General features: G+C 64.4%; 61 protein-coding genes and 1 tRNA gene. 40 read left to right on the plus strand and 22 right to left on the minus strand.

What is annotated here, in order from left to right:
* The 5 genes from ftsE to FPZ12_RS29430 all read right to left on the minus strand — a co-directional run.
* The coding region (ftsE, locus tag FPZ12_RS29410; RefSeq protein WP_150980552.1) for a cell division ATP-binding protein FtsE at positions 1-685 on the minus strand (685 nt) is incomplete at its 3' end.
* A 129-nt stretch (positions 686-814) separates the two neighbouring features.
* Positions 815-1,915: a peptide chain release factor 2 gene (gene prfB, locus FPZ12_RS29415; protein ID WP_144748859.1), complete on the minus strand. Its 1,101-nt coding sequence runs from the start codon at positions 1,913-1,915 to the stop codon at positions 815-817.
* Between the two features lie 67 nt (positions 1,916-1,982).
* Positions 1,983-2,483, minus strand: a complete 501-nt coding sequence (locus FPZ12_RS29420) for a PadR family transcriptional regulator (RefSeq protein ID WP_144748858.1) — start codon at positions 2,481-2,483, stop codon at positions 1,983-1,985.
* A gap of 149 nt (positions 2,484-2,632) precedes the next feature.
* Positions 2,633-2,709, minus strand: a tRNA-Met gene (locus tag FPZ12_RS29425).
* 64 nt (positions 2,710-2,773) lie between these two features.
* A complete protein-coding gene (locus tag FPZ12_RS29430; protein WP_144748857.1) occupies positions 2,774-5,794 on the minus strand; it encodes a UPF0182 family protein in 3,021 nt (1,006 codons plus the stop codon).
* 158 nt (positions 5,795-5,952) lie between these two features.
* On the opposite strand from FPZ12_RS29430, the gene FPZ12_RS29435 reads away from it, so the two are divergent.
* Entirely contained in the window at positions 5,953-6,489 is a 537-nt protein-coding gene (locus tag FPZ12_RS29435) for a PPA1309 family protein (RefSeq protein WP_144748856.1), read from the plus strand.
* An 85-nt stretch (positions 6,490-6,574) separates the two neighbouring features.
* On the opposite strand, the gene FPZ12_RS29440 is transcribed toward FPZ12_RS29435, so the two are convergent.
* A complete protein-coding gene (locus tag FPZ12_RS29440) occupies positions 6,575-7,582 on the minus strand; it encodes a YlbL family protein (protein WP_208026067.1) in 1,008 nt (335 codons plus the stop codon).
* Positions 7,583-7,843: 261 nt separating this feature from the next.
* Between FPZ12_RS29440 and FPZ12_RS29445 the strand changes: the two genes are divergently transcribed.
* Positions 7,844-9,190, plus strand: coding sequence for a zinc-dependent metalloprotease (locus tag FPZ12_RS29445; RefSeq protein WP_144748854.1), 1,347 nt, complete (start codon positions 7,844-7,846; stop codon positions 9,188-9,190).
* Between the two features lie 76 nt (positions 9,191-9,266).
* Here FPZ12_RS29445 and FPZ12_RS29450 read toward each other — a convergent pair whose 3' ends face one another.
* Complete coding sequence (locus FPZ12_RS29450) at positions 9,267-9,839, minus strand: M48 metallopeptidase family protein (protein WP_144748864.1); 573 nt, start codon at positions 9,837-9,839, stop codon at positions 9,267-9,269.
* A gap of 165 nt (positions 9,840-10,004) precedes the next feature.
* Between FPZ12_RS29450 and FPZ12_RS29455 the strand changes: the two genes are divergently transcribed.
* From FPZ12_RS29455 to FPZ12_RS29465, 4 genes are all read left to right on the plus strand, one after another.
* Positions 10,005-10,802, plus strand: a complete 798-nt coding sequence (locus tag FPZ12_RS29455; protein ID WP_144748853.1) for a ThiF family adenylyltransferase — start codon at positions 10,005-10,007, stop codon at positions 10,800-10,802.
* 25 nt (positions 10,803-10,827) lie between these two features.
* Entirely contained in the window at positions 10,828-10,998 is a 171-nt protein-coding gene (locus FPZ12_RS45765) for a hypothetical protein (protein ID WP_166462947.1), read from the plus strand.
* 49 nt (positions 10,999-11,047) lie between these two features.
* Positions 11,048-11,467, plus strand: coding sequence for a hypothetical protein (locus tag FPZ12_RS29460; protein ID WP_144748852.1), 420 nt, complete (start codon positions 11,048-11,050; stop codon positions 11,465-11,467).
* Positions 11,468-11,588: 121 nt separating this feature from the next.
* Positions 11,589-11,936 carry a DUF4190 domain-containing protein gene (locus FPZ12_RS29465; RefSeq protein WP_144748851.1) on the plus strand — a complete coding sequence of 116 codons (348 nt, stop codon included), beginning with the start codon at positions 11,589-11,591 and terminating at the stop codon, positions 11,934-11,936.
* A gap of 12 nt (positions 11,937-11,948) precedes the next feature.
* Here FPZ12_RS29465 and FPZ12_RS29470 read toward each other — a convergent pair whose 3' ends face one another.
* Positions 11,949-13,076, minus strand: a complete 1,128-nt coding sequence (locus FPZ12_RS29470; RefSeq protein WP_144748850.1) for a helix-turn-helix domain-containing protein — start codon at positions 13,074-13,076, stop codon at positions 11,949-11,951.
* 109 nt (positions 13,077-13,185) lie between these two features.
* On the opposite strand from FPZ12_RS29470, the gene FPZ12_RS29475 reads away from it, so the two are divergent.
* On the plus strand, positions 13,186-13,644 hold the full coding sequence (locus tag FPZ12_RS29475) for a winged helix-turn-helix domain-containing protein (protein WP_144748849.1): 459 nt from the start codon (positions 13,186-13,188) through the stop codon (positions 13,642-13,644).
* Here FPZ12_RS29475 and FPZ12_RS29480 read toward each other — a convergent pair.
* Positions 13,607-13,792 carry a MerR family DNA-binding transcriptional regulator gene (locus FPZ12_RS29480; protein WP_144748848.1) on the minus strand — a complete coding sequence of 62 codons (186 nt, stop codon included), beginning with the start codon at positions 13,790-13,792 and terminating at the stop codon, positions 13,607-13,609. The two genes, FPZ12_RS29475 and FPZ12_RS29480, sit on opposite strands and share 38 nt — an antisense overlap.
* Positions 13,793-13,920: 128 nt before the next feature.
* Here FPZ12_RS29480 and FPZ12_RS29485 point away from each other — a divergent pair, with 128 nt between their 5' ends.
* The 3 genes from FPZ12_RS29485 (at position 13,921) to FPZ12_RS29495 (ending at position 15,734) form a co-directional block, all read left to right on the plus strand.
* On the plus strand, positions 13,921-14,157 hold the full coding sequence (locus FPZ12_RS29485) for a hypothetical protein (protein ID WP_144748846.1): 237 nt from the start codon (positions 13,921-13,923) through the stop codon (positions 14,155-14,157).
* 34 nt (positions 14,158-14,191) lie between these two features.
* Positions 14,192-14,419 carry a hypothetical protein gene (locus FPZ12_RS29490; RefSeq protein WP_144748844.1) on the plus strand — a complete coding sequence of 76 codons (228 nt, stop codon included), beginning with the start codon at positions 14,192-14,194 and terminating at the stop codon, positions 14,417-14,419.
* Positions 14,420-14,765: 346 nt separating this feature from the next.
* Positions 14,766-15,734 carry an AAA family ATPase gene (locus FPZ12_RS29495; protein ID WP_144748842.1) on the plus strand — a complete coding sequence of 323 codons (969 nt, stop codon included), beginning with the start codon at positions 14,766-14,768 and terminating at the stop codon, positions 15,732-15,734.
* Positions 15,735-16,391: 657 nt separating this feature from the next.
* On the opposite strand, the gene FPZ12_RS29500 is transcribed toward FPZ12_RS29495, so the two are convergent.
* The 3 genes from FPZ12_RS29500 to FPZ12_RS29510 all read right to left on the minus strand — a co-directional run bounded on the left by FPZ12_RS29500 (position 16,392) and on the right by FPZ12_RS29510 (position 17,717).
* Complete coding sequence (locus tag FPZ12_RS29500; RefSeq protein WP_144748840.1) at positions 16,392-16,853, minus strand: recombinase family protein; 462 nt, start codon at positions 16,851-16,853, stop codon at positions 16,392-16,394.
* 34 nt (positions 16,854-16,887) lie between these two features.
* Positions 16,888-17,154 carry a hypothetical protein gene (locus tag FPZ12_RS29505; protein ID WP_144748838.1) on the minus strand — a complete coding sequence of 89 codons (267 nt, stop codon included), beginning with the start codon at positions 17,152-17,154 and terminating at the stop codon, positions 16,888-16,890.
* 80 nt (positions 17,155-17,234) lie between these two features.
* Entirely contained in the window at positions 17,235-17,717 is a 483-nt protein-coding gene (locus FPZ12_RS29510; protein ID WP_144748836.1) for a hypothetical protein, read from the minus strand.
* Between the two features lie 127 nt (positions 17,718-17,844).
* Here FPZ12_RS29510 and FPZ12_RS29515 point away from each other — a divergent pair, with 127 nt between their 5' ends.
* The 25 genes from FPZ12_RS29515 (at position 17,845) to FPZ12_RS29630 (ending at position 39,814) form a co-directional block, all read left to right on the plus strand.
* A complete protein-coding gene (locus FPZ12_RS29515; protein ID WP_144748834.1) occupies positions 17,845-18,348 on the plus strand; it encodes a hypothetical protein in 504 nt (167 codons plus the stop codon).
* A gap of 344 nt (positions 18,349-18,692) precedes the next feature.
* The gene (locus FPZ12_RS29520) at positions 18,693-19,235 is read left to right on the plus strand and encodes a hypothetical protein (RefSeq protein ID WP_144748832.1); all 543 of its coding nucleotides are present in this window, start codon (positions 18,693-18,695) and stop codon (positions 19,233-19,235) included.
* A gap of 81 nt (positions 19,236-19,316) precedes the next feature.
* Positions 19,317-19,616 carry a hypothetical protein gene (locus FPZ12_RS29525; RefSeq protein WP_144748830.1) on the plus strand — a complete coding sequence of 100 codons (300 nt, stop codon included), beginning with the start codon at positions 19,317-19,319 and terminating at the stop codon, positions 19,614-19,616.
* Between the two features lie 699 nt (positions 19,617-20,315).
* Positions 20,316-20,747, plus strand: coding sequence for a phage terminase small subunit (locus FPZ12_RS29530; protein ID WP_481726123.1), 432 nt, complete (start codon positions 20,316-20,318; stop codon positions 20,745-20,747).
* Positions 20,747-22,405 carry a hypothetical protein gene (locus FPZ12_RS29535; RefSeq protein ID WP_144748826.1) on the plus strand — a complete coding sequence of 553 codons (1,659 nt, stop codon included), beginning with the start codon at positions 20,747-20,749 and terminating at the stop codon, positions 22,403-22,405. The genes FPZ12_RS29530 and FPZ12_RS29535 overlap by 1 nt, the downstream gene beginning before the upstream one ends.
* 9 nt (positions 22,406-22,414) lie before the next feature.
* The gene (locus FPZ12_RS29540; protein WP_144748824.1) at positions 22,415-23,737 is read left to right on the plus strand and encodes a phage portal protein; all 1,323 of its coding nucleotides are present in this window, start codon (positions 22,415-22,417) and stop codon (positions 23,735-23,737) included.
* The gene (locus FPZ12_RS29545; protein ID WP_144748822.1) at positions 23,734-24,648 is read left to right on the plus strand and encodes a VG15 protein; all 915 of its coding nucleotides are present in this window, start codon (positions 23,734-23,736) and stop codon (positions 24,646-24,648) included. Before FPZ12_RS29540 ends, FPZ12_RS29545 begins: the two co-directional genes overlap by 4 nt.
* Complete coding sequence (locus FPZ12_RS29550; protein WP_144748820.1) at positions 24,645-25,124, plus strand: hypothetical protein; 480 nt, start codon at positions 24,645-24,647, stop codon at positions 25,122-25,124. The genes FPZ12_RS29545 and FPZ12_RS29550 overlap by 4 nt, the downstream gene beginning before the upstream one ends.
* Positions 25,125-25,151: 27 nt before the next feature.
* Entirely contained in the window at positions 25,152-26,036 is an 885-nt protein-coding gene (locus FPZ12_RS29555) for a phage major capsid protein (protein WP_166462949.1), read from the plus strand.
* A gap of 160 nt (positions 26,037-26,196) precedes the next feature.
* Entirely contained in the window at positions 26,197-26,598 is a 402-nt protein-coding gene (locus FPZ12_RS29560) for a Gp19/Gp15/Gp42 family protein (RefSeq protein ID WP_144748816.1), read from the plus strand.
* A 349-nt stretch (positions 26,599-26,947) separates the two neighbouring features.
* Positions 26,948-27,232 (plus strand): DUF5403 family protein, encoded by a 285-nt coding sequence (locus tag FPZ12_RS29565; protein ID WP_144748814.1) that lies wholly within the window; start codon positions 26,948-26,950, stop codon positions 27,230-27,232.
* Positions 27,229-27,648, plus strand: a complete 420-nt coding sequence (locus FPZ12_RS29570) for a hypothetical protein (RefSeq protein ID WP_144748812.1) — start codon at positions 27,229-27,231, stop codon at positions 27,646-27,648. Before FPZ12_RS29565 ends, FPZ12_RS29570 begins: the two co-directional genes overlap by 4 nt.
* Positions 27,649-27,715: 67 nt before the next feature.
* Complete coding sequence (locus FPZ12_RS29575; protein ID WP_144748810.1) at positions 27,716-28,303, plus strand: phage tail tube protein; 588 nt, start codon at positions 27,716-27,718, stop codon at positions 28,301-28,303.
* A 95-nt stretch (positions 28,304-28,398) separates the two neighbouring features.
* Complete coding sequence (locus FPZ12_RS29580; RefSeq protein WP_144748808.1) at positions 28,399-28,773, plus strand: phage tail assembly protein; 375 nt, start codon at positions 28,399-28,401, stop codon at positions 28,771-28,773.
* Positions 28,736-29,167 carry a hypothetical protein gene (locus FPZ12_RS29585; RefSeq protein ID WP_144748807.1) on the plus strand — a complete coding sequence of 144 codons (432 nt, stop codon included), beginning with the start codon at positions 28,736-28,738 and terminating at the stop codon, positions 29,165-29,167. Before FPZ12_RS29580 ends, FPZ12_RS29585 begins: the two co-directional genes overlap by 38 nt.
* 3 nt (positions 29,168-29,170) lie before the next feature.
* Positions 29,171-32,038, plus strand: coding sequence for a phage tail family protein (locus FPZ12_RS29590; protein WP_144748805.1), 2,868 nt, complete (start codon positions 29,171-29,173; stop codon positions 32,036-32,038).
* Positions 32,039-32,040: 2 nt separating this feature from the next.
* A complete protein-coding gene (locus FPZ12_RS29595) occupies positions 32,041-32,997 on the plus strand; it encodes a hypothetical protein (protein ID WP_144748803.1) in 957 nt (318 codons plus the stop codon).
* Between the two features lie 10 nt (positions 32,998-33,007).
* The gene (locus FPZ12_RS29600; RefSeq protein WP_144748801.1) at positions 33,008-35,629 is read left to right on the plus strand and encodes a hypothetical protein; all 2,622 of its coding nucleotides are present in this window, start codon (positions 33,008-33,010) and stop codon (positions 35,627-35,629) included.
* Between the two features lie 10 nt (positions 35,630-35,639).
* Entirely contained in the window at positions 35,640-36,401 is a 762-nt protein-coding gene (locus tag FPZ12_RS29605; protein ID WP_144748799.1) for a hypothetical protein, read from the plus strand.
* Positions 36,402-36,740: 339 nt separating this feature from the next.
* Positions 36,741-37,124, plus strand: a complete 384-nt coding sequence (locus FPZ12_RS29610; RefSeq protein WP_144748796.1) for a hypothetical protein — start codon at positions 36,741-36,743, stop codon at positions 37,122-37,124.
* Positions 37,125-37,126: 2 nt separating this feature from the next.
* On the plus strand, positions 37,127-37,492 hold the full coding sequence (locus FPZ12_RS29615; protein WP_144748795.1) for a hypothetical protein: 366 nt from the start codon (positions 37,127-37,129) through the stop codon (positions 37,490-37,492).
* A 34-nt stretch (positions 37,493-37,526) separates the two neighbouring features.
* Positions 37,527-38,027, plus strand: a complete 501-nt coding sequence (locus tag FPZ12_RS45770) for a hypothetical protein (RefSeq protein ID WP_166462950.1) — start codon at positions 37,527-37,529, stop codon at positions 38,025-38,027.
* Entirely contained in the window at positions 38,027-38,968 is a 942-nt protein-coding gene (locus tag FPZ12_RS29620; protein ID WP_166462951.1) for a glycoside hydrolase domain-containing protein, read from the plus strand. Before FPZ12_RS45770 ends, FPZ12_RS29620 begins: the two co-directional genes overlap by 1 nt.
* A gap of 271 nt (positions 38,969-39,239) precedes the next feature.
* The gene (locus FPZ12_RS29625; protein WP_144748791.1) at positions 39,240-39,491 is read left to right on the plus strand and encodes a toxin HicA; all 252 of its coding nucleotides are present in this window, start codon (positions 39,240-39,242) and stop codon (positions 39,489-39,491) included.
* Entirely contained in the window at positions 39,488-39,814 is a 327-nt protein-coding gene (locus tag FPZ12_RS29630; protein WP_144748789.1) for a type II toxin-antitoxin system HicB family antitoxin, read from the plus strand. The genes FPZ12_RS29625 and FPZ12_RS29630 overlap by 4 nt, the downstream gene beginning before the upstream one ends.
* A gap of 78 nt (positions 39,815-39,892) precedes the next feature.
* Here FPZ12_RS29630 and FPZ12_RS29635 read toward each other — a convergent pair whose 3' ends face one another.
* Complete coding sequence (locus FPZ12_RS29635; protein WP_144748787.1) at positions 39,893-41,392, minus strand: recombinase family protein; 1,500 nt, start codon at positions 41,390-41,392, stop codon at positions 39,893-39,895.
* A gap of 62 nt (positions 41,393-41,454) precedes the next feature.
* Here FPZ12_RS29635 and FPZ12_RS29640 point away from each other — a divergent pair, with 62 nt between their 5' ends.
* The 3 genes from FPZ12_RS29640 (at position 41,455) to FPZ12_RS29650 (ending at position 44,184) form a co-directional block, all read left to right on the plus strand.
* Complete coding sequence (locus tag FPZ12_RS29640) at positions 41,455-41,703, plus strand: hypothetical protein (RefSeq protein ID WP_208026063.1); 249 nt, start codon at positions 41,455-41,457, stop codon at positions 41,701-41,703.
* A 57-nt stretch (positions 41,704-41,760) separates the two neighbouring features.
* Positions 41,761-43,104, plus strand: a complete 1,344-nt coding sequence (locus FPZ12_RS29645; RefSeq protein WP_144748785.1) for an ABC1 kinase family protein — start codon at positions 41,761-41,763, stop codon at positions 43,102-43,104.
* Between the two features lie 129 nt (positions 43,105-43,233).
* Positions 43,234-44,184 carry a hypothetical protein gene (locus tag FPZ12_RS29650; protein WP_208026064.1) on the plus strand — a complete coding sequence of 317 codons (951 nt, stop codon included), beginning with the start codon at positions 43,234-43,236 and terminating at the stop codon, positions 44,182-44,184.
* Positions 44,185-44,367: 183 nt separating this feature from the next.
* On the opposite strand, the gene FPZ12_RS29660 is transcribed toward FPZ12_RS29650, so the two are convergent.
* The 5 genes from FPZ12_RS29660 to FPZ12_RS29680 all read right to left on the minus strand — a co-directional run bounded on the left by FPZ12_RS29660 (position 44,368) and on the right by FPZ12_RS29680 (position 48,661).
* A complete protein-coding gene (locus tag FPZ12_RS29660; RefSeq protein ID WP_243770093.1) occupies positions 44,368-45,216 on the minus strand; it encodes a class I SAM-dependent methyltransferase in 849 nt (282 codons plus the stop codon).
* A gap of 131 nt (positions 45,217-45,347) precedes the next feature.
* The gene (locus FPZ12_RS29665; protein ID WP_144748781.1) at positions 45,348-45,590 is read right to left on the minus strand and encodes a hypothetical protein; all 243 of its coding nucleotides are present in this window, start codon (positions 45,588-45,590) and stop codon (positions 45,348-45,350) included.
* On the minus strand, positions 45,587-45,991 hold the full coding sequence (locus tag FPZ12_RS29670; protein ID WP_144748779.1) for a WhiB family transcriptional regulator: 405 nt from the start codon (positions 45,989-45,991) through the stop codon (positions 45,587-45,589). The genes FPZ12_RS29665 and FPZ12_RS29670 overlap by 4 nt, the downstream gene beginning before the upstream one ends.
* A gap of 121 nt (positions 45,992-46,112) precedes the next feature.
* Entirely contained in the window at positions 46,113-46,376 is a 264-nt protein-coding gene (locus FPZ12_RS29675) for a hypothetical protein (protein ID WP_144748777.1), read from the minus strand.
* A gap of 209 nt (positions 46,377-46,585) precedes the next feature.
* Positions 46,586-48,661 carry an ATP-dependent DNA helicase UvrD2 gene (locus tag FPZ12_RS29680; RefSeq protein WP_144748774.1) on the minus strand — a complete coding sequence of 692 codons (2,076 nt, stop codon included), beginning with the start codon at positions 48,659-48,661 and terminating at the stop codon, positions 46,586-46,588.
* Positions 48,662-48,726: 65 nt separating this feature from the next.
* Between FPZ12_RS29680 and FPZ12_RS29685 the strand changes: the two genes are divergently transcribed.
* Entirely contained in the window at positions 48,727-49,455 is a 729-nt protein-coding gene (locus FPZ12_RS29685) for a DUF4191 domain-containing protein (RefSeq protein WP_144748773.1), read from the plus strand.
* Positions 49,456-49,791: 336 nt separating this feature from the next.
* On the opposite strand, the gene FPZ12_RS29690 is transcribed toward FPZ12_RS29685, so the two are convergent.
* Both FPZ12_RS29690 and FPZ12_RS29695 read right to left on the minus strand, forming a co-directional pair.
* Positions 49,792-50,100 (minus strand): hypothetical protein, encoded by a 309-nt coding sequence (locus tag FPZ12_RS29690; RefSeq protein ID WP_144748772.1) that lies wholly within the window; start codon positions 50,098-50,100, stop codon positions 49,792-49,794.
* 411 nt (positions 50,101-50,511) lie between these two features.
* On the minus strand, positions 50,512-50,997 hold the full coding sequence (locus FPZ12_RS29695) for an RDD family protein (protein ID WP_144748770.1): 486 nt from the start codon (positions 50,995-50,997) through the stop codon (positions 50,512-50,514).
* 172 nt (positions 50,998-51,169) lie between these two features.
* Here FPZ12_RS29695 and glnA point away from each other — a divergent pair, with 172 nt between their 5' ends.
* On the plus strand, positions 51,170-52,594 hold the full coding sequence (glnA, locus tag FPZ12_RS29700) for a type I glutamate--ammonia ligase (RefSeq protein WP_144748768.1): 1,425 nt from the start codon (positions 51,170-51,172) through the stop codon (positions 52,592-52,594).
* Positions 52,595-52,775: 181 nt separating this feature from the next.
* Here the strand turns inward: glnA and FPZ12_RS29705 are convergent, their stop codons facing one another.
* Positions 52,776-53,210 carry an acyl-CoA thioesterase gene (locus FPZ12_RS29705; RefSeq protein ID WP_208026065.1) on the minus strand — a complete coding sequence of 145 codons (435 nt, stop codon included), beginning with the start codon at positions 53,208-53,210 and terminating at the stop codon, positions 52,776-52,778.
* A gap of 45 nt (positions 53,211-53,255) precedes the next feature.
* Positions 53,256-56,246 (minus strand): bifunctional [glutamine synthetase] adenylyltransferase/[glutamine synthetase]-adenylyl-L-tyrosine phosphorylase, encoded by a 2,991-nt coding sequence (locus FPZ12_RS29710; RefSeq protein WP_144748767.1) that lies wholly within the window; start codon positions 56,244-56,246, stop codon positions 53,256-53,258.
* Between the last annotated feature and the right edge of the window lie 96 nt (positions 56,247-56,342).

Raw genomic sequence — 56,342 nt, forward strand, 5'->3', positions numbered from 1 at the left:
GGCCCACGCCGTAAACGCCCCTGGCGTCGTCGCGGATCACCTTGCCGAACTGCAGCTCGACCACCCGGCGTCGCATCGAGTCCACGATGGAGTGGTCGTGGGTGGCCATCAGCACCGTGGTGCCGGTGCGGTTGATCCGCTCCAGCAACAGCATGATGTCCTGGCTGGTGTCCGGGTCCAGGTTCCCGGTGGGTTCGTCGGCCAGCAGCACGAGCGGCCGGTTGACGAACGCACGCGCGATCGCCACGCGCTGCTGTTCACCACCGGAGAGCTCGTTGGGCATCCGGTCGGCCTTGCCCTCCAGGCCCACCAGCTCCAGCACCTCGGGCACCACCTTCTTGATGATGTGCTTGGGCTTGCCGATGACCTCGAGTGCGAAGGCGACGTTCTCGGAGACCGTCTTGTTGCCGAGCAGGCGGAAGTCCTGGAAGACACAGCCGATGGTCTGGCGCAGGCGGGGGATCCTGCGGCGGGCCATCTTGGCGACGTCGAAATTGGACACGAGCACCCGGCCTTTGGTGGGCGTCTCCTCCCGGAGCAGCAGCCGGAGGAAGGTCGACTTCCCCGATCCCGATGGACCGATGAGGAAGACGAACTCGCCCTTGTCCACCTCGACGGACACGCCCTCGAGCGCGGGGCGCGTCGACGTCTTGTAAACCTTGGAGACATTGTCGAGCCGGATCACGGTGGGCCATCCTACTCATGGCAACCGTTAAGCCCGGGTTGGCATAGCCCGCTCCCCGGGAAGCAAGGTGCGTTTGCTCCACGTTCAAGGCCGTTTTGCAGCAAACATTCCTTGCTTCGTCACCAGCGGTTACGCGGCGGCTTGTTTGCGCCACCGGATCCCGGCCTCGAGGAAGCCGTCGATGTCCCCGTCGAGCACCGCAGTGGGGTTGCCCACTTCGAATTCGGTGCGCAGGTCCTTGACCATCTGGTACGGGTGCAGCACGTAGGAACGCATCTGGTTGCCCCAGCTGGAGCCGCCGTCCTTGAGCGCGTCGAGCTCCGCGCGCTCCTCTTCCTTCTTCCGCTGCAACAACTTCGCCTGCAACACCTTCATCGCGGCGGCCTTGTTTTGCAGCTGCGACTTCTCGTTCTGGCACGAGACGACGATGCCCGTCGGCAGGTGCGTGATGCGCACCGCGGAGTCGGTGGTATTCACGCTCTGCCCACCGGGACCGGACGAACGGTAGACGTCCACGCGGATGTCCTTTTCGGGGATATCGACGTGGTCGACTTCTTCCACTTCCGGAAGAACTTCGACGTGCGCGAAGGAAGTCTGGCGCCGGCTCTGGTTGTCGAACGGCGAAATGCGGACCAGCCGGTGGGTGCCCTGCTCGACGGAAAGCGTGCCGTAGACGTACGGGGCGCTCACCTTGAACGTGGCGGATTTGATGCCGGCTTCTTCGGCGTAGGAGATGTCGTAGACGTCGGTCGGGTAGTTGTGCCGCTCCGCCCAGCGCAGGTACATGCGCATGAGCATCTCGGCCCAGTCGGCCGCGTCCACGCCGCCCGCTTCGGAGCGGATGGTGACCACCGCGTTGCGGTCGTCGTACTCACCGGAGAGGAGGGTGCGGACCTCGAGCGCGTCGATGTCCTTCGCCAGCTGCGTGAGCTCGTTCTCGGCTTCGGTGCGGCTGGAGGAATCGCCCTCGGCCTCGGCGAGCTCGTAGAGCACGCCGAGGTCGTCGAGGCGCTGCCGAAGCTCCGTGACCCGGCGGAGCTCACTCTGCCTGTGCGAGAGCTGACTCGTGACCTGTTGCGCCGCCTCCGGGTTGTCCCAGAGGTTCGGCTGCGACGCCTGCTTTTCCAGGTCGGCCACCTGGGCGCGCAGACCATCGAGGTCCATGACGGTCTCGACCTGCGTCAGCTTGCCGGCGAGATCCTTCAGGTCACTTTCGAACTCAGCACTCACAACCCTCAAGGCTACGGCAAGGGTCCCGGCCGGTTACGGAGAACCGGCCGTTCACGCCCGCCGCTGTTCAGCCCTGCGGAATGGCGTCGACCAGTTTCAGCGCCGCGCGGGCGTGAGCCTGGCCGAATTCCGCGACCGCCTTGACGTAGGGGTCGTCGGCGGCCTTCACCGCGGCCTTGGCCTCGTCGAGGTCCTGGCTGTAGGCCGTGCGGGCGGAGTCGATCAGCGTGGACCGCTGCTTCGCCGTGAGCGAACCCGCGTGCACGAGCCGGAGGATGAGCGGGCTGCGCAGGTGGTCGGGGCCGGCGTCGGAGCCGAGCCACGCCTTGAATGCCTTCTTGCCAGCCGCGGTGATCGCGTACTGCTGGCTGGAACGCGGGCCCTGCTTGCCGAGCCGCACGAGCCCTTCCTTTGCCAGAGCGGGAAGCTCGCGGTAGACCTGGCTGCGGGTCACGCTGAAGAAGGCACCGAAGCGCTCCTCGGCGCTCGCGACCAACTGACCGCCGGTCGCCGGACCATCCTGGAGCAGACCAAGCAATGCTGCTGCTGTCGCATTCAGTTCAGACACCCCATCACCGTCCCACTTTTCGGCCGTTCTGTCCACAGTGGCCTGCCGCTCCGTCCACAATGGTCATTCGAATGCGCCATCCGGCCCAACCGCCGGTAAGCCACTAGCACGAAAAAAGACCCGGTCGTTGCCGACCGGGTCTTTTCGGGTGGTAGCGGGGACAGGATTTGAACCTGCGACCTCTGGGTTATGAGCCCAGCGAGCTACCGAGCTGCTCCACCCCGCGTTGCGAGTACTACTTTACGCCCTGGTTTACGCGGGGTGTGAGCGGGGTGTCTTTACTCCACCGATCAGCCTCCTGGCTGCGGCGGAGCCGAGGTCGTGGTGGGTGCAGGCGTGCTGCTCTGGGCCGCCGCGAACTCCTTGCTGGCGGTGTCGAGCGCGGCCAGGGCCTGTCCCTGCGCGGTGAAGTCACCGCTCTGCTGGGCCGCCCGGAGCTGGCTGAGCGCCGCCTGGATGTCGGCGACAGCCTTGTCGAGGGCGCTGTTGGCGCCCCCGGCCGCCGGAGCCGTGGTCGTCGGCGACGTGGTCGTCGGCGACGTGGTCGACGTCGGTGGCGACGTACTCGTCGTCGGCTGCGTTGGCTGGGTCGGCGAGGTCGCCGCCTGGTTGGCGCCGTCCCCGAAGACCTGTTTCAGCGCGTCGCCGAGCGTGGAGGCGAAGCCGACCTTCGACCCGTAGGACACCAGCACTCTGGCCAGCTGTGGATAGCTGTTCTGGTTGCGTTGCTGGATGTAGACCGGTTCGACGTAGAGGAAGCCGCCTTCGAGCGGCAAGGTTATGAGATTGCCGAAGATGACCGTGACGCTCTGATTGCTGAACAGCGTCCGTTCCTGAGCGAATCTCGAGTCGCTCTGGAACTTGTTCTGCACTTGTACCGGACCGTCGACCTGACTGTTACCGCCGGCGGTCGTGGGTAGTCGGAGTACGGTGATCTTGCCGTAGTCGGATGGATCGGAGGACACCGTCATCCAGGCCGCCAGATACTGCCGTTGCAGCGCCGTGAGCGAGCTGGTCAGCTGGAACGTCGTCCCGCTCTGCCCTGGCGCCTCGGCCAGCACGTAGTACCCGGGCTGGTTCGCCAGCCCGGACGCGTCGAGGTTGGTTCCGCCCTCCTGGGTCGGGTCCTGCGGGACGTTCCAGAAGGTGTTCGTCGTGTAGAACTCCTGCGGATCGCTCACGTGATAGCGGGCGAGCAGCTCGCGCTGCACCTTGAACAGGTCCTCCGGATAGCGGAAGTGCGCCCGCAGATCCGGGGAGATGGCCGAGCTCGGCTTCACGGTGCCGGGGAAAACGCTTTCCCACGCCTTGAGGACGGGGTCCTTGTCGTCCACCGAGTACAGCGTGACGGTCCCGTCGAAGGCGTCGACGGTGGCCTTCACCGAGTTCCGGATGTAGTTGATGCTGTTGTTCGCCTGCCGCGCGACACCGCTCAACGAGTCCTCTGTGGCCTCGCCAAGCTGGGTCTGCTGCGAGTATGGGTAGTTGTTCAGCGTGGTGTAGCCGTCCACGATCCACTGGATCTTGCCGTCCACCACCGCCGGGTACGGGTCGCCGTCGACCGTGAGCCACGGGGCGACCTTCTGCACGCGCTCCCGCGGATCGCGGTTGTACATGATCTTCGAGCCGTCGCTGATCGCGTCGGAGAACAGGATGTTGCGTTCGCCGTACTTCGCCGCGAAGGCCAGCCGGTTGAACCAGTTGTCGATCGGGACGCCGCCGGTTCCGTCGTAGCGGTAGTCCCCGTCGGTGGCGCTGTCGTACTCGCCGGGCGCCTTGCCCGCTTGGCCGCCGACGATCGCGTAGTCGTTGGTCAGCTCGCCGTAGTAGATCCGCGGCTGCTGCACCGCGATCCCGGGCGCGGAGGGGTTCGACGGATCGAGGCCCGCGCCGGTGGGGTTCTGCGTGTCGCTCGTCGCGGCGATCGGGTAACCGCCGTCGCTGTTCGCATTGGATACCGCGCGGTCGATCGTGTTGGCCTGCGCCGCGACGAACCCGTTGCCGTGGGTGTAGACCATGTGCTTGTTGATCCAGTTGGTCTGGTTCCCGGTCAGGTTCGCGGTGTTGATCTCACGCGCGGCGACGATGTAGTCCTGTGTGGTGCCGTTGACCGTGTAGCGGTCGACGTCCAGTTTGGCCGGGAAGCCATAGAAGTTCTCCCGGCCGACGCGCTGGGTGAACGTCGGCGACAGCACGTTCGGGTCGAGCAGGCGGATGTTGGGCACGGTGCTGGTGTCCGCGCTGATCTGGGACGCGGTGGCCTGCCCGGTGCCCGAATAATCCTCGTACTGCACGTTGTTGAGCCCGAACGCGTCCTTTGTGGCCGTCATGTTCCGGCTGATGGAAAGCGCTTCCTTCTGGTTGGCGTTCGGCTTGACCGAGAACTGCTCGAGAATCGCGGGCCAGGCCGCGCCGACGAGCACGCCGGAGAGGATCAGCAGCACCAGCGCGATCGCGGGCAACTGGATGTTCCGCAGGAAAGCGCCCACGAAGAACGCGACGGCACAGATGGCGGAAATGCACAGCAGGATCAGTTTCGCCGGCAGCACCGCGTTGAGGTCGGTGTACGTGGCGCCGTCGAAAAGCGAGTTCCGCGTGGAGAAAAGCAGGTTGTAGCGGTCGAAGAAATAGTCGACCGCCTTGAGCAGCACGAAAATGCCCGCGGTGACGGCGAGCTGGACCCGCGCCGGACCCGCGAGCTGGCCGCCGCGGCCCGCCAGCCGGATGCCGCCGAACAGGTAGTGCGCGATGAGCGCGGCGATGAACGAAATGGTGACCGCCACGAAGAGCCAGCCCAGCAGCCATTGGTAGAACGGCAGGGTGAACGCGTAGAACCCGATGTCGTTGCCGAATTCGGGATCCGTCTGGCCGAAACTCGTGCCGTGCAGAAACAGCTGGATCCGCTGCCAGTCCCCCTGGCCGGTCGCCCCCGCGATCAGTCCGGTGAGCACCGGGATGCCGATGCCGAACAGGCGGATCCGGCCGACCACCGCCGAGCGATAGCGGGACAGCGGGTCGTCCGCGCCCGAGACCGGGACGAACACGGGGCGGGTGCGGTAGGCGATCCACAGCGACAACGCGAGCGTGCCGCCGACGAAGATGCCGATCGCGAAGAACAGCACTATCCGGGTGAGCACGACGGTGTTGAACACCTCGCGCGCGCCCACCTCGCCGAACCAGAGCCAGTTGACGTAGGTGTCCAGCAGTCTCGCCCCGAGGAGCAGCGCCAGAATGATGACAGCGGCGATGATGAGCAGTATCCGGCTGCGGCGGGACAGCTTCGGCAGGCTCACGGGGGGCCGGTTGGCCACTGCACACGCTCCTGATGTCTCGAACTAGGTCCGGGGGTGCTGCAAAACGCACGCTACCCCTGGTCACCTAACTGTACGGAGGGCGCTCCGGGTTCCCCACCCGCCCCAAATCGGACACCGGCCGCCCGGTTGGGCCTGGTACCTGACACGATGACCGGATGGGATCCCCTGAGAACCCGGCACCCGCCATCGCGGCGATCGCTCGGGAAGTCGAGGAGTTCGTCGCGTCGGCCGGATGGGACCAGCCACCGCAGCTTTTCGCGCTGGTTCCGACCGAGGCGCTGCTGCGGGAACAACCGGAGCTGGCGGGGCAGCTGGATGCGGGGAACCCGCTGACGCCGGTCGCGCAGGAGCCGTTGGAGCAAAAGGACCTTGCTGAAACCCTCGGGCGGATCGCGTGGCCGGAGACGGTGGCGGGGTGCGCGGTCGTGCAGGAGATCATCGTTCTCCCGCCGAGCGCCGAGGCCGATGTCTCCGGCGACGACGTCGCCCGGCTACGAGAGGCGGCCGCCGACCACCCGGAACGGACCGAGGCGCGTTTGGTAGCGGCCGTGCTCCGCGACGGCCCGGCGGCGTGCGTGATGCGGCTGCGCGGCTACACGAAGGACGGCGACGAAGCCGTGGACGAGATCGTCGAGCACCCCGAGCTGGCCCCGAACCTCGTCGAGGCACTCCGCGCCACCCTCGCCCCCTAAACACCGCGCCCCCGCGAACGAGCAAGGGATGTTTGCTACGGCTCGGCCGTAGCAAACATCCCTTGCTTCGTTTCGGGCTGCGGGGTCAGCAGGACGGCGTGGGCTTCCCGGCCTTGAGGTCATCGAGCGCGGTGAGCGCCGAGTCGAGGGTGGTGACCTTGATCAGCTTCAGCCCGTCCGGAGCCGCCGCGGCCGCTTCGGCGCAGTTCGCTGCCGGCGTAAGGAACACGGTCGCCCCGGCCTCGCGCGCGCCGACGACCTTGAACGAGATCCCGCCGATCGGCCCGACGTTGCCCTTCTCGTCGATCTCGCCGGTCCCGGCGATGTGCTCGTTCGCGACCATCTCGCCGGGCGTCAGCCGGTCGACGATCGCCAGCGCGAACATCAGCCCCGCCGAAGGCCCGCCGACATCCTGCAACGACACCTTCACGTCGAAAGGCACATCCGCGCGGTCGATCGGCTGCAGCCCCATGAAGCCCTGAGCCTGCGACGCGTCCGGGTTCGTCGCGAGCGTCATCGTCGCCGTCTTCGCCGGGTCGGTCCCGTGCTGGAACGTGATGGGCACCGACTGGCCGGGACGGGTGTCCGCCAGCGCGGTCCGCACGTCGTCTTCCTGCGTGATCTGTTTGCCGTTGACGTTGAGCAGCCGGTCCCCCGCCGCGAGCACCTTGTCCGCCGGGCTGCCCGCGACGACTTCCTGCGCGAGCACCTTGATCGGGTAGCCGAGGTGCCGCAGCGCCGCGACCTCGGCGTTGCTCTGGGAGTCCTGGAACTCCTTGACGTTCTCCTGCTGGACCTGCTCGTCGCTCTCCCCCGGCTTGAAGTACTCCTCGCGGGGCGCCAGCGCGTACCGGCCGCTCACCCACAGGCCGAGCGCGCCGAACAAGGTGATCTGGTCGTTGAGCGACACCGTGGTCATCCGCAGTTCCCCGGACGTCGGGTACGTCTGCTGGCCACTGATCTGGATCACCGGGGCGCCGCCGGCCGTGCCGAGCGTGTCGTACGTCGGGCCGGGGCCGATCGCCACGTACGGCACCCGCACGAACGCGCCGGTGAGCCCGAAGGCCACCACCAGCACCCCGCTGAGCAGCACCGTCCAGCCACGTCTGGTCAGCCCCCGGCCCCCGTTCGCGGGCGGGTTCCGCCGGGCGTGCTTCGCTTGCGCGTCGTCTTCGGTACGGGTGTCCGGCGTGCTCGCCGGACCGGCACCTCGAGCCGTGGTTTCCTCGCGGGACTCGCTCACCCGAGACAGCGTACGGTGACCGGCGTAAGACCTGGATCACCAGGCCCGCCGGTGCGTCGGAACCCGTCCGGTGACGAGGTGCGGGCAGGCCTGGCCGCGTACGGTGGTGATATGAGCAATCTCCCGTTCGGCTTCGGACCCTCCGATCCCGATAAGCGTGGTGAAAACGGCCCTGAGGGCGGCGGCGACCAGTCCGGCGCGGAGGCGTTCAACCAGCTCGGCCAGATGCTCAGCCAGCTGGGCCAGATGCTCAGCCAAGCGGGCAGCTCGACCGGACCGGTCAACTACGACCTCGCCAAGCAGATCGCGATGCAGAAACTCAGTGGCTCCGGTGACAGCAGCATCGGGTTCGCCGCGAGCAGTGACTCCGACGGCGCGGTCCGCGACGCCGCCCACCTCGCGGAGCTCTGGCTCGACGCGGCCACGATCCTGCCTGCGGGGGCGAACACGACGGTCGCCTGGTCCGCCCGCGACTGGGTGCAGAAGACCCTGCCGACGTGGCAGCGGTTGTGCGACCCGGTGGCCCAGCAGATTTCCGGCGCGTGGGTGGAAGCGCTGCCCGCCGAGGCCAAGCAGGCGGCGGGTCCGCTGCTTTCGATGGTCGGCCAGATGGGCGGGATGGCCTTCGGTTCACAGCTCGGCAACGCGCTGGCGCAGCTCGCGTCCGAGGTGCTGACCTCCACGGAGGTGGGCCTGCCGCTCGGGCCGGACGCCACTTCCGCTCTGCTTCCCGCGAACATCGAGAAGTTCACCGAGGGCCTGGAGCTGCCGAACAGCGAGGTGCTGGTCTTCCTCGCCGCGCGCGAAGCCGCCCACCAGCGCCTGTTCACGCACGTCCCGTGGCTGCGGCAGCGGCTCCTCGCCACCGTCGAGGAGTTCGCGCACGGGATCAAGGTCGACACCTCGGCGCTGGAGCAGCTCGCGGGCCAGGTGGACCCGAGCAACCCGGCCAGCATCGAGGAAGCCATGTCCTCCGGCCTGCTCGAGCCCAAGACCACCCCCGAGCAGGAGGCCGCGCTCGGCCGTCTGGAAACGCTGCTCGCGCTGGTCGAAGGCTGGGTGGACGTGGTGGTCGCCGAGGCGGTGGGCGACAGGCTGCCCGGCGCCGACGCGCTGCGGGAAACGCTGCGGCGGCGCCGCGCGACCGGCGGGCCGGCCGAGCAGACGTTCGCGACGCTGGTCGGTCTCGAGCTGCGGCCGCGGCGGATGCGGGCGGCTTCGGCGCTGTGGAAGCTGGTCGGCGAGCAGCACGGGCTCGAGAAGCGGGACGGCCTGTGGTCGCACCCCGACCTCATGCCGAACGCGCAGGACCTCGACGACCCGATGGAGTTCAGCGAGCGGCTCGGCGAGCACTCGGCCATCGACGACCTCGACCCGATCGCCGAGCTCGAACGCACTCAGCAGGAGAAGGACGAGAAGGCCAAGAAGGAAGATCCGGGCGAAGCCGACGAAAGCTGACCGGCCTCCCGGAGCCGAAGCAAGGGATGTTCGCTACCGATCTCGGTAGCGAACATCCCTTGCTTCGTTTCCGCCCTCAGTCCTCCGCGTCCAGTTCGCTGATCCCCCAGCCCGCCGCGGCCGACAGGCCTTCCAGGTAGCCGATCGCGCGCTCGGTCTTGGGATAGCGCCGCACCAGCTCCCAGAACTCCGCGTCATGCCCGGCGACCCGCAGATGCGCCAGCTCGTGCACCAGCACGTAGTCCAGCACCCACGCGGGCACCTGCCGCAGCCGCTCGCTGACCCGGATGGTCTTGTCGACCGGCGTGCAGGACGCCCAGCGCGTGCGCATCGGCGGTACCCACCGGACGCTCACGGGCAGCGCCGACCGATCGAGGTACCGGGCCGACAGTTGGGCACAGCGCGCCAGCAACGCCGCATCGGTGTTCCGGGATGGAGCAGCGCGCTTCGACTCCGTGCGCTGGAGCTTTCGCTCCATCTCCGTCACCCAGTGTTTCTCCTCGGCGCGACTCATCCCGGCTGGTATGAGCACGACCAACGTATCGCCGTCGCGGTACGCGGAGACCGTGCTCCTGCGTCTCGCGCTACGCCGTACTTCGACCTTCTGCTGCGGGAAATCCGCCTGCTCGGTTTTGTCCCGGCCCCTCAAGGAGGGCACCCGTGCATTCGCCACTCGTCCAAGGTAAGGCCACGCACCGACAACTCGGGAGGGTTCATGCTCAGAGCGACCGAGTTATCCACATCGAATATCTCCTGTGGATAACTCGGACCTTCGGTTAGCGAGCTCTTAGCGGGACTCTGTCACCCTATGCGCATGAATGATCACAACAGCAAGGTCCGTGAACCTCACCTGCCCAAACGGCCCCGGCTCCGGCCCGGTCTGGAGACCTTCGACCGCCGTCCCGGCGAAGTCCAGATCGGCCTGGACCCCCGGCACGCCCTGGTCGCCACCGGACTGACCCCGGATCTGGTGAAAGTGATGCACAGACTCGACGGGTCTTTCCGCACCGACGAACTGTTCGAGATCACCGAGAGCGAAAACGTCGAGAAGCTGCGTGAGATCCTCGCGAGCCTCACTCGCGTCGGCCTGATCGAGGAAGCCTGGTCCCCGGCGGGGCACGGCCGCGTGGCCGGCGAAGTGGGCATGTGGTCCCTGCGCGCTCGCTACCCGATTCGCGACGCCTTCACCAGGCGCGCCCACAGCGCCGTCGTCCTCTACGGCCCGGGACGGCTCACCATCGCGATCGCTACCCAGCTCGCCGCGGCCGGCGTCGGGCACGTCCAGGTCGAGACCGATGGCTACGTGTCCGAGCAGGACACGGGAAGCGGGTACCTCGACTCGGACATCGGCAGGCAGCGGCGGCTGGCCGCGATTTCGGCGATCCAGCGGGTCAACCCGGCGATCAAGGCCCGCCGCCTCGGCCGGGATCGTCAACCGGAGCTCGCGGTGCTGGCCGATTCCATCGTCCCGGCGCCGGAGATCGTGCGCATGCTCGTCCAGGAGGGCGTGCCGCACCTGCCGGTGCGCGTGCGAGAAGGCCTCGGCATCGTCGGGCCGCTGGTGTATCCGGGGCGCAGCACGTGCATGCGCTGCGCCGACCTGCACCGGTAGAAAACACAGTTTGAGGAGGATCCCAGTGGGCAAGCACACGGAGTACCCGCTCACCACCACCGAAGCGCGCATCTACGCCGATCACTGCCGCGGCATCGACCTCTTCGAGATCGGCTTGGCCGAGGGGATGACCGAGGCCAGTGTCACCCGCGTCATCGACCGCATCGTCGACAAGCTCGAGGCGGTGGCCGCATGATCGCCGAAGACGAAAGGGCCGACAACGAGCGGATTCTCGGCGGTGCGCGATGAGCCTCTTCGAAGCCACCGACGGCGACCGCCGCCGCCAGCAGCGGGAGAACCTCGCCGGTCTCACGAAGCTGGTGGAACTCGGCGCCAAGCGCAAGCTGTCTCCGCTCACGTGGAGGCTGCCGGACGGGTACGGAACATTGTCCGGCAACGTCGAGACCATTCCGCGGGCTGCGCAACACCCGCGCGACACCTTCAAGGCATGGCACGACGCGATCGCCGCGCTGCCGCGAGTCGAGCCCGGAAAGCTCGGATTCCGTCGAGACGGGGCGCCGCGCGCCGAAGGCACCCGGGACGGAAAGACGTGGCTGATCGCCGTATTCAAGCTCCCCCTCGCCAAGCAGGGCAGCTGGCCGTGCTGCGAGTTTGTGATCCAGGCCGAGTGGTACGAAGACGAGCTCGCCGAGGCGGCGGGCTGATGGCGCGCCCGAACCCGACGGTCCGCCCGTAACACCCAACACGGCCCTTGCGACACCAAATAGCTTGCCGTGCGTGATGTGCCTGCACCCGACTTATTCGACCTCAAGGAAAGGCGCGCCGATGACGCCCAACCAGAACAACCAGCCTGCGCCCTATTTTCCCCCGCAAGGCACGCCGGCTCCCTACGGCTATAACCAGCCAGGACCATGGCAGCAACAACAGCCGCAGTGGTACTGGACCCCGCAAGTCCAGCCCGCACACCCGAACAACGGGGCCGGCGTCGTCGGGCTCGTGCTGAGCATCATCGGCCTGTTCATCCCGTTCGTCAGTCTGATCGCGATCCCCTTCGCGGCTGTCGGGGTCAGTCGGGTTCGTTCGAAGCAGGCGAACAACAAGGGCTCCGCCATCACTGGTCTACTTCTGAGCATTCTCGGATGCCTGTGGATTGTGGTGCTGTTCGCGCTTTAGCGACGCTTGCGTTTAGCGAGACACCGTCAGCCGTTCGATCATGGTTTCAACGGCGGCAATCCGCACCTGTAGGCGCATGGAGTTCACCGCGGTGGCATCCTTGCGGGCCGTCGCCAGCGCCGCGCGGGCCGCGTCGAGTTCGCCTGATTTCGCCCAGGCTTCGGCGATCCATGTCCGGTAGAGCGCTTTCTCCCGGGCATGGTCGGGCGCGTACCCGGCGACCGCGGCGGAGATGAGCGGTTCGGCGCGGGCCGGTTGGCCGATCTCGATCAAGCACCGCCCGGCCATCACGTCGATCTCGGACCGGTCGAGCCAGTAGGTCCACTCCGGCTCCGGCGCACTGTCCGAACGGGACTCGTACGTGTCGTCCACGTCGTCGAGGGCGCGGCGGGTGGCGTCGTCGTCGCGGGCCTTCGCACTGGCCCAGGCAACCCGTTCCAGCAGCAGCGCGTGGGCCTTCGGGCTGGCACCGGTGGCTCCCTTGACGGCCGACCGGGCCAGGAGGGCGGCATCGGCGGGGTTGCCGACGTTGGCCAGCTGGTAGCTGAGGCTGGAAAGCAGTTGCCCGGCCAGCGCGCGGTCTCCGGCATCCTGGGCGGCTGAGACGCCGTTGAGGTAGGTGTACTCGGCTTCGGCGTACCGTCCGGCGTCGCTGGAGACCCACCCGGCCAGCTGGGCCAGCTCCCCGACCACCGTGAGGAGCCGCCGGCCGATCGGCTCGGCGTAGGACGCGTGCGCCACCAGGTCCTCGGCGGCGGCCAGCTCGCGCTCGACGATCGGGTACAGGTCACCCCCGCCGATCGTGTCGTCGAGGTGGCGCAGCTCGATCACCCGGCGCTCCATCTCCTCGGCCAGCGAGACCCCGACCCGGCGCCCGGCGGCCGCATGCACCTGTGCCGGAGTGTCGGCGACGAGCCACTCGTGCGCGACCCGCAGCGGTTCGAGGGACGGCCCGTAGAGCACGGCCAGGGGGACGCCGAGGGCCCGAGAGTAGGCCGTCACGTGCTCGGGCTGGAGCGTGCGGCGGCCGGTCTCGAGCTGGCTCAGGTAGGGCTTTGAGTAGTGGGTGCGCTGGGCCATGGCAGCCAGGCTCAGGCCCGCGTTCTCGCGCGCCTGCCGCAGCCTCTCGCCGGAGCCCATCTGCAAACCCTTGCTAACCGCGAACGTCTTCCCCGATCACTCCCTGTGTTGCCAGGGTAGCGAGACGACGCTAGTCGAAGCGCCGGGACGCGGAAAGGAGGACCACGACATGAACTGGTTCGTCAGCGCGGATGGTCACTGCCACCCGCTTGACGATGGTCCTGCAGTGCCCTGGTGGTGGCCCACGAACGAGGAGTACGACGTGATCGACCGCAGCAAGGCCCTCAACCGGGACATCCCGGGGTACGTGCACGAGCAGCTGGCCCACGACATCACCGTGCGCATCGCCGAAGGCGATCTTCGCCCGCGCACGCCGTTACCATCGGAACGCCGCGTGTGCGTGGAGTACGGCGTCGCGATTGGGACCGCCCGGCAAGCGGTCAAGAACCTGGCGGACGCGGGCCTCCTACAGACCTTCCCGTCCAAGGGAACCTACGTGACCGTGAAGGGGCCGGAGCTGGCGAAAAAGCTGTTGGCGGAACAGGGGGCTGAGGAGGAGCCCGAGCCGGTGAGCGACCTCTTCCCCCGGATCAACCGTCCCGGTGCAGCTCGCGGACTTGGCGCTTGAGGTCCTCGACGTCCCAGCGGTTGTGACCGCCTGCGGTCTTGCCTGCCGGGGTGACCAGCCCTTCGCGGGCCCAGCGGTCCAAGGTGCTCCGGTCGACGGACAACGCCTTGGCGGCTTCGCCGGTGCCGACTAGTCGATCTTGAACCACGCGTCACAGCAGATCACGGGCACCTTGCTACGTTCCACCCGCTTGCTACGTTCACCACATTTGCTGCATTATGTCGCTACGTTTACCACGTTTGCCATGTTCGGAAAGATCATTGGAGGTGGGCGCCCGTGTCGGACATGGATCTGGACAAGTACTTGGAGCAGGGGCTCATCTCGGTCGACCAGGCGACGCTCCTGACCGTCGTCGCGATGGCCGAACGGCACCACGCCACGGTGCCGGAGATGGCGGCCGAACTGATCCACGACGGCATCGCGGCCAGGGCGACCCGCGCCACGAAGGATCACGAGTGCAAGCGCGGCCAGCTCAACCCGCGCTTCTGCGCGATCTGCTCCGCACCCATGTGAAAGCTTCACCATCCCGCACCGGAGGGAAACGATCATGAGCGCACGTCCGCGCTTTTACACCAGCCCCCGCCCGAGCGCCCCCAGCTCGGCCTCCTCGGCCACCGAGTCCGGCCAGGACACGTCGCTCACCGTCTCGGACTCGGGCTTGATCCGGCAGGCGAACCCGGACGGTTCGACCACGTCCTACGCCACCACGCCCGAGGCCGCCCAGGAGGCGACGAACGAACTGTTCGGCAAGGACACGAAGATCACGCCGCTGTAACCGAAGCTGCGCCGGTTTCACCCGGTCCTCGCGGGTGTTGTGCCGACCGGCGTAAGAGGAGCCCCCGGCCCTGGGCGTCGATGTTGGCAGCGCGCCTCACGGGTCGGGGGCTTTTTGCGTGCTTCAGTCGGCGGTGCATAGTTGGAAAGTGATACTCGTCACTACAAATCAGGTTTCCCAGCTCGTTCGGTTACGGCACAACCCTTATATAGGTAAGAGCGAAACTCGTTCCTGCGGCCCCGCACCCCAGCCGTCCCTTCACCACGGGGGTCAACAATGAGCATCACCACTCGAGCCGCCCTTGCACTAGCCGTTCTACTACAACTTGCGGGCGTAGCCTTGACGCTTGCGCCGCAGCCGTGAGGCCACTCGATACGCCGGCGACACGAGAGAAGCGTTTCGCGAGCTCGGACTTACTCCCGACGAGGCCGGCTGTTTGAAGTTCGGGGATGACGAGGAATTCCCGGGGTTCTTGCATCTGTGGAGCGACAACCCGCCGGGCTTCCTTCAGGACTACGTCCGGGAGACCGGGCGGAAGAGCATCAGCAAGTTCAACTACGTGGCTTGGCGAAACCACGCGGGCGACACCAAGGCGGCCTACCGCGAGCTCGGCCTAGGCGAAACCAACGACAGCGATGCTGCTGACTACGCCGAGTTCCTCGCAGAGCTCACCAACGCGGAAGATCTCCCTGATAACCACAGCGTTACCCATTTTACAAATGGGATGGGTAACGGTGTGCTCGAAATCGCAGGTCAAAGCGTTGCTGAGCAGGCAGTTCACCACTCTGAAAACCAGAAAGTGGTGAACACCGAAGACGACGCAGAGCCGAGCCCCGAGGATCTCTACACCGCCGCGGAACTGGCCTACGTGCCTGCCCACCTGCGAACCCTGGTCGGACGCGAGATTGGCATCAGGCGCGCTCGGAAACTAGCCCAAGAGATCGACGGCCGCGTACAGGTACAGCTTGCCGAGGAGGCCGCCGAGGAGGGAGACATAGCTATCAACATGGTTACCGCCTTCAACGCGGAATACGACGATGAGGAATACACGGTCGTCGGGTTGCTCGGACAAGGGTCCAAGGCCCTGTTCACAGCACCAGCCAAGGCAGGCAAGACGACGACAATGTCAAGCCTTGTCTACTCGCTGTCACACGGCAAGCCGTTCCTCGACCACTTCGACGTCCCCGAGCGTCAACGCGTGTTCATCATCGATACGGAGATGACGCAGCGAAAGCACGTCGAGTGGCTCCGCGGCGTGAACATCGATCCCGAGCTGGTCAGTACCGCGTACATGCGCGGGCAGGCCCAGCGGTAGTAGATCAAAACCCCAGGTCACAGCCTTCCGATCCATTGACCTACTCACCACAAAATCAGGTCGAAAAGGACACAGGCAGTACCGAACTCGACACGCATGGCAACGACATCGCCATCTCGCGTGGCTGTACAGCACGGGCAAACTCCGCGCCGAGCCGAACACACGCTACGTGGCTCTCGAAGCCGCAACCATGGGGCCTCGCTCTTGGCTGAACGAACGGGACTCTCCGAGCCCACCGTGCGCAAAGCCGTCCTCCAGCATCACCCGCGCAGCTTGTTCGATGGTGCCTTCGCTCGCGGCCGGGTGACTTGAATCCTTGGGGTCGTCGTTCAAGTTTCCGCGTTCGGACTTGAATCCGCTGGGCTCCTGCAGAAACGACATAGTTTCGGCACGAATTACGGCATCCGCTTGGGTCCGATGCTAGGCGGCTCAAGCTGGCCAATCCCGTTGTGTCGTTTTGACATGCCCGTGACCAGCAAGGTTGTCGTTTTACCCCCTCATTCAAACTCTCTCTCATGGGAGAAAAGAGATAGAAAGAGTGTTTGAGCTTGGCGACATACCGACATGCCCTGGTGCAAATCAAAGCTTACGCGGACCACCCCTACTCTTCTACATGGTTAGGGGAGGAAGTACATAACTACACCAAATCACACCGGTCTAGCACTCTTGCTCGAGGAACTCGGCGTAACTTTCGCCGACCTCGCCGAGTTCCTCGAGCTGGGCACGGATCGCCCGCGGATCCCGGGCGTCGAGAGCGCGCCGTAGGCGTTCTACGCTGCGGCCTGTCGATGCTCGGTGCCCGATCTCCGCAACGCCCTCCGCGGGTCGCAACTCGGCCAGGCTAATCAGCCCCTGTTCCACGGTCAGCATGCTCTTACCCTGCGCCTGCAGCCGCTCGGACAGCACCTCCACGGTCCGGACTGCGCGACCGTACCTGGCCAGGTCGATCGCCAAGACCGCGTCCCACGTCCCTGCATTCTCGTCGTCGAGCCACGGCGCCAGGTCTGTGTCTTCGGTCCACCCGACGACGGTGTGCCCGCGGGAACGCGCGTAGCCCTCGACGGCAGCACGCTGGGCGCCGACGCGGTCGTTGCGCAGCTTACCAAGCATGCGGGCCACGGGTCCTCCATGTTCCGATCGGATGGGTCCGATTCTAGGGGCCGTCGACTAGCTGCTCCAGCGCAGCCGCAAGTCTGCGGAGTGTATCCGGCGCATCCACCTTCGGTATCACGCCATCCGCAATGGCTTCGATAGGTAGGAAGATGATCACGCGGAGCGCTGTCGTCGAACCGCGTTCCGTGCGATCGATCTTGTAGCGTGTAAACCCCTGGTCCGTTAGCGCCTTCTCGACAGCATCGTAGCTGACCGATCCGTCCGCCTCGACGTTGATACCCGTCGTTCCGCCCACCAAACTGATCACGACCCCCGGCTCCAATCTTCGTGCGTTTTGATCAGCAGAAAGGTCGGATCTTGAGGCAGCAGCGTTACAGGCCGATCGAGTTACTGCGGGAGTACTTCCACAAACGGCCTGAGGTACTTCGCCGTGGGGAGAAGCACCTCACCCAACGAAAGCCTGATTGACAGTTGGGCGCCCTTAGCACGAAGAGTGGCCAACTCTTCCTGAATGTTCTGCATTTCGGGAACTAAACTCCAACCTGTGGTCTTATAGAGGAAGACTCCCAGCGATTCAAAACCATCGATACGACCTCGAATTGAGATATCCGGCTTGTGTGGCCTGCCTGCCCGCTGCAGAATGATCATGCGAGCTTCAACAGAGTCCGGATTTTCCAGCTGAAGGACAACTTCGGACGTATCCGTTATGACCCTGTGTTCACCAGTCAGGCCGCACCTATCTACACAACCTCCGAATTCTTCAGACAAAGTCGTGACCACAGCCTCGTCATTCGCGGAAAAGATCAGTGTCGGCGTTGCGATTGGCACACCATTCGATACGTAGCCTGCCTTGATCCTTCCCGCATGCACGCGCCTTCCCTCCGCCCCCCGACTCACACGAGAATCGGATTCGCCTTTTGAAATATCCAGCCCGGAACAGATAGTACGCGCAGACTCATCTCGCATGTCCAAACACCCAAGACCCCGTGCTATGCCCATGCCCGGGGCACTCTTCATGCCCGGAGAACACTCTTTGAACGATCTACCCCTGCGCGTCGGCTCGAATCGAGATCTGGATCGCATCGCCACAGAGCTCACCGGGATCGCGGTCATCCAGCCTCAGAAACCGGGAGGCGGCCCAACCCTTCCCTTGCTCGAGGACGCCGACACCGAATGGGCCCCCATCGCCGCAGCCATCCCTCTCTGCGGTGAAGCCGCAGCCGTCTCCATCGTCGCCGAGCTGTCTCCGAAGCAAGCCGAGCTCGTCGCCGCGGTCATGGATGGCTGCCCGATGCCCGCCGGCCGTCCCTCGGATGAGCTGATGGAGCGACTTGGTCACCCGACTGCGACCGCGGCCCAGCGTCGTAACGCCCGCAGCGCCGTCGTTTCGCTCTGGCGCACGACTCGCAGCCGACTTGTAGATCTGTGGGCGGAAGCGCCGCCCGCGATTGATCGGGCTCGGTTGAAATCGTCGCGCGAAGGGAACGGGCACAGATCATAACATCCATGTAACGAATACGGTGACCGCTCCCTAAAATCCCCCGTTTCTCCTAGTCGCATGTATGCCGACACGACTATTTATAGGGGGCGCTTTCCGATCATCCTGCAAAACAGCACGCCGAGCGAGCGCTTTTACGTCGGCGACGGGCTCTTGATCGGGGCCTCCGCAATTCGCCCTGCCGTGGATTCAGCCACGCGGTCCGCTGCAAGTCGGACCAGGGCACAAAAAGCCGCTGGGACATCCAGCAGCCCACGCCGAGCTTCATCGGCGTTCTCCGGCTCTCGGCTCAAATCCTGAGCGTGCGCCTGCGCAAATAACTGCGCGTAGCGGAAGTTTTCAACCAAGTGATCGACCCTGCTATTCATGCGGAGTACCTGGCCGCTCGCCATGCCTACGGCGACGCTTTCAACATCATCCGCGATCGCGAGCTAGACTCGCGCGATCTCGCCTTCGGCGCAAGGTACGGACTCATCAGCCCCGCCAGTTTCGGCCGCCGCGTCGAGTGGCGAATAGCCGAGGCTTTCGACCTGTTCCTTGAGCCGGCGTCCGCACACCGCGGCGACGCCACGAACGACGCCGGCCGAGCTTTCGAGATCAAGGCTTCTGCTGCTGCGAGCGGAACGGCGATCTTCAACCAGATCCGCCTAGCCGAACCGATCTCGCGGTACTTGCTCGCGGCGCTGGACGCGGATCTTGGCTGGCACGTTTTCGTCTTGACCCACGAGCAACTCGCCACCGAGCCGCTTTTGCGAAATCAGCACAGCCGTACGCACCTGAAGATGATCCGGTTGCCGGTGTGTGGCGAGGACTGGCTTCGTTGGTCCGACGACTACGAGCACGTGGTGGTCGGGGCTCTGGAAGACCTCCCTGCCACATTGGTCCCGTAACCCCTGCTTGAAGCCCGCCTTCACCAGCACCGATGAAGGCGGGCTTACTCATCCCCCAGTTCGCCGCGGAAGGAACCGGCCATGATGCCTGAGATCGAATCCACCGACGGCGTAATAGACGCGCTCCTCGCCGATCTCGCGGAATTCACCGAGCTTCCGCCGGCGCTGTCCGTTGCCATTCACGGCGACCGGCTCGGCTACTCGCTTGCCCTCATCGACCCGGAAGACGGCCAGGTGCTCGCCCGCGCGTCCGCGCCGAGTTTCGGCGAGGCACTGAGCCTCGTGCATGGTCGGTTCGTCGAAGCGCTTGAGGAGATCCGGCGACATGGCGGCGAAGCGGCAGCCGCGCTGCAGGACGAAGAGGACGACGATGGCTATTAGCCAGCTGCCATACGGGCCTGGGTCGACGTTGTGGGCCTACTGGATCAAACGCATTCCTGAATTCGCCGCCCTGCCGACCCCGTGGACCTCCCTCCGGAATGCCCTGATCCGCGCTGGGGTCCCCGCCCACGAAGCGCCGGGACTCGCGACCAACCTAATGCTGGCGACCCCAGTCGGGCGGGCTGCGTTCTACGCGCACCACGGCAAGGGGGACGGGTGACTAGCCGTCGGTTGTCTCCGCTCCCGCCGAACTGGCCTCAACTCCGTGCCGACTGTCTGGCGAACGCCAGCTACCGCTGTACCTGGCGCGAACACGGTGAGCGCTGCGCCGCGCGAGCAACGGACGCCGACCACTTCGGCGATCGCGACGACCACACGAAACTTCGAGCTCTTTGTTCGGCGCATCACGATCGCCGGACGGCCACCCAGGCTGGTCAAGTCAGCGCCCGGATCCAAGCTCAAGCTCGACGGTCGCGACGACAACACCCCGGCCAATTGAGTTGATCTTCTGTCGATCTCCCCTAGCCGGTGTCCACATGCGACACATGGCAAGCCTCTGACCTGAGAAAACAGGGGCAGGGGCTACACCCCCGCTGACCTGCTCCTCTGTCCGGGGGTCATACCCGCTCACACCCTGCCGAGGTTTTCAACTCACGGTAGTTGATCTTTACTCCGCGCGACTTCACCCAGGAGGTGACCATGGGCACCCGCGGCCCCAGGCCAAAACGCGCCGACCAGCTGCGCGGCCACGGTGCCCAGAGTTCGCGTGAGCAAGGAGGTGTAAGCCGATCCGAGCCGACAGACATCGCATGGCCTGAGCCGGATCCAAGCTGGCACCCGTTGGCCCGTGACTGGTACCTGTCCCTGCAGGTCCCGTCGATCGCCTGCTACCTGCAGCAAACCGACGTAGCGCAAGCCCGCGTTATCGCGCACATTCTCACCGAGCAGCTCAACCGTCCCGGCGGGCCGGTGGCAAACGCGTTGTCGCCGATCTTCTCCGCGATGGACTCGCTTCTCACAAGCGAGGGCGCGCGCCGCCGGCTGTCCATCGAGATCGATCGCCGCGAAGTCACCGCACCCACTCCGCTCGTGGTGGCCGATCGTCGGGACCGCCTGGCCAAGGGGGCCTGATGACCGTTCGGTACCCACTGCCGGAAGGCGCGGAGCGGGTCCGGAACTCGGAGGGATTTGTTTGGGTCCGCGTCCGAGGTGAAGACGGCGAGTCTCGCTGGCTTCTTCCCGCTGACCTGGGTCTCGACGAGACGATCGGCTGGGAATGCATTGCATGGGCTGAAAAATGGCTCGTACTTCATGGCGAACCGCTCCGGCTCACCGACGAACAGCTTCGTCAGATCCTCTGGGCTTCTGCTGTTGACACCGAACGCCAGGACTTCGCCTTTCCCGTCACGGCCGTGTGCCGCGTCAAGGGCACCGGAAAAGACCTGATCTCTGCGATTTTCTGCCTGTTTGAGCTGTGCGGAAACGCTCGCCCGTCGTTCGTGGACGGCGAGGTCCTCCCGACCTCCGTACGAGAGCCCTGGGTGATCGTCGCGTCTACGTCGCTCGATGCCACCTCGTTCACCAGCAACTACTTCCGGTCGCTGGTCTCCCAGGATGCCATCGATTTTTACGGCCTCGACCTTGGCCGGCAGATCACCTACACCGCAGCCGGCGGGCGACTTGAGAGCGTCACCTCGCAGCCTGGACGTATCGAAGGCGCTCGAGGAACTTTCTTTTCTGCCACAGAGATCGGGCTGTGGACGCCCAGCACGGGCGGCCCCGCCATGTGGTCCGCCGTCGAGCGTGGCGCGGCCAAGCTCCGACACACACGCTTGGTCGTCACCTCGAACGCCTACGCCGTAGGCCAGGGCTCCGCCCTCGAACTCCTTCACGACGACTACCGCGCTGTCCAGGAAGGACGGATGACGGACACCGGGCTGAACTACGACTCGCTCTCCGCGCCGGCGGACACGGATCCCTCAGACCAGGATTCCCTTCGCCGCGGGATTGTTGAGGCATGCGGCGATGCCGTTGTCTGGATCGACACCGAGCGCCGGCTGCAGCTCGCGCTCGCAGCGCGGACCACGATCGAAAGCACGCTCCGCTTCTCCCTAAACATCCCCGCCGCTCAGGACACCGCCGTCTACGACTCCCTCACCTGGGACGCGACCAAAGATGAAGCATTGCGGCTCGAGGCCGGCGACACCATCGCTCTCGGTCTCGACGTATCGCTGTCGGATGACTCCTCCGCCCTGGTGGCTGTGCGTCTCCACGACAAGGCCGCGTTCCTTCTCGAGGTTGTCGAGCGCCCGCCGTCCGCGCCTCCTGATTGGACAGTGAACATCGGCGTCTTTGAACGAGCGATCGGGACAGCATTCGGCCTTTACGACGTAGCCGCGTTCTTCAGCGACGTAAACCCAATTCAGGGCCATGTGTTGGCGTGGGAACGGGAGTACGGCGATCGCGTCCGGGCTCGGTTTGACATGAATAACGCCATTGCAGCGGACATGCGTGGCAGCCAAAAGCGATTCACCGCAGCGCACGAGACCCTGGTGGCCCTCGTGGAATCCGGCGAATTGCGCCATGACGGCAACAGCACGCTGCGTCGTCACGCGCTCAATGCGCATCGCCGCCCAAATCGCCACGGCGTTAGCTTCGGCAAAGAAACGAAGCACAGCCCCAAGAAAGTAGACGCCTACGCCGCTCTGCTGCTGGCCTTGATGGCCGCGTTGGCGGCCGAATCCACCACCGCCGCCCCAGTTCGCCGGGGCCGCGTACGACTTCGTTAGGAGCCCCAGTTGGCGGCGCCATCGGAACTGAACCGGCTCCTGACCGGGCTTGACGCCACGCATGGCCGGATTTGCAAACTCAACAAATACTACGACGCTGAGCTCGTCGCAACGCAACTAGGGATAAATATCCCTCCTCGTCTCCACGCGCTCGCCTTCGCACTCGCGTTGTGTCGACTCGTCACGTCGATCTACGAAGAACGACTCGAGATCAGCGAAATCGTTGCGACAGGTGACGACGACGCCACGCAAACCATCCAGCGGTGGCGGACCCTAAACGCGATGCTCGAGAAGGAGAGCCTCGTCCACACGGAGGCCCTTGCCGTCGGGCGCGGGTGGGTCGTCATCGGCGCGCACCCGACGATCGACAACACCCCACTCCTCACCGTCGAATCTGCCGGCAGTCTGTTTGGCCGCCGGGACCCCGCCACTGGCGAACTGATCTCGGTCGTTCGTAGATATGGCGATGATGACGATCAGCGAGCGTCGCTGTACCTCCCGAACGGGACCGAGTACTACGGCCGCACCTCCAACGGCACGTGGGACGTCGACAGCTCCATTGAGCCTGTCGATCACGGTCTCGGCATCGTGCCAGTCGTGCCGGTCGTCAATCGGGCCCGGATTGACCGTCCGTGGGGCCGCAGCGAGTTCGAGGACATCCTCGGCCTGGTTGACGCCATCTGCCGCTCGTTCACCAGCCTGGCTGGCGCGCAAGAACTGGCCGCGCTCCCGGGCCGCGTTCTAACCGGCGTTACCGAGGAAGACTTCAAGGACGAAGACGGAAACGTCATCACCGAGATCGACCTATACCTGGGGCGGATTCTCGCGCTGCAGAACAAAGACGCTCAGGTCAAGGAGTTCACCGCCGCCCAGCTGTCCCAATTCACGAGCACGGCGATGTTCTATCTCAAGCAGGTTGCAGGTCTTACCGGAATCCCGAGCCGGCATTTCGGCATCGCGTCCGAATCCAACCCCGCGTCAGCAGACTCGATCCGCGCGGATGACTCCAGAATGGACCGTCGAGCTACGCGTATCGGTGCTTCGTTTGCTACGCCTTGGTCCAAGGTCTACACGATCGCCGCCAAGCTGGTGCTGAACGAAGACTGGGCAGTCGAGACTCGGTTCCGGTCGCCCTCCACGTTGAACCTCGCAGCTCAGGCCGACGCTGCGACCAAACTGGCCGGCGCAAAGATGCCGGACGGCACGCCCCTGGTAACTCGAAACTGGATTTTGAAGAACATCCTGGGCATGTCCACTGTCGAAGCTGACGCTGTGGTCGAAGCCACCGAAGACTCGGCGCTACAGCAGCTGCTGAACGCTGTCCGCGAATGACCCCGGCTGAGGTTTACGTCGCTCAGCTCAAGCTGACCGCGGCGCTAGCAGCAGCGTTGACCCCAACCTTGTGGCCCTTGATCGGTACGCAGCTTACGTCCAGTTTGATCACGACCCTGGCGAAAGCCCTGCTCCCGGACGTCCAGCAATCCCGTGCAGCTCAGCAACAATTGGCCACGCTGTCTTATCGGGAGGCGAAGAAGGCCGCCTTGCCGTCCGAAAGCCCGATTGCAGCGCCCCCAGTCCGGGAGTACACCGCGGACGATCTCCAGAAAGGACTGGAGCGCGTCCTTTCCACAGAGACGCCGCTCGACGAGAACGACATTGCGCGTGCGATTCGAGTCGCGGACCAACACTCTCGGAATGCGTATCGGAACCAGACTGTCGCTTTCAGCCTCGCCGACGAGGACGTTCTTGGCTGGGCCCGGATCGATCCTGAACCACCAACGTGTGTTTTTTGCACGATGCTGATCAGCCGCGGTCCGGTCTACACCACAGCGGAAACTGCTGGCGAGCAAAATCACTACCACGGCGGTTGCACTTGCGTGCCAGCTCTTGTCTTCCGGAGCGAGAAGTATACCTGGCCCGGACGTGACAAGTTCCTCGATGCAGAGGCCCTTTGGAAAAGTTCCGGAGGGGATTTCAAGAAATTTCGTCGCATCGTCAATAAACGCAACGGAACCGCCCGCGCGGACACGAACGAAGCCAGTGAGAAGTCCGCGAAAGACCCGAATTCCGCCGCGGTCAAAAAGCGTGCGGCCGACCTCAAGGCAGCACGAGCACAGCTCAAGACGCTCGAGAACCTTCAGCCAAAAAGCGAGTCAGCCAAGGACTACAAGGCGAAACAGCTTGCGGTCCTGAAAAATCGTATCGCGAAACTCACCGATCCTCAGGCAGGAGAAGTAATATGACCGAACAGCCCCCGGCCGGCAATCCCCAATCCGTCACCGAACTCCCCGAGTTCTGGCAGGGCGAGATCACCCGAGCCCGCGACGACGCGGCCAAATACCGCACCGAACGAAACGCGCTTCGGGATCAGCTTGGCATCGCGACCGAAAAGGCGTCGAAGTTCGACGAGCTGTCGGAGAAGTACGAGCAGTCGCTCACGTCCGTCGCGGACTCCGATTCGAAGTACGGAAAGTTGTCCGCTGTCCTCGGAGCGATCCAGGACACGACCATCCCCGCCCACCGCGCGCTCACTTTGGCCTCTCGCGTGCAAGGCGCGACGGCCGAGGAGTGGGCCGCCGACGCGAAGTCCCTTGTGGACATGTTCTCGGGTTCTGCAGGTCAGCCCCGCCGCCCCATTGATCCCTCGCAGGGACAGGGGCACGTCCCGCTCAACGACGGGGACGCCCTCACCGAAGCGCTGAAGAACGCGCTGGGCTGACCCAAACCATTCTGAAAGGTACCCATCGTGGCTCTTACCACGTCCAAGTTTGTGCTCAACCAGGCGCAGGCTTCCCCGATTCTGTCGACGGCCCGTCAGAACAGCGTCATCATGGCGCTGGGCACTCAGGAAGTTCTTGGCTTGGGCGGCACGAACGTGCCGGTCTTCCTTGACGAGCCCGAGGCAGCGTTCGTCGGCGAAGCCGCTCGCAAGCCGATTTGGGACCCTGACGTCACCAACAAGACGATGCAGGTCCGCAAGCTCGCGCTGACTGTTCCGGTGTCGGCGGAGACCGCGCGTGCCAACCCGGGGGGCGTCATCGAGTCCCTGTCCCCGAAGATCGGCGGTGCGTTCGCCCGTGGACTCGATAACTACGTTTTGCACGGCGGGGTTTCCGGCGCCGACTACGTCGACCAGACCACGAAGGCAGTGGAGCTGGGCACCGCGACCCAGGCCAACGGCGGCACGTACGCCGACATCAACGCGGGGCTGAAGCTTCTCGTCGATGATGACCGTGATTTCACTGGCGCCATTTTCGACAACACCGCGGAACCAATCCTGAACGCGGCTGTCGATCTCAACGGCCGTCCGCTGTTTGTCGACACCCCGCTGACTGACGGCAATCCCGTCGTTCGTGCCGGCCGCATCCTTGGTCGCCCGGCCTACCAGGCCAAGGGGCTCAAGGGGGCGACCACGAACCTGGGATACCTGGGCGATTTCGCGCGGATCCACTGGGGCGTTCTCACCGCGCTTAGCGTTACCTTCTCGACTGAGGGCACCTTGGTCCAGTCGGACGGCTCGGTCCTGAGCGCCGTTCAGGACAACCTCGTCATCGTTGTCGCAGAGATGGAGGTCGGTTACGTGATCGCGGACACCGCCGACTTCGTGAAGCTGACCAACGCCACCGCCTGATATCGGCCGTGACCCCGGCGGAGCAATCTGCCGGGGTACTTCCCCGGAGGGCCCATGACAAAACTTACTGCCCCCAGTGGTTCTCGCGTGGAGGTCCCCGACCACATGGCGGATTCCCTTCGAAGCCAGGGCTTTCGTGACACCGAGGAGGTGAAGCAGCGTGGCGGTCGCAGCAGCAGCGGACGTAGCCGCACGACTCGGAAGGCCGCTGACAGAACCGGAACAGGCGCAGGCTGAAGCCTACCTGGACGACGTAGAGTCCGAGCTGGTTTCTCGAATCCCTGACCTGCTGACAAAAAGCGATGTTGACGAGAATTTCAAAGCCCGAGTAGTCCGCGTTGAGTGCGCTGCTCTTCTCCGAGTCCTGCGGAATTCCGACGGCGTAGCCAGCGAAACCGTCGGGGACTACAGCATCTCTTTCATTCGAGCTGCTGCTTCCGGTTTCGTCGTCATCACCGACGACGAATGGAAGCTGCTCGGCTCGAATCGCGGCGCCTTCATGTTGGGCTACAAGGTGCCGCCGTGGTTCCCGTCCTGCGATGACGATCTCCGGCGGTACTGATGGCGCTTTTAGATTCTCCTCCGCATGTCCTCGAGTTGTACCCCCGAGTGCGGTCGGCGGATGGCGACGGAAATGAGCGTTGGGCACCCGGCACAACCGCCGTACCTTTTGCATGCTATGTCTCGCCGACAAGTTCCACACCAGTCGTCCTAAACGGCGATGCGACGAACACAGGGTTTACGGCCATCGGCAGATCCCTCCCTGGCGACGCTAACACCGAAGCCGCTCTCAACGGCGCCAGAGCAGTGTGGGGGTCTCGAGAGTTCATCGTGGACGGGCAGCCTTTGGTCCACTCCGTCGGGTCGCACGTTGCTCACGTCACCATCAAGCTCAAGGAAGGGGCGGGCACGTGAAAGTGAGCCTTCGAGCCGAGAAGACCCTCAACCGCTGGGCTGCCCGAGATTCCGAGGTCGAAGCCGCATTAGGCGACATCGCTTACGAAATTCTCGGGAAGGCGCGAGCTAATTTGGAAAAGCACCACAAGACCGGAGTTCATCGCATCACGCAGACCAAGGGAAAAGTCGACCATTACGTCAATCTCGTCGGTCCGTCGTCCACGAGCGTCGAGTTCGGTCACCACACTAAGAACGGTGAGTGGGTCGAGGGCCTTCACATCTTGAAGGACGCGCTTTGACGTCCCCCGCTCTCGACCCGCAGCTATTTGCCGTCACCGTGGTTCGCGCTGCTCTCCCTGGGTCCATTGTAGAAACGCTCATTGACGGCGCACGCGCAGTTTCGTCCGCCTCGTACGTGTGGATCAACGACGGCGGGGGGAGCAGCGTATACCCGGGCCGGCTCGACACCCCCACGATTGAGATCGTCACTTACGGCAACGTCTCCCGTTCCGAGACTTTGGCCAACGCCCAGGCCGCTCAGATGGCCCTCCACACTGCGTGGCAGGAACAAATTGTAGTGCCCACCGCCGGCCACCTGAGCTATTTCGTCGTCGATCAACGTCCGACCCTGCAGCAAGTGGACGGCCTGCCGGCAGGCGTGTTCAGATACTACGCCTCGTATTCACTGGGGCTGCGGGCTTCCTCCGCCGCCTAATTCTCCCTCCCCCTTCACTCTAGCCCGGTGTGGTTTCCCCGGGCGCTTTGTCATGCCTAGGAGCGACATGCCCAATCCCGAAGGCTATGTGGTTGCCGCCACTGGCCACGTCTATCTTGCCCCGGTCGACACCCCGGCCCCGACTCCCACCAACGTCGCCTTGTCCGCGCCAACGACCCCTTGGGCGGAAGCGTTTTACTCCGGCTCGGGCGAGAACGGCGGCGACAACCTCCCCGAATGGGGAAGTGACGGTGGGGACCTCACAGTGCTGGGTTCGTGGGGCAACCATGCCATCCGCACGATTCAGGACCCCCTGACCGAAACCCTGACCATCAATGTGTCCGAGGTCAACCGCGACGCCCTGCAGCTATACACCGGAGCCGATGGCGGCGATGTTGCCGGCGTGTTCAGCGTCAAGGGTAGCGAGGTCGGGAAGGCCGTCGAGAAGGCAGTTCTTATCGTGATCCACGACGGCGATGTTCGGCTCGGCTTCTACGCCCCGCGCGTTTCGGTCACCCGCGGCGACTCGATCTCGGTCGCCAGTGACGACGGGCTCGTTTTCCCGCTTTCGCTGACGTTGCTGGACTCCACCACCATCGAGGACCGCTACCAGTGGATTTCGGAGGACCTCTTCCCGCTCGAGTCCGGCGCCTAAACAACAACTTCCGAGCCGGCAGCGGCGCGCAGTGGGTGTAGCCCGCTGTCGGTTCGGATCTCCAACACCCACTCAATTTTACTGAGGAGAAACGTATGTCATTCCGCGAACGCATCGAATCCGAGAAGACAAAGCGCTTTCGCAGTGTCGCAATCGACGATTGGGAAACCCCGTTCGAGCTTCGAGCTCTCCAGTTGTGCGACAAGGCCGATCAGGACGCTGTCCGAGACATCTTGACTCGCGTCGACGAGATCTCCACCCGCGCAGACAAGGGTCACGAGGGCGAAACGGACGCTGACGCGCTTGAAGAGAACCTCAGAGCGTTCCTGCGCATCGTCGCGGACAATAGTGACGCTGCCGAGGCTTACTTTGCTGATTACAGCCTTCTGGATTTGACGATGGCGGTGAACCTCTATCAGGAGGACACCCAGGTTGGCGCCGCCAAAAGCCGTAATCGATCTCGTCGATGACTACGGCGACCCGCTAGACAGAGACCTTTCGTACTACCACGGTGTCGACTTCGTCGCTGATTTCTTCGGCGGGGCCATATCGCCGGAACGTATGTTGAGCAGAATCGCTCGGCTTCCCGAAGACTCCTCGTTCAACGCCGCCCGACTGGCCAAGAAGTTCGGTCGTGCCGAGACCGACTTCCGCGGCTGGACAACGGATAGGTTGCTGGCCGCGCGTCTAACCACCTACCTGGCGTGGCTGACATACGCCAAACAGCAAGAGAACTCGAAGAAAAAACTCACCGCCCCTACGCCGATACCTACTCCGTTCGATGACGGTGCGGCGGAATCGAAGACCTCCCAGTTTGCCCGAATGCTACAGGCCGCCAGGGAGGCACGTGCCGCGAGGGAGTAACAGATGCCCGAATACGGGCGTGCCTCGATCAAAGTAACCCCGGATCTCACCGGTTTCCGGAAAGAGCTCGAGGCGAAACTAAAAGAGATCGACACGAACCTAACTGTCAACGTCAACGTCGACCTTGACACGGGCAAGGCCACCGCGGAGATGGAGGCTTGGCGAAAGGCCCAGTCCGGCAAGAAAGTCAACCAGAACGTCGATGTCGACAAGGGCAAAGCATGGGAAGCGCTCGAAGGAATCTCGAGTCGCCTTCTGCAAGTGTCCGCGAGCGGAGGCCGGGCCGCTCTTGGCATCGCGGGTGTTGTATCTGCAATTGATGCCGTCTCGGCCACCGCGCCGACCCTCCTCCAGACCGCCGGTCTTCTAGCCCTGCTCCCCGCCGCTGCCGGTGCGGGAGCTGCCGCGCTCCTCACGATCAAGCTCGGCCTCGACGGTATCAAGACAGCGGCCAAGCCGCTGAACTCAGTCATTTCGACGCTCGAGACGAAGGTTTCTTCGACCTTCGAAAAGAGCCTAGCACCTGCGGTCCGGAACCTTCACGATCTCATCCCACAAACCACCAACGGTTTCGTCGGAATGGCGAAAGCCATCAGCGAATCGGCCATCAACGCAACGAAGTTGTGGGACCAGAAGTCGTCAATACGCAACACGAACGCATTGATCGACGCTTCGGTTGGCGTAGTCCGAAACCTGGGCGCCGCTATCGGTCCTGTCGTGCAGGGCCTCATCAACATAGGCGCTATCGGCGGGCCCGTTCTTCGCAACCTCACCTCGGGCGTGGGTGACGTCTCCCAGAAATTCCTGACCTGGACGGAGTCCGCCCGGGGGATTCAGCAGATCAAAGACTGGATCAACGGGGCGCTAACGTCCCTGAGGAACTTGTGGACGGTGGGGTCGGCCGTTGTAGATATTGTCCGACAGATAGTCGGCGCGCTCAACGACGCGGGAATCGGCATCGGCGGCATCTTCGGCGGTGCTGCGCTCGAACTGGACAAGTTCCTTCACACGGCCGAGGGACAGTCTGCTCTTCACGAGCTGGCGGACACACTCAAGACCGTCTCGGACGTCGTTCGGAACGTCCTCAATGCCGCTCTCCAGCAGCTTGCGCCGATCCTCGAAGCTGCGGGGCCAGCAATCCGCGAGATTGTCACACAGCTCGGAACGAAGCTAGTAAACGCGATCAACACGGTCGGCCCGATCGTCAAGGATTTTTTCCAGTTTCTTAGCGACCATAAATGGGCCGCGGACCTGGTCGCCGACCTGCTCGCCGTTGCGGCGGCGATCAAGCTAATCTCCAGCGCCAGCAAGCTAGCGACCAAAGCGTTGGGTGCCCTCCCCGGCTCGGTCGGCAAGGCCGGCGCTAAGTCCGGTACCTCGTTCGGCTCGAGCGCCGCCAGCGCTATACGTGGCATCAGTTGGGCGGCGATTGGCCTAGACATCGTCAACGAGCTAACTAGCTCGTGGTTCTCGGAGATGTCCGGTGGTAAGATCAATTCTCTGTGGGAAGCCGCTTGGCAAGGTTTCTTCGGCGGTGACGGTGTCGGAGACAACGGCATTTTTCCGTGGATCGGAAAAGCCTTCGGCGACCTTCTGCCGAACATTATCGAAGGGTCGCCGGACGCTCGATCCGAGTTCCTTCACGGCGTACTCGGAATCCCTACAGACGACGAGCTTCACCAAGCGATCGACGAAGCGCTAGGAAACAACTTCAAGGCCGGCGGAGTCCTCGACTCCGCTTGGGGCGACGCCAACAACATCTGGCGGACAGGACTCAACGACATTGGGTCGGTCACAGACGTTGGCTTCGCCAATATCGGCGCGACTGTCTCTAACACGATGTTTCAAGCGCGGGCCGCGATTTCCAGCGGAATCGGTGCGGCTTCGTTGGCTGTGTCCGGCAGCGTAGGCGGAATCGTAAGCTCGATCTCGAGCGGATTCAGCCAGGTTGGTTCGATCGCCAGCACGAGTTGGCGAGACGTCGCGGGATTCGTCTCTGGCAATATCGGAGATGCTACCGCCGCGGTTTCCGGCGGGGTCGGTTCTATGGTCGGCTCTGTCGCTAACGCGTTCGGAACCGCCATTCCGGCGGCCACGAGCAGCGGCTTGGCCTCTTGGCTCGGTGCGATCAATTCGAACATCGGTTCTGCGGTCGGCTCCGTCGCGGTCGGGATGGGCGCTATCACAAGCTCGGTCGGATCTGCGATGGGCTTTGTCGCAGGCCAGGGCTGGTCCGGCGTAGGTGCATTCGCCGCCGGGATCTCTGGCGCCGGAGCGAGCGCCGTAGGCGCGATGGCAGGAGTATCCAACGGAGTCCGAGGCGCCGCGTACGTAGACCTCCGGCCGGTCGGCTCTGCGATCGCTCAGGGCCTCGCTAACGGCATCTGGTCGAACATCGGGTCTGCCGTGGCTGCCGCCTCGAGCATGGCATCTCAGGTCGGATCGATCGTGCGATCTGTCGCCGGCGTTCACTCGCCGTCGAAGATGATGTACGACATCGGTAAGTGGCTCCCGCCGGGTTTCGCTAACGGTATTGATAGCACCGCCGACGCGGCTGTGCAGGCCGCTGCCGCGATGGTCCGGAAGGTTCAGTCTGTCGCTTCGTCTGTGGTCGCTACGGCCGACTCAGGGCGCTTCAGCGTCGACTACGGCACGGTGTCCGACGCCACGTGGAATCAGCTCTTGGCCGCGGGTTGGAAGGGCGACCCGACAGACGGCAAGGAAGCGCTGTATGCGCCGACCGTCGAAGCCAGTTCGTCTATTGAGGACCGTGTGGCCGCTGCGCTGTCGAGTTGGACATTCCAGCAAGACCCTCAGGGCCAATACAAGTTGATCCGCAAAGCGGGCCGAGACAACCTAGTGAGGCGGTAGCCGTGAAGTTCGACGACTATTTCTGGATCGGGCCTCTCGGCCAGCTTATGCCTATGTCTGTTCCAGAAGGCAACGTGGACAGGACCCCGGTTCGTGCGGGGTCTTCCTCTACGTCCCTCAACGGCAGAACCACGACCAACCGTCGTGGTACGAGGAATGCTTGGTCGCTCGAGCAGGCTTATTTGTCGGCCGATGATGTCGGCTTCCTTGAAGCCATCTACGAAGGACTGATCGAAGGGCAGCCACGCCTGATCGACCCCCTCCTGAAAAACCGCCTCAAGCCGTCGGTCGCCGCCCCTCGGGTGACAACGACGTTCAACGGAGCTGCTGACGCCTGGGCGGTTTCAGCCGGCGGCGGGCTGGTAGTGGACTCCCGCTCCGCCTCCTTCCCCTCCGCCGCGCTGGCTGGACTCCCGAAGGTGACGTACACCCAGGACTTCCGGCCTATCTCGTACTCGCTCGGGCGTTGCGTCTGTTGGAACGTCGGGACAGGAGCATCTCCGACGATGTACCCGAACGGGGCGCTGCTTTCTACCGGAAAGGCTCGCGCGTCCCGCGTAGACCCAGTTCGTCCGGGCGAGACAGTCACGTACTGGGTGCTGGCATGCAGGGCAACCTCCGCGAGCGGAACAGTGACGCTGACCCTCGACAAAGTCGCCGCGGACGGAACGATAACGGCGGGCACGGCCACTGCTTCTATCACTGGCACCGCGTGGACGCAGTACGCGATCACGTACACCGTTCCGACCGACGGGTCGGTTGCGGGGGTCGTCCCGCGTTGGACCGGGTCCTCTAGCTCCCTCCAGGTGGTCATCGGACTGTCCCAAATGGAGGAGGGCAGCGTGCCAACGCTGTGGCAGCCCGGCTATGGGGCTCCAGAAATCGATATCACCGATTTCAAGTCCAGCTCCCCGCTTTATCCCCTGGCGAACGTTTCCCTATCGATACAAGAACTTTGACGGAGGCTTTGTGTTCACGACGGGTGACCCGGCGAAGGACGCTGCGCTGTCCGAAGCACTCGCCGCGAGCGAACGTGAACTGTCCCACCACGTCTACTTTGACTGGGATAACGATGGGCAGTTCGCCAACCAGTACTCGGACCTGTCATCGGTGCTCAGCGAGAATGATATCAACCTTGAGGACGCGGCGTTAGCGACCGACCAGCCCGAAGACATCAACGCGATTCAAGGATATTCGTCGTCCGAGCTGAAGCTGGTCCTTTCGGGGCAGCGATACTCCGATGAAGCTCCAATGGAGCAGGTCCTTTCGCGGTTCAACATCAACGGCCCGTTTTTCAACCGAGACCTCAACGGGGTCTTGGTGAAGTACGACATACGAGTTCAGACGAGTCTTGGTCCTATCGATGTTCGACAGTTCACCGGCTGGGTTACCGACCTACAGATCGCCCACAGCTCTGGCGATGTCTCTGTCACGTGCAACAACAACGTACCGTGGAACAGCCGCCTTGTGACGCTTCCGCTTTGGGCATGCGACAAATACGCTGATGCGTCTGTGGTCGCCGGGGTTGGCGCGAACAACGGCAATCCGGCCCGCCCGATCAACTCCTCGTGGATCGTAGGGGAGGTCCTCCGCCAGGCTGGTACCCCGATCGGCCCTGCCGAACGGGAGGACTGCATTCTCTCGTTGTCCGGCATGGGTTCACTATTGCCTTCGATCGGCGAAAAATACCACGAGGTAACCGCGACGATCGATCGCCATCAGCTCACATCTGACTCGATCGACCTCATGTCGAAGGAGTCGACCAAGTACGGCCCGGCACTGACGCGGGTGAGCGGCACACCTACCCCGTCTGCCACGCAGACTCGCCACCCGCACCAGAACTGGTTCAAGACCGACCGCACTCGCGGATGGGCCACGGTTCCCCGCAACGGATCTACCGACGCGGCTCGAAACATCGGATTTTCGCTGTGGTCCCTCGGCAACGGGTCTACGACGAACGTCGGTCTTCCGACAGGCTACGCCTGGGCCGACTCCGGTCAGATCATGGTCCTCGGGTTGAACTCGGGCGGGATGGCGTCGGGCTCGACGTTCAGCATCATGGTTCAGGTGCTGGCCAATGGTCAGGTTTTCGTCAAGGTGCTGACGAACACAGGTTCAACGCTCGGGCAGTGGGGTTGGAAGAACCAGACTTCGGGTTGGCACTACTACGACGTGAATCTTCGGTTCACGTCTAGCTCGGTCCAATGTGTTCTCACTGTGGACGGCGTCGCTCAGGGCTCGCCGACGTACGGAGCGAACGCCACCGCCGGCTTCACCTACATGGCGTCAGCTCACCCGACGCTGAACACACGCACCCCTGACGACTACTCGAACCCGGGTTTCGTCCTCCAGTACGACCCCGCTCAGCACTACCAGATCTACTGGGGCGATTCCTCAGCTGTCTACCGTACGAACCAAGGCGTTCAACCAACAGGTCCGGACGGCAAGCCGTGGGCAAACTTCCAGTGGTGCCTGTCGGAGATGTCCTTCATCCCAGACACCGCGAACATGACTGGGTGGGAGATCCTTCAGAGGGTCGTAACGGCGGAGTTCGGCACTCTCAGAATCAATGAGTTTGCGCAGGTCGACTACGAACCACACTACGTGATTCTCAACAACTCGTCACTCCAACCGCAGGCGAGTTACACAGTGGACAACGTGCTGGATCTGGTGACAAACCCTTCTCTTGATCAGATGCGAAATAGCATAACGATCAGCTACGAGGATCGTTACCAAAATCTCGACGATGTGTGGACGAACGATTCGCCGTACGACTTTTACACACCTGGCGACGGACTAACTCACGTATTTCCTACGGTGTATCCACTGACCGATGTAGTCAGCGTGATCACCTTTGTTGCCGGGATCAGTGGCTGGCAAGACGCCGAAGGCAGCGGCGAAGGGTCGAATTATCAGCAGTCGAACCTGTCCCGGGTCACTGGCGTGGTTGCAACCGACCAGGGTAAAGACTACTACGATCCGAACCACACCCCAGCCGACCTTACAGATAACAACTTCATGAATGCGTGGGTCGTTCCAACCGCAGACCAACGGGGTCTTCAAGTCGCCACGTACTGCCTGGTCAACAGCTCGGCGTGCTATTACGGCGCGAAAGTCAACATTCAGGACTTCGGAACTACCAGCGCTACGGCCAAGGTGCCCACGACATCTTTCAAAATCAAGGGCAAGCGGATCGGTGACACCAAGACGGGCACCTACACGCTAAGCAACTCGGCCAGCGTTGCGGAGAGTGGCACCCGCCAGCTCACGATTGAGCCCTATGAATGGCGCCAGACAAAGGCGACTGCACAAGCCATCGTTCAGGCGTTGTTAGCGGACACGGTTACCCCGGCGCCGACCATCACCGGTCTGAAGATCCCGAACGATCCGCGTCTACGCGTAACGGACGTGATCTCCGTCCAGCCGGGCGAGTACTACAGCGGTCCACTTATCTGCCAGATCATGGGCCGCTCCGTCTCCGGCTCTAACGGGGAAGACACGCTCGACGCCCGAATCGTCCGTTCGCCTTCCAAGTGGACGCTCGGTGTCACCGGCGCATCCGAACTCGGCGTTACGACCGTACTCAACTAAAGGATTCCTTGTGACCGCAAGCTACCCGGTTCCGTCGCTGTCCGACGGCACCCTGGTTGTCGACAGCATGTGGAACGCACACGTCGATGCGATCAACGACTTGAACACCCGCGACAACGCCAAAGTACCGACCAGTCGCACGATCACGCCTGGCACCGGGCTGACTGGGGGCGGCGATCTCTCAGCCAACCGTACGTTGGCGGTGTCCTACGGCACCGCGGCCGGCACAGCGGCGCAAGGCAACGACAGCCGGATCACAATCACACAGGATGCCACGGTCGGAAACAACGCACTCGGCACACGAGTGACTGCGGTAGAGAGCGGTCGAGCACTGAACAAAACGGGCCGCTGGTACTCCACTTCAACAAACACTCACAACACCGGCACTCAAGCGATTACGAGCTGGATTGCGGACGGAACGGTGATGAGTGACATCACCGTTAGCGGCACCACATGGACGGTTGTGAACGCGGGTACATACGAAATAACAGGTCAGTACCACGGCACGATGGCTGAGACCTCGGGAACCGGCGGAAATACGAACTTCTTCATAGCTAAACCCGACTTGACAGCCGTATACGCGCAGTCTCAGGGTTACCGCGTTCAGTACCAGAGCGGCACCATTGAGGTATCGGACAATATTTCATCCGGCCCTGTGGCTTTTGCGGCCGGGGCGACATTCTCAGTCTATCTCGGCAGTGCAACCCCCGTTGGCATCACCTTGAGCAATAGCCTGAAGAGAACCTTCGTCTCCGCAAAAAGGATTTCGTGATGCTCGACATTTTATACGCGATCCCAGCACCTACTTTCTATTGGCGGATCCTCGTGTCCGAAGACAACCTAAAAGAGCTCGCAGACTGGGTAAACAACCACAATCCTGCAGTCACGGCTACGGCATCCGACGGACGGGTCAACCTACATCCGTTGGCCCCTTTCTCTTTAGACTACTCAGCAGGTGTTGGGCAATGGCTATCTGGCTGCACGGGTGCCGGCTACGCGCCCGCTGTATCTGACGATGAGCCACTCTCCGGCGTGCAGGCAGTCTCTAACGCCGGGGTTATCTACTCCGTCGAAACGCCAGAATCGACCACGTAAGCCAGAAAGGCGGCACATGGCGAAGACCTTTACCCGCCTAATCACGAAAACCCTGGCGCTTGCCCACACTGTATACGCGATCATCTGGATTCTGCCGCTCCACGGCTCATCGCAGATTGACCGGCCGCTGCTCACTCAAAAGCTCGCCGAGTCGGTCCCGCTGTGGGCCGTCCTCTTTGGAGTGACTGCCGCCGCGCTGTGGTTTTCGTTGCTACGAATTCGTGCCGCTACCTGGGGACACGGCTTCGGCGCGATCGCTACCTCAACCTACGGTGTCTGCTCGGCATTCTCGGCGGCAACAACGCACCCGCCGGGCTCGTTCCTGAGCGCCGCCGTGTTCCTGACAATCGCCGGTGTGCATCTGGTTGCCCAACGGACCTATGCGCGACTGGGGGTTTGATCATGGACCTGACCGCTCTGGGGTCCGTCGTGACCGCGGTCGGCGGCTTGATTGCGACCGTGATTGTTGCGCTCAACGGCCGTAGCCGGAAGCAGCGACTTTATGACCAGGAAGACGCCGTCGAGCTGAACCACCTCCGTGAATGGCGAATCGATGTCCTGAGGTGGTACGCGCGGCTGGCCGAGAAATTGGCCACGCGACGAATTGGACTGCCGGATCTCCCGGAATACCCGCCCGAGCCGGAAAGGCGGCGCAGGCGACGGCATCGCCGGGAGGAGGACGACGAATACGAAGATGACTATGACGAGCTTAGGACCATACAGGAAATCCGAGACCTCGACGAGCCACGCGAGGGACGCGAGAGATAGGCGTTTTCGGTTCGGGGTCGCTCTTCTCATCGCGATGGTTGTCACGAACATGCTGATCACATTCGGCGCGTTTCAGTCGACCAGGAATCAAAACGGCGAGCAGGCTGTCCAACTCCAGCAGCTCAGCGACCAGGCGAGCGCGTGCGTCCAGTCCGGCAACACCTCCAGCTACGAATGCCAGCAAGCGAAAGCCAAGGCGTCGGACGCGAAAGATACGGTATCGCCGGCGACGACAGTAGTGACAGTCCCCGGCGGTTCAACGACCGTGATTTCCCAAGTACCGGCGGCCACCGTGACAGAGACGGTGCCGCTACCACTTCCGGTGACGTCTGTTCTTGAGGTAGCCGGGCCGGTATCCAGCGCCAGCCCTTCAACGGTAACCGATTCGAAGACCGTAACGCAGACCGAAACGGCTGCCCCGTCAACGGAGACAGTCACGGTCACGCAGCAGCCATCGACCGAAACCCAGACTTCGACAAGCACGGAAACGAGCACCGTGACTTGTACACAAAGCATCCTTGGAGGTGCCTGCTAGTGGACAAGTGGGCCGACTATTCGGCCGGAAAACTTACCGGGACCGCATTGAGAGCCGCCGGGTTCACGGGAGTCGTCCGGTACATTGACGATCCGGAGAACTGGCGGACCAAGCACACCAACAACGCTGAGTACGCTTCGCTTGTTGGTGCTGGGCTTGCGGTGGTTCTTGTGATGGAGGTTGGAACCAGCGATGCGGACGGCGGCTACAATCAGGGGGTTGCGTACGCGAAGCGTGCTTTGTCTGGCGCGAACGCCCTAGGTTATAGCGGCCCGATCTTCTTCGCTAACGACCGAACTACCGTAAACGTGTCGCTGTGGCGATCCTATTTGGACGGCGCGGCTTCGGTGCTTGGTATCGGGCGCGTCGGCGCTTACGGATTCAAGGACGCCGTGAATGCCGCGATCGGACATGCGTCGTATTTCTGGCAGGCAGGCCGCCAAGCTGATGTTCAGTCTCACGTCCACCTTTATCAGTGGAACAACGGCAACACCAGCGTCAGCGGAATTACCTGCGACATCAACTACCTCTACAAGGCGATCAGTCCAGTTGTGGCTGTGGCGTCGCCTTCCACCGCTCGCACAACTCGAGAGGAACTTCAAATGCTGCTGCCTCCTGGCGAGGACATGCACATGCCGATCCCAGCGTCGGGGCTGCCTCCTTACTTCTACATCGCTTGCGCATATGGCGACACTGTGGACGTGCATCAGATTGACTACGTCGGCGAGACCAAACAGGATGGTTCGTCTGACTTCAAGCCCGGGGGTTTCAACGACGGCTCCCTTGATGCCGCCGGGTTCCACGGCAAGAACGGCAAAACCTGGACATTCAACTCAGACAAGCCCGGCGGGCGTTACGCAACCAAGATCCCGGACGGCACGATCTACGTATCGCTGAGATACTCGACGAAGAGCAACTCAGCCGTTGCGTGGGTGGGTTGACATGAACATCGCCCCCGTTCGCAAGCTCCTCGGCAGTGCCCTAGGTGGTGCAACCGGTGTTGGGGTCACGGCGATCTTGGAAGGGTTTGGTGTGCACCTGGACGGGACGCTCGCTTCAGCGATCGCTCTTATCCTCGCCGCCGTCGGCACTTACGTTGCCCCACGCAACGAATTGTCCGCCCCGGGCCTGGCTCCGGACGAAGACGAGTAGTTGCCTCTCGCTCACTCCGCCTCACTGGCTCAGTGGTGTCAATAGTGGTACCATGAGGTAGTGGCGAACGTGAAGAGGGCTTTGGAGGGGATGCGGGACTCTCCGCAGAACGTCCGATACGCGGACCTACGCAAGGTATGCGTCCACTTCTTCGGCGAGCCGCGCCAGGAGGGCACCTCCCACGCCGTGTTCCGCATGCCGTGGCAGGGCGACCCTCGGGTGAACATCCAAGAAGGCAAGAACGGTAAGGCCAAGGAGTACCAGGTGCGCCAGGTACTGCGGGCCGTCGACAAGCTGGAGGTGGAGAAGTGAACGTAGAGCACTACACCTACCGAGTCACGTGGTCTGCAGACGACGGAGAATTTGTCGCTACGTGTGCGGAGTTCCCGTCGCTGTCGTGGCTGGCTGACACCCAAATACAGGCTCTCGAAGGTCTTGACGCCCTTGTTGCTGATGTGATTGAGGACCTGCGGGCCAACGGTGAGCCAATCCCCGAGCCCATCGCCGAGCGGCACTACTCAGGACGGTTCAACGTACGGGTACCTGAGTCGCTGCACCGAGAGCTCGCATTGGCTGCCGCAGAGCAGGGTGTGAGCCTGAACCGCTTGGTCAGTGACAAGCTCGCGCGCGTCTGACGCTTGAAGATCAAAGCCCCTCCCTCGGCTGAGTGCCTGGGGAGGGGCTTTTTGCGTCGGGCGGCAGTAGTACGCACCCTATGACTCTATGTAATCGTCAAAGGTCTCCTGCTCAGGTGGCCCCCACACGGGGGTGAACCGTTCCTCGATTCGCGCGTACCGGCCGCGGCCTCGCGCAGGGCCCACTTCGACCCGGAAACCGGCACGCAGCATCAGGTCTCGCCGATCTGCCGTGCTGCCTACGGCCCACAACTCAGCAAAGGTTCGCCCCGTCTCTCGCACCTCGGTGGTAGGTGGACGCGCAGGCTCAGCCTCCAACCGGTCTATACGGCTTCGGATACCACGTCGCAGTGTCGTGAACGTGTCCACGTCGCCCTCGTACGCCCCCGCGGTGAACGCCTCGTCAAGACGTTCTAGCGACGACCGGGCTTCGCGAATCTCGGCCGAGTAGTCGACACCGGGAGTCAGGATGACCTCGACAACCGGCTGTGACCCCATGACGGCGAGAAACTCGCGTCTCGCGTAGTCCTCGAGTGGGCCAGCGTTCACGGTCTGCACAATCCGACAGCGATCCGGCTTCACCGCGCGAGACTCGATACAGGCGTATCGCCGACCACCGTGTCCTGTAACTCCCGCCACCAGCCGACCTCCGCACTCACAGAACGCGACGTTTAGTAGCAGGCTGGCTCTAGGCGATCGCGTCGCCCGACGTTCGGGAAGCTCAGCTTTTCGTCTGTCCAACTCCTCCTGCAACGCCTGGAACGTGGCGGCGTCTAGCAGTTCTGGCCCCCGTTTGACGGGTGCACCGTCCGGACCTAACACGGGATTGCCACGGTATGTCGACCAACCTCGCAGCGATTGGGCCCGGAGCAGGTCCCGTAGCCCGTTCACGGTCCACTCCTTCCGCCCTCGCTTGAGCGCCTCTCCCGAGCGAGGTGAAGGGACGCCATAGCCGTTGAGGCTTGACACGATGCTTCCCAGGCTGTTCCCGTCCAGCACATCCTCGACAATGCCCCGCAGAATCAACGATTGCTCCTCGTCGATCTCAAGCACACGGTTCCCAGTACCGTCCGCCACTGAGCGGTAGCCATACGGCGGACGACCGCCGGCATGTTTTCCGGTCAGACGAAGGTGAGCCCGCGCCGCAAGAACGCGCTCCTTAGTGTTCGTCCGTTCGACCTCCGCAAAGATCGCAGCAAGCTGGATCCAGACACGTCCCATCTGACTCTGAGAATCGAGCGAATCCGCAACGGCAACTATCCGCTTGCCATGCTCCTCCGCCCACTGCAGGAGCATCAGCGTATCCAGCGCAGAACGCGAGATTCGGTCCAGCTTCCACGCAACGAGGACGTCCCACCGCGCCATCTTCGCTGGGTCGTTCAACCACGGGCCCAAGCCCTCACGTTCGAACGGCGACACCGCGCCCGACACATCCAAGTCTTCAGCTACGTGAACAAGTTCACCTTGCTGAAATCTCGACCACTGCTCCACCACCTCACGCTGACGAGCCGGCGAGGTAGTCGAATCGGACACACGAGACAGGCGTACAGCGCCAAGTACACGGGGAATTTCTGCCACACGTTGACAATAGCATCTCTAACTGTCCTATACTGCGATGCAACGACCTGCACCGCAAATCGATGGACTCGCGGTGGCCGACGGTGGCGGGCCAGCTCGCCGGCCGCAGCCAGCAGGCCGATTTGTGCAGTGTGCAGGCCACGGCGGCGATGGCCGTGGGGCAGATCCTGCGCGCGCTGAGCCCGGGCGAGAAGCCGCCGCCCGCCTGGAACACGACGATCGAGATCGACACCTTCGAAGGGACGGTCGAGCACCGCCCGTGGCCGCCGAATCCGGCCTGTGGCTGCGGGGCGCAACCGCGCAGATCGTAGGGATCTACGTCGCCCGGTGGCTGCGCGGAGGATCATCAGCAGGGCACAATCCATGGGGTGACAGACTTTCGCGACCGCGACGACGAGGACAGCCAGGGCATTCCCCGCCGCACAGCCGCGCGGACGGCCAAGTTGGCGAGCCTGCCACTGGGGATCGCCGGCCGGGCCGTCGGCGGCTGGGGCCGGAAACTGACCGGGCAAAGCGCGAAGGAGGTCAACGCGGCGCTCTCGGCGAAGGCGGCCGAACAGCTTTTCGAGGTGCTGGGCACGCTCAAGGGTGGCGCGATGAAGTTCGGCCAGACCTTGAGCGTGTTCGAAGCAGCCGTCCCCGACGAGATGGCCGCGCCCTACCGCGACGCACTGACGAGGCTGCAAGCCGCGGCGCCGCCGATGTCCGTCCGCCAGACGCATCGGGTGCTCGCCGAGCAGTTCGGCCGCTCGTGGCGGGAAAGGTTCCGCGAGTTCGACGACGAGCCGACCGCTGCCGCCAGCATCGGGCAGGTGCACCGCGCGGTGTGGCACGACGGCCGCGAGGTCGCGGTCAAGGTGCAGTACCCGGGCGCGGACGAGGCGTTGCGCAGCGACCTTCGGCAGCTGCAGCGGTTCAGCCGGCTCTTCCAGGCCCTTATCCCGGGCACGGAGGTGAAACCGCTGCTCGCCGAGCTGGCGGCGCGGATGGACGAGGAGCTCGACTACCGCGGCGAGGCCGACAGCCAGCGTGCCTTCGCCAAGGCCTTCGCGAACGACCCGAGAGTAAAGATCCCCCGAGTCGTCGCCAGCGCGCCCAAGGCACTCGTGACGGAGTGGATGACGGGGACACCGCTCGCCAAGATCATCTCCGGCGGGGACGCGGCCACCCGCAACGACGCCGGCGCCCGGCTCGCCGAGTTCCACTACTCCTCGCCGGCCAGGGTGGGTTTGCTCCATTCCGACCCGCACCCCGGCAACTTCCTGCTGCTCGACGACGGCAGGTTCGGCGTGATCGACTTCGGCGCGGTCGCCCAGCTGCCCGACGGGATCCCGCGGAATCTCGGGCAGATGACGCGGCTGGCGCTGGACGGGCGTTCCGCGGAACTGATGGACCTACTGCGGGAATCGGGATTCGTCCGTCCGGACAGTGACCTTCGGGCGGAAGACGTATTGGCCTATCTCGCGCCGTTCACCGAACCATTGGCGAGCGAGCGTTTCCATTTCACGAGAAGGTGGATGCAACGGCAAGCGATGCGCGTCGGCGATTCCCGCGGCCAGGACTTTCGGGTGGGCCGGTCGCTCAATCTGCCGCCGGAATACCTGATGATTCACCGGGTCACGGCGGGTACGACCGGCATTCTGTGCCAGCTCGACGCGGAGATACCAGTACGGGAGATTGTGGCGCGCTGGCAACCCGGATTCGACGATTGAGCCATTCGAGTTAAGAAGTTATCCACAGAAACAAGTTTTCGCACCTGAAACCGCCAGTCGCGTCCGGGAGTTATCCACAATTTCCGGGATCGGGTTCCCTGATCTCGTTCTCGGCGGCACGCTGGAGGCATGCCCCGACCGACTTCCGTCGAGTTCACCGCGCTCAGCCCGGCCGCCCCGGACGGCGTCACCACGACCACCCGGCTGCGCCGGAGCGGGATGAGCCCACGCGCCGTCGCCGCCAGGTGCCGTCCGGGTGGGCCGTGGCGGCGGTTGCTGCCGGGCGTGCTCCTGCTCGGTGACGGCGAGCCGAACCGGCGTCAAATGCTGCGCGCGGCCGCGCTCTACGCCGGCGCGGGAGCTGTGGTGAGCGGGCTGGACGCCCTGCGAGCACACAACATCCGAGTCGTGCCGTCGCGGCAGGTCCAGGTGCTGGTGCCGGTGCAGCGGCGGGTCCCGTCGCTGGATTTCGTCAACCTGGAGCGCACTTCCCGCATCCCGGAGCCGATGGTCGATGAGGGGCTCGCGTTCGCGCCACCGGCCAGGGCGACGATCGACCTGGCCCGCAGGGAAATGGATCCCGACCGGCTGCGCCGGCTGCTGTCGTTACCGGTCTACTACGGCCTTTGCACATCCGACGACCTGCGTGAGGAACTCGACGCGGGCAATCAGCGGGGCACCGCCGCGGTTCGCGAGATGCTGCGGAACCTCGGCTCGATGGGCGACACGTACCTGCAGGGCCTGGCGCGCGAGCTGCTGGACTTCGCGCCGTTGCCGCCGCCGGTGTGGAACGTGACGGTGTGCGACAGCATGGGCCGTCCCATCGGCACTGTCGACGCTTGGTGGGATGAAGTGGCGCTGGGCTGGCAGTTCGGCGCTGGCGGTGCGTCGAGCCGGGTGCCGAAGATGAACCACCTGGCGTTGTCGGCTGCCGGTGTCGTACTGGTCCAGACCCCGCCGGATCAGTTGCGCGACAACGCCAAGGCGACTGTCCGGGAGTTGACGAGCGCGTTCGCCAATGCGGCCAGGCGTCGCCGTCCGCGCGTCCGAGCGCTCGGGATGGTGCCGGCGACGGTCTGATCGCCTACCAAAACTCGGCGGGCAGTTTTCCTTCGATGTCACGGACGTGCCCGCGTGCACACGATGGACAGAGCCAGCGCACGACTCCATCCTCCTTTTCGGACACCCACGCCAACGCCACCGCAGGGTCGCCCTCGGCAGCCCTGGGCGCGCCGCACCGGGAACACGCAACGGTTTTTTCGGTCACGACTTCCGTCCGAAATGGACCGTCTTGGTCCCCAGCACGTACAGGTCGTCGCGATCCCCCAAATACTCCCCCGCCCCCGGTTGGAGCAAACGTTCAACGGTCCCGCGGTCCTCTTCGGTGAGCCGCTCCCGCGCATCTTCGGCGAGGTGCGCGATCCGTTGGAGCACGAACTCACGAACGATGTCCGTCGTCGGCGCGGGATGGTCCAGCAGGTGACTGAACGACCCGACGTCCGTCAGCCCGGCACGCCGCAGCGCCGTCGTCCAGCCGTAGGGCATAGCAATCGTTCCTTCAATGCCCGCCCGCATTTCGCCGAACCACTCGTCACGGGCGGCCAGCAGCCGATGCTCCAAACCGGGCCTGCCGACTCCCAGGTCCCACGGCAACGTCTGCGTCTCCAGCCCACCCTCCGCGACCGCGAGCACACCCCCACCACTCAACGCCCCCGCGACGCTAGCAATGCCACCTTGCTGGTCCGGAAGATGATGCATCACCGATGCGGCCCAGATCAGCTGGGCAGGTGGCACGAGTTCGCTCAGGTTGCCCGCGGCGAGGTTCGCCTCGACGGTTTCGATCTTGACCCCATCAGCGCCGACCGCTGTTGCCGTCCGGGCGGCTTCCGCCAACAACTCCGGCACCGCGTCGACCAGTAGCAAACATCCCCCGCCTCGACGCCCGAGAGTCGCAGCGAGGGCAGCACTCATCCCGCCGGTTCCCGCACCCACATCGACGACGGTCGCGCCGCCGGGCAGGCCCGCGGTCAACCGGGTCGCGATGTCCGCGAACACATTCGCGGCCAACTCGTCCGCCCTGCGCAGATCGGGAATCCGCGCCGCCCAGTCCACGTGATCATGCGTATGCCCAGCCACACCCCCATGGAACACGCCCACGCAACACCCGAAACATCAGCAAGGGATGTTTGCTACGACGTGGCCGTAGCAAACATCCCTTGCACCCCAGATATCTCCCCCGCAGGTCAGCCGCGGTGGCGACGTGCCCGTTGTGCGGCCCACCGGGACATCCGGTCCCAGCGGCGGGCCGCGCGAGCGTGACTCCGGGTCTGCTGCGCGTGCACATCCTCGCGCAGCTCCTGTATTCGGGCTCTGGCCAGTTCTTCGTACATCAACATTTCGGTGATCTCCTTGGTCGTCACGGGCACGACGCTCGGTCGGGCGTGCACCGCGGCATGCTTTTCGTGGGTGAGAGTCGTGGCGCTCATGCGGCAGCGCTCCGCTGCTCGTCCGAGGTCCGGCTCTCGAGAGGCTGTTCCACAACGGGTCGCTGAACGACTGGGTGCTTACGCGGGCGTCCCCTGGGCCGCTTCCGGGCGACCACGACACCGCGCTCGAAGATCTCGCCACCCCAGACACCCCAGGGCTCACGCCGGGCGAGCGCACCGGCGAGGCAGGCCTCCCGGATCGGGCAGTCGGCGCAGAAGCGCTTGGCCCGCTCCAGATCCGCGGGAGCTTCCGCGAACCAGAGGTCGGCGTCCCCGGACCGGCAGGGCAGGTCCAGGTCAGGCGAGGTCATGGCGTCGAGCAGATCTCCGACCCCTGCGTTCGGGCCGGCGAACTCGTCGGGTAACGCCCCCTCTGACGCGAAGGCGATTGCCGATGACATTCCCGTTCTCCTTTGTGTAGTAAAGGTTCTTTCCTGTTTTGCGGGGTACTGCACAAACACGAAGGCCGCGGATCCGATGTACGGTTCCGCGGCCTTCGTGAGCCTTTTCCCTGCTTGGGTGTCAGGGGCTTCGCTCTGTCGGAGGGTGCGGAACGTACGACTTCGGCTGGTTGGCCGTCGGAACATCAGCGATCACCGGGGCGGCGTCGTCACCGAGCACGCTGGTCCACCCGACGGTGCGGTGAAGGCGGATGAAGCGCGCAGCGGACAGCTCTCGGGATTCGACAACGCGGCGCATACCGGTGCCCTGGTGCGCGGCAATGCCCGCCGGGGCGGCGCAGGACAGCGTGGTGCCAGGGTTGCCGATCATGTTCAAAATCCTCATTGTCCCGGGCACCTCCTCTCTGTCCGACGCTCTTCGCCTCTCGGCGACGGGCGGTAGCTTTCCGGGTGGTCCTCACCCAGCCCCTGCAGGCTATTGTGCGCGCCCGGACGAGGGCAACTCATTTTCCGCAAGACTCTTCGAATCGACGAAGATCTCCGCTGAGCAGCGGTTCCGCCGCACGAATCGCCTCCGCGACGCGGTCAACCGTGTCAGGTGTTGATCACCGCGAGTACCTCGTCACCGAAGCGCTCGACCTTGCTCGGTCCGATTCCCGAAATCGCCACGAGCGCACCCCGGTCGGCAGGCTGCTGCTCGGCGATCGCCAGCAAGGTCGCGTCGGTGAAGACCACGAAAGCCGGCACCTTCAGTTCCCTGGCACGGTTCGTGCGCCAGTCCTTCAGCCTGGCGAACAACTGCTCGTCCAAATTAGACGGACACCGCCCGCACCGCCCGAGTTTGATCTCCATCGTCTCGAGCAAAGGTCCCTCGCACACCCGGCAGCGCGGTTTGGGGCCGCCTTTGGCCGCCTGTGCGCGTGTGGGGCGGGCTGCCGGGTGGTGCTCCGGCAACAGTCCGTAGAGGAAACGGCTCCGCCTGCGGTTGCGACGGCCGCCGGGGTGCCGTGACAGCGACCACGACAACCACAGGTGTTCGCGGGCGCGGGTGACACCGACGTAGAACAGCCTGCGTTCTTCCTCGATCGCATTGTCGTCGCCATCGGCGTGCAGGATCGGCATAGTGCCTTCGGCCAGGCCGACGAGGAACACCGCGTCCCACTCCAAGCCCTTCGCCGCGTGCAGCGAAGCCAACGTCACCCCCTCCACCGTCGGCGGATGCTGAGCCGCCGCCCGCTGCTCCAACTCGGCGACGTAGCGAGGAAGGTTTGCTCCATCGAGGGAAGCCGCCAATTCTTCCGCGACCTCGACCAGTGACAGCAGAGCATCCCAGCGTTCTTTGGCGGCACCGCCACCAGGCGGGGGCTGGTCCGTCAGGCCGACACGGGCCAAGACGGATCGGACCGCGGTCACGAGTTCGGTCGGCGGTGGATCAGCCGCAGCCGTACGCAGGGCGACCATCGCCTGCCGCACCTCACGACGATCGAAGAACCGTTCGCCACCGCGGACCAGATATGGGACGCCGACCTCCGCGAGCGCCTGCTCGTAAGCCTCGGACTGGGCGTTGACCCGGTACAGGATCGCGATCTCGCTCGCCGATACACCGGCGTCGAGGAGGTAGCGGACTCGCGCCGCGACAGCCGCGGCCTCGCTCTGCTCGTCATCGAACTCCCCGAACCGGGGTTCCGGTCCCGCCGGTCGCTGGCCGATCAGCTGCAACCTGGAGCCGGCCGGACGGTTGCGCGCGGCCCCGATAACCCGATTCGCCAGGTCCACGACCTGGGGCGTCGAACGATAGTCCCGTTCGAGCCGGACCACCGTCGCCTCCGGGTACCTGCGCGTGAACTCCAGCAGCGGCCGAGGCGACGCTCCGCCGAACGAGTAAATGGTCTGATTCGCGTCACCCACGACAGTCAGGTCGTCCCGCCCACCGAGCCAGGCATCAAGGAGCCTTTGCTGCAGCGGCGTGACGTCCTGGTACTCGTCGACGACGAAGCATCGATACCGTTCACGGAACTCACGCGCCACCTCACCGTGTTCTTCCAGGATGGCCGTGGTCTGCAGCAGGAGGTCGTCGAAGTCGAGCACCTGCGCCGAGTTCTTGGCCGTTTCATAGGCCTGGTAGACCTCGGCCATCTGCTTCAGCGACGTCGGCGTGTCGCGCTGGGCACGGACCGCGGCAGCCGGATAGTCGTCCGGGCTGATCAGCGACGCCTTCGCCCATTCGATCTCACTCGCGAGGTCCCGGAGGAATTCCCCCTCGGTGCCGAGGCCGACCCGGTGCGCGGCCTGCCCGACCAGCCGGAGCTTGCCCTCGACCAAGTCCCACATCCGGTCACCGATCACACGCGGCCAGAAGTACCGCAGCTGGCGGCGGGCCGCGGCGTGGAAGGTCAACGCCTGCGCCCCCTCGACGCCGAGCGCACGCAACCGCGTACGAAGCTCACCCGCCGCGCGCGCCGTGAAGGTCACCGCAAGAATCTGACCAGAGGAAACATGCCCTGACCGAACGAGGTGGGCGATGCGATGCGTGATGGTTCTGGTCTTGCCCGTGCCCGCGCCCGCCAGCACGCACACCGGTCCACGCGGGGCGGCAGCGGCGGCGCGCTGTTCCGGGTCGAGCCCGTCCAACAGTCCAGGCCGGTTCGTCGTCGGAGGTGCGTCAACCACCGTCGCATCCTCGCAGAGGGGGCCGACAGATTCGACGAAGGCCACTCGGCCGTATCCTGGGTGATATGGCGGGAAAGCAGGACAAAGAAGCTGCCAAGCAGGCGAAGAAGGAGAAGCGCGCGGCGAGCAAGGCTCGGCGCGGGCAGATCTTCGAAGCGTTCAAGGTGCAGCGCCGCGAGGACAAGGCGCTCATTCCGTGGATGCTCGGATCGGTCATCGTCGTCGCGGGCGTGGTGTTCGGTGTCGGGTTCTTCTTCAACGCGCAGTGGATCCTGCTGCCGCTCGGGATCGTCCTGGGGATCCTGGCCGCCGTGATCATCTTCGGCCGCCGGGTGCAGAAGACGGTGTATTCGAAAGCGGACGGCCAGCCGGGCGCCGCGGGCTGGGCGCTGGACAACATGCGTGGCAACTGGCGGGTGACCCAGACGGTGGCCGCGACGACTCAGCTCGACGCGGTGCATCGCGTGCTCGGCGGGCCAGGGGTGATCCTGGTCGGCGAGGGTGCGCCGCACCGGGTGAAGAACCTGGTCTCGCAGGAGAAGAAGCGGGTCGCGCGCCTGGTCGGCGATACGCCGATCTACGAGGTCATTGTCGGCAATGACGAGGACCAGGTCTCGTTGCGCCGACTGCAGCCATACCTGATGAAGCTGCCGCGCAACCTGAAGGCGCCGCAGGTCGACGCGCTCGAAGCGAAGCTCGCCGCGCTCGGCAACCGGGGCGCCGCAATGCCGAAGGGCCCAATCCCGCAGGGCGCCAAGATGCGGAACGTTCAGCGAACCATCCGCCGCCGCTGACCCTCCCGATCCTCACAACAAGGGATGTTTGCTACCCACCAGGCCGCAGCAAACATCCCTTGCTCCTTCTTCGGGGTCGGCGCTCGAGGGACAACGACCAAAACTGTCGGTGGGTAGTTGCATGATGACCGTGTGCCACCCACGTGCGCGCCGGACGACACGGCGCTGATCGACAAATTCCCAGGCGGCGTCGCCCCCAGGGCGACGCTCGTCGCGCGCGGAATGTCGCATTCGACCATCTCGGCGCGCTGCCGCCCAGGACAGCCGTGGCAGCGCCCCATCCCCGGCGTCATCGTGCTGAACAACGGTCCGCTCACCCGACACCAGCTGGCTCGCTCAGCACTGGTTCACGCCGGACGTGGCGCAATGCTGACGGGCATTACGGCCGCAAGGCTGCACGGCGTCGAAGCACTGCCAGAAGACAGGCAGGTGCACGTGCTGATCCCGCACCGCAGGGGCGTCGGTTCCTGGGGATTCGCGGTCGTCGAACGAACCATTCACGCGCCCGAACCGACCGAGATCGATGGCCTGCCCGTAGTGCCGCTGAGCAGGGCATTGTTCGACGCCGCGCGCCGGATGGATCAACTGGCCGAAGTGCGCGCGATGATCGTGGACGCCGTCAGCCGCGGCTTGTGCACCACGCAAGAGATACGACGGGAGGTCAAGCGAGGCAGCACCATCGGCTCAGCTTTGGTCCGTCGTGTTCTGCGCGAACTCAGGCAGAGCCTGATCGGCACGATGGCCAAGTGGGCGAAGCAAGCCCTGCGGCTGGGCAAGATCCCGGAGCCGGAGTGGCGACACCACGTCAGGGACGCACGCGGGATAACGCTCCAGGCCTATTGGACCGCGCACCGCGTCGCGTGGCATATCGATACCTGCGAGCTCGGCCCCGCTCAGCCTGTTCCGGAGCCACGGACCGGAACTGATGAGCTGATCGTGCGAACGCGGCTATCCGACCTCCGCGCCAACCCCAGGAAGCGCTCAAGGCGCTTCAATACGCGTTCGGGCGCGTCAGAACTCGGCCGCCACCAGCCGCCACGCCTGTTGGGGCCGGCGTCAACGCATCCGCACGACCACAGTGCCGGTCAGCCGGTCGAGCCAGCTACGGCCGTCGAGATTGCGGACAGCTGCGGGAATGATCAAGAACGTCAAAGCTCCGCGAACGATCGCCCGCCACAACCCAGGCGTCGAAGCGCCGTCGAGTCTGCCGACCCGTATCCCGGTCGCCGCCATCCCGGGAGTGAACCCGAAGAGCGCCACCGGGATGACGGTCAGTACGGCCCACACCACGATGGACCACAGGTTGAACGTTTGCATGACGGCCGGATCCTGGAAATTCGGCCGGAAGAACAAGGAGGTGATCAGCGAGGCGAGGACGAGGTCTGCCACCAAAGCGAGCAGACGAGAACCGCCCCGGGCTACCGAACCCACCCCGCTCTCGGGCAGGCCGAGCCGTTCGCCACGCCACCGCGGGGGCTCTTCGCTACCGGTGTTCAGGCCGGTAGTGGAGCCTGACAGCCACTCGCCAGTCCATCTCGCCACCCCTCCAGGGTATGCCGTGGTGAAAACATACCCTGGCCTGGTCGTCCGGCGCAGATCACAGAACCCGTTAACATCCGTGAAACATACGGGTGACGGTCGGGCAACACCACGCTCTTAGCGTTAGCCGAAGAGAGTACTGCCCCCGGCAACAGCGGCGAAGGAGTTACAGAGGGTGTCCACTACTCCAGACGATATCCAACGTCTCATCACGGATGAGAACGTGCAGTTTGTCGATGTCAGGTTCTGCGACCTGCCGGGCGTCATGCAGCACTTCACCGTCCCCGCCAAGGCGTTCGACAACGACGCCTTCGAGGAAGGCCTCGCCTTCGACGGGTCCTCGGTCCGTGGTTTCCAGTCCATCCACGAGTCGGACATGCTCCTGCTGCCCGACGCGGAGACCGCGCGGATCGACCCGTTCCGCAAGGAGAAGACGCTTTCGCTGAACTTCTTCGTGCACGATCCGTTCACCCGCGAGGCTTACAGCCGCGACCCGCGCAACATCGCGCGCAAGGCGGAGCAGTACATCGCCGAGTCCGGTGTCGCCGACACGGTGTTCTTCGGCCCCGAGGCCGAGTTCTACGTGTTCGACTCGGTCCGCTTCGACTCCTCCGAGAACGGCTCCTTCCACGAGATCGACTCGGTCGAGGGCTGGTGGAACACGGGCCGCGACGAAGAGGGCGGCAACCGCGGCTACAAGACCAAGTACAAGGGTGGCTACTTCCCCGTTCCGCCGGTCGACCACTTCGCCGACCTGCGTGACGAAATCAGCCAGAAGCTGATCAACTCCGGCTTCACGCTGGAGCGGGCGCACCACGAGGTGGGCACCGCAGGCCAGGCCGAGATCAACTACAAGTTCAACACGCTGCTGCACGCTGCGGACGACCTGCAGCTGTTCAAGTACATCGTGAAGAACACCGCATGGAACGCTGGCAAGACCGCGACCTTCATGCCGAAGCCGCTCTTCGGTGACAACGGTTCCGGGATGCACTGCCACCAGTCGCTGTGGAAGGACGGCCAGCCGCTGTTCTACGACGAGTCCGGTTACGCCGGCCTGTCGGACATGGCGCGTCACTACATCGGCGGCATCCTGGCCCACGCGCCGAGCTTGCTGGCCTTCACCAACCCGACGGTGAACTCTTACCACCGTCTGGTGCCGGGCTACGAAGCGCCGGTCAGCCTGGTGTACTCGCAGCGCAACCGCTCGGCTTGCGTGCGTATCCCGATCACGGGCACCAACGCGAAGGCGAAGCGCATCGAGTTCCGCTGCCCCGACTCGTCCGGTAACCCGTACCTGGCGTTCGCGGCCATGATGATGGCGGGCCTGGACGGCATCAAGAACAAGATCGAGCCGGCCGACCCGATCGACAAGGACCTCTACGAGCTTCCGCCGGAGGAGGCCAAGGACGTCAAGCAGGTTCCGGCCGACCTCGGCTCCGTGCTCGACAACCTGGAGTCCGACCACGACTTCCTCACCGAGGGAGGCGTCTTTACTCCCGACCTGATCGAGACCTGGATCTCGCTGAAGCGGGAGACGGAGATCGACCCGCTGCGGCTGCGTCCGCACCCGTACGAGTTCGCGCTGTACTACGACGTGTAAGTCGGCACCCTCAGCGCAGGGCGCTGACCGGCGGAAAACGCTGGTCAGCGCCCTGTTCCAGTTTTACCGCCCGTCGGGAGCCTTATACGCCGTCCCGGGGGGTGTCCACCATTGAACGTTTGCTCCGATGGAGCGCGGGCCTGGGGCTGGTCGGCTCCCGCGTCAGCCTGTGAACCTCTCGCTATTCGGCGGTAGAGAGCATGGCGAGGTCGTAACCGGCCTGCTCCAGCCGCCCTCGGGGGTTCTCGACGAGCTTGCGGCGCTCAAGGTCCATGATGCCGAGGGTGCAGGTGATTTCGGCCGACAGCGTCCCGTCGGTTTTCACGATGGTCTGCGCGGCCTCGAAGGTCTTGCCCGTACCGAACTTGAAGTCGCAGGTCACGTTCACGACGTCACCCTGTCGCAGTTCGCGCCGGTAGCTGATCTGCGACGCGAGCAGCACAGGCGCGACGTTCTCGTCACGAAGGCGGTTTTGCTCCCCCGCAGCCGCCTCCATCAGCTCGATTCGCGCGACCTCCCCGTAGGAGTGGTACACGGCGTGGTTGAGGTGGCCAAGAGGGTCCAGCTCGTACAGCCGCACCTTGATCTCGACGCTGTAGGGTTCGCGCGCAGTCACCCAACCACTGTAAAACGCGTTCTGCAGGCTGATCTGTGAGACTCGTCAGTCCTCGAAGAACACCCGCTCGACCACTGTGTGCGCACGACGAGTGACTTTGCGGTAGAAGTCGAGGAACTCGCCCGGATCGTCGTCTTCGGCTTGGCCGAGGACTCTCGCCACCGCGGCCAGGTCACGCCCGCTGCCTGGCACCTGGTCGACCGCCTTGCCGCGCACCAGCATCACCGCGTTCCGCACCCGGGTCGCGAGTAACCATGCCTCGCTCAGCGAGTCGGCGTCGGCGGCGTCCATCAAGCCGGCCTCAGTCAGTGCCGACAAGGCGTCGGGAGTCGAGGTGGTCCGCAGCGCGGGCAGTTCACGAGCATGGCGTAATTGCTCCAACTGCACGGTCCATTCGACGTCGGCGAGGCCGCCGCGGCCGAGCTTCGTGTTCAGGGTGTGGTCAGTGCCCCTGGGGATGCGCTCCGCCTGTACCCGGGCTTTCATCCGCCGCACCTCGCGCACCTGCGCGGCGTCCAGACCGCCATCGGGGTAACGGATTTCGTCGATCATCGCAATGAATCGTGCGCCTAGCTCATCGTCACCGGCGATGAAGCGTGCGCGGAGCAGCGCCTGAGCTTCCCAGAGTTCGCTCCACCGTGCGTAGTAGGCCCGATACGACTCGAGGGTCCGCACCAAAGGTCCCCCGCGCCCTTCAGGTCGGAGGTCGGAGTCGACGTGCAGGGGCGGATCGGCGCTGGGCTGCCCGAGCGCCTGGCTGACCGTCTCTGCCACCGAGGATGCGAACCGGATGCCGTCACTGTCCGGCACACCTTCGTTCGCCTCACAGACGAACAGGACGTCCGCATCGGACCCGTACCCGAGTTCGGCTCCCCCGAGTCGCCCCATCCCGATAACCGCGATCTTCGCCAGCGGCGAGTCGCCCGTCTCGGCGTTCTTTTTCCGGAGTGCCGCAGCAAGTGCTCCTTGCAGCACCGCGACCCAGATGCTCGACAGGGCCTCGCACACGCGGCGAACATCCATGAGTCCGAGTAGGTCGGCCGAGGCAACACGAAGGAGTTCGTGGCGACGCAGTGATCGGGCGGCGGCCACTGCAGCGTTGAGCCCCGGCTGGCGTCGGACGGTGGCGCGCAGCGATTTCGCGACCTCTGCCGGGTCACGCCCTGCAAGCCGTGTCGGATCGCCCAGGAGTTGCAGCACTTCGGGCGCCCGGACAAGCAGGTCCGGTACGAGCTTCGACGTGCCGAGCATGAACGCCAGCCGTTCGACCACCGCACCCTCATCCCGGAGGACGCGGAGGTACCAAGGTGTCTCTGCTAGCGCTTCGGAGACTTTGCGGTATGCGAGGAGGCCGCCGTCCGGGTCCGGGGTGTCGGCGAGCAGATCCAGGATCACCGGCAGCAGCGCATGCTGGATCGACGCGCGCCGCGAGACACCGGACGTGAGTGCTCGGATGTGCTGCAGCGCGCCGTCCGGCGCCGCGTAACCGAGTGCGGCGAGTCGGCGCGCGGCCTGCTTTGTCGTGAGCCGCAGGGCTTCCATGGGGACACTCGCGACGGATTGCAGCAGCGGCCGGTAGAAAAGCTTCTCGTGCAGGCGTCGGATGCGTTGGCCGTGCCGTCGGAACTCGGCCAGCAGGACATCGCCCGCGCTCCGGCCGCGTTCCGGCTTGATGCCGATCGCCCTCGCCAGCACGCGAAGTTCGGCGGTTTCCGATGCGTCCGGGAAGAGGTGCGTGCGCCGTAGCCGCCTGAGCTGCAGACGATGCTCCACAGTGCGCAGGAATTCGTAGGAAACCTCGAGTTCCGCGGCATCCGCGCGACCGACGTAACCACCGGCGCCGAGCGCATCGAGGGCATCCATAGTGGACGGTGACCGAAGTTCGGGGTCAGCCCTGCCGTGGACGAGTTGCAGCAACTGCACGGCGAACTCGACGTCGCGCAAGCCGCCGCGACCGAGTTTCAACTCGCGCTCCGCGAGCTCCGACGGGACGTGTTTTTCCACGCGCCGCCGCATTTGTTGCACGTCGGCGACGAAATTCTCGCGTTCCGCGGCGGCCCACACCATCGAGTCGACCATCTCGACGTACTGCCGTCCGAGCTCCTTGTCCCCCGCGACCGGACGAGCTTTCAACAACGCCTGGTATTCCCACGTGCGTGCCCACTTCTTGTAGTAGGCGGTATGCCCGTCCAGAGTGCGGACAAGTGCGCCGGCCTTGCCCTCCGGCCGCAGTGCCGCGTCAACCTCGAAGCACGAATTGCCGACGACTCGCATCATCGCGCTCGCCAGCCGCGTCACGAGCTGCAGATCGCCCTCACCCACGAAGATCACGTCGACGTCGCTGACGTAGTTCAGTTCCCGCCCACCACATTTGCCCATCGCGATGACGGCCAGGCGGGCGTCCTCGGCTTCGTGCGCCTTGTGCTCTGTGCGCGCGACGGCGAGGCCCGCGATCAGCGCGGCTTCCGCGAGGGCCGTGAGCTGTCCAGTCACCTCGGTGTAGGGCGGTCGATCGAGTCGCTGCTCTACGGTGTGGCCGAGGTCAGCCGCTGCGATCTCGAGGAGGAGACCTCGGTAACCGGCCCGTAGAGCCTGCTCGGCGGGCGTGCCGGTCAGCGTGGCCTCGGAACCTGGCTCGGTCCGGACAGCAGTCAGTAGTTCGTCGGCGTAGCAATCGGTGTCCGTGCACTTGTCGTGGGCGAGTCTTTTCCACTCTCCCGGGGAACCGACGAGGAAGTCCGCGAGCGCGCTGGACGTGCCGAGGACGCTGATCAGGCGTCCTCTCAGGTTGGGATCGTCGCGCAGGGCAGCTGCCAGACTCGTCCAGCCTTCGGGGTCCGATTCGCGGATTCGTTCGAGCTCGCGAAGCGCCAGGTCAGGGTCGGCCGAGCGGGACAGCGCTGACAACACGTCGAGGCACTCCGGGGCTGGGCCCGTGTCGGTCCACCAACCCGCGGCACGTAATTGTGCTTCGGCCCGGTCATCGGTGAAGCCGTACCGTGCTGGGGACGCGGCCCCTCGTGCTTGCTCAGCCATCAATGTCCACCGTAATCCCTCACCGTGCCGCCACGAGACAGCAAGGGATGTTTGCTACGGCGGGCCGGTAGCAAACATCCCTTGCTTGTGGGGTGG

Source organism: Amycolatopsis acidicola, from assembly GCF_007713735.2.
In the GTDB taxonomy this organism is placed as follows: domain Bacteria; phylum Actinomycetota; class Actinomycetes; order Mycobacteriales; family Pseudonocardiaceae; genus Amycolatopsis_E; species Amycolatopsis_E acidicola.

What these genes read in the sequence shown, in the direction of transcription:
- FPZ12_RS29435 (WP_144748856.1), top strand. Translation starts at nt 5,953, where the DNA reads ATGGGATCCCCTGAGAACCCGGCACCCGCCATCGCGGCGATCGCTCGG.
- FPZ12_RS45770 (WP_166462950.1), top strand. Translation starts at nt 37,527, where the DNA reads ATGGTTGTCACGAACATGCTGATCACATTCGGCGCGTTTCAGTCGACC.
- FPZ12_RS29455 (WP_144748853.1), top strand. Translation starts at nt 10,005, where the DNA reads ATGAATGATCACAACAGCAAGGTCCGTGAACCTCACCTGCCCAAACGG.
- FPZ12_RS29670 (WP_144748779.1), bottom strand. Translation starts at nt 45,991, where the DNA reads ATGTCATCGGCAATCGCCTTCGCGTCAGAGGGGGCGTTACCCGACGAG.
- FPZ12_RS29490 (WP_144748844.1), top strand. Translation starts at nt 14,192, where the DNA reads ATGAGCGCACGTCCGCGCTTTTACACCAGCCCCCGCCCGAGCGCCCCC.
- FPZ12_RS29710 (WP_144748767.1), bottom strand. Translation starts at nt 56,246, where the DNA reads ATGGCTGAGCAAGCACGAGGGGCCGCGTCCCCAGCACGGTACGGCTTC.
- FPZ12_RS29575 (WP_144748810.1), top strand. Translation starts at nt 27,716, where the DNA reads ATGCCCAATCCCGAAGGCTATGTGGTTGCCGCCACTGGCCACGTCTAT.
- FPZ12_RS29665 (WP_144748781.1), bottom strand. Translation starts at nt 45,590, where the DNA reads ATGAGCGCCACGACTCTCACCCACGAAAAGCATGCCGCGGTGCACGCC.
- FPZ12_RS29615 (WP_144748795.1), top strand. Translation starts at nt 37,127, where the DNA reads ATGGACCTGACCGCTCTGGGGTCCGTCGTGACCGCGGTCGGCGGCTTG.
- FPZ12_RS29610 (WP_144748796.1), top strand. Translation starts at nt 36,741, where the DNA reads ATGGCGAAGACCTTTACCCGCCTAATCACGAAAACCCTGGCGCTTGCC.
- FPZ12_RS29685 (WP_144748773.1), top strand. Translation starts at nt 48,727, where the DNA reads ATGGCGGGAAAGCAGGACAAAGAAGCTGCCAAGCAGGCGAAGAAGGAG.
- FPZ12_RS29590 (WP_144748805.1), top strand. Translation starts at nt 29,171, where the DNA reads ATGCCCGAATACGGGCGTGCCTCGATCAAAGTAACCCCGGATCTCACC.
- FPZ12_RS29640 (WP_208026063.1), top strand. Translation starts at nt 41,455, where the DNA reads ATGGACTCGCGGTGGCCGACGGTGGCGGGCCAGCTCGCCGGCCGCAGC.
- FPZ12_RS29550 (WP_144748820.1), top strand. Translation starts at nt 24,645, where the DNA reads ATGACCGAACAGCCCCCGGCCGGCAATCCCCAATCCGTCACCGAACTC.
- FPZ12_RS29470 (WP_144748850.1), bottom strand. Translation starts at nt 13,076, where the DNA reads ATGGGCTCCGGCGAGAGGCTGCGGCAGGCGCGCGAGAACGCGGGCCTG.
- FPZ12_RS29475 (WP_144748849.1), top strand. Translation starts at nt 13,186, where the DNA reads ATGAACTGGTTCGTCAGCGCGGATGGTCACTGCCACCCGCTTGACGAT.
- FPZ12_RS29460 (WP_144748852.1), top strand. Translation starts at nt 11,048, where the DNA reads ATGAGCCTCTTCGAAGCCACCGACGGCGACCGCCGCCGCCAGCAGCGG.
- FPZ12_RS29465 (WP_144748851.1), top strand. Translation starts at nt 11,589, where the DNA reads ATGACGCCCAACCAGAACAACCAGCCTGCGCCCTATTTTCCCCCGCAA.
- FPZ12_RS29530 (WP_481726123.1), top strand. Translation starts at nt 20,316, where the DNA reads ATGGGCACCCGCGGCCCCAGGCCAAAACGCGCCGACCAGCTGCGCGGC.
- FPZ12_RS29675 (WP_144748777.1), bottom strand. Translation starts at nt 46,376, where the DNA reads ATGAGGATTTTGAACATGATCGGCAACCCTGGCACCACGCTGTCCTGC.
- FPZ12_RS29580 (WP_144748808.1), top strand. Translation starts at nt 28,399, where the DNA reads ATGTCATTCCGCGAACGCATCGAATCCGAGAAGACAAAGCGCTTTCGC.
- FPZ12_RS29650 (WP_208026064.1), top strand. Translation starts at nt 43,234, where the DNA reads ATGCCCCGACCGACTTCCGTCGAGTTCACCGCGCTCAGCCCGGCCGCC.
- FPZ12_RS29525 (WP_144748830.1), top strand. Translation starts at nt 19,317, where the DNA reads ATGATGCCTGAGATCGAATCCACCGACGGCGTAATAGACGCGCTCCTC.
- FPZ12_RS29445 (WP_144748854.1), top strand. Translation starts at nt 7,844, where the DNA reads ATGAGCAATCTCCCGTTCGGCTTCGGACCCTCCGATCCCGATAAGCGT.
- FPZ12_RS29515 (WP_144748834.1), top strand. Translation starts at nt 17,845, where the DNA reads ATGCCCGGGGCACTCTTCATGCCCGGAGAACACTCTTTGAACGATCTA.
- FPZ12_RS29545 (WP_144748822.1), top strand. Translation starts at nt 23,734, where the DNA reads ATGACCCCGGCTGAGGTTTACGTCGCTCAGCTCAAGCTGACCGCGGCG.
- FPZ12_RS29535 (WP_144748826.1), top strand. Translation starts at nt 20,747, where the DNA reads ATGACCGTTCGGTACCCACTGCCGGAAGGCGCGGAGCGGGTCCGGAAC.